This is a genomic window from Streptomyces xylophagus (assembly GCF_000716435.1).
Taxonomy (GTDB): Bacteria; Actinomycetota; Actinomycetes; order Streptomycetales; family Streptomycetaceae; genus Streptomyces; species Streptomyces xylophagus.
This window is the reverse complement of record NZ_JNWO01000012.1, coordinates 115343-170842: the sequence shown is the minus strand read 5'-3', so window position 1 is coordinate 170842 and position 55500 is coordinate 115343. Positions and strand designations below refer to the sequence as shown.

General features: G+C 70.1%; 55 protein-coding genes (2 of these 55 only partly in view). 20 read left to right on the top strand and 35 right to left on the bottom strand.

The annotated features are described in order from the left end of the window. Positions 1–159 carry the 3' end of a helix-turn-helix domain-containing protein gene (locus OO70_RS26830; RefSeq protein ID WP_043676595.1) on the top strand. Its footprint begins 675 nt before the window's first position, so only the last 159 of its 834 coding nucleotides appear in the window; its start codon lies beyond the left edge, outside the window; its stop codon occupies positions 157–159. Further along, a complete protein-coding gene (locus OO70_RS26825) occupies positions 141–419 on the top strand; it encodes a DUF397 domain-containing protein (RefSeq protein WP_043676593.1) in 279 nt (92 codons plus the stop codon). The genes OO70_RS26830 and OO70_RS26825 overlap by 19 nt, the downstream gene beginning before the upstream one ends. A gap of 9 nt (positions 420–428) precedes the next feature. On the opposite strand, the gene OO70_RS26820 is transcribed toward OO70_RS26825, so the two are convergent. The 3 genes from OO70_RS26820 to OO70_RS26810 all read right to left on the bottom strand — a co-directional run bounded on the left by OO70_RS26820 (position 429) and on the right by OO70_RS26810 (position 2766). Beyond that, positions 429–809, bottom strand: coding sequence for a VOC family protein (locus OO70_RS26820; protein ID WP_043676591.1), 381 nt, complete (start codon positions 807–809; stop codon positions 429–431). A 68-nt stretch (positions 810–877) separates the two neighbouring features. Further along, positions 878–1567 (bottom strand): response regulator, encoded by a 690-nt coding sequence (locus OO70_RS26815; RefSeq protein WP_043676589.1) that lies wholly within the window; start codon positions 1565–1567, stop codon positions 878–880. Continuing rightward, positions 1564–2766 (bottom strand): sensor histidine kinase, encoded by a 1203-nt coding sequence (locus OO70_RS26810; RefSeq protein ID WP_043676587.1) that lies wholly within the window; start codon positions 2764–2766, stop codon positions 1564–1566. Before OO70_RS26810 ends, OO70_RS26815 begins: the two co-directional genes overlap by 4 nt. Before the next feature lie 133 nt (positions 2767–2899). Here OO70_RS26810 and OO70_RS26805 point away from each other — a divergent pair, with 133 nt between their 5' ends. Together OO70_RS26805 and OO70_RS26800 are read left to right on the top strand one after the other, a co-directional pair. Continuing rightward, entirely contained in the window at positions 2900–3814 is a 915-nt protein-coding gene (locus tag OO70_RS26805; RefSeq protein WP_043676585.1) for an ABC transporter ATP-binding protein, read from the top strand. After that, positions 3811–4647, top strand: coding sequence for an ABC transporter permease (locus OO70_RS26800; protein ID WP_043676583.1), 837 nt, complete (start codon positions 3811–3813; stop codon positions 4645–4647). Before OO70_RS26805 ends, OO70_RS26800 begins: the two co-directional genes overlap by 4 nt. On the opposite strand, the gene OO70_RS26795 is transcribed toward OO70_RS26800, so the two are convergent. The 6 genes from OO70_RS26795 to OO70_RS26770 are packed head-to-tail and all read right to left on the bottom strand — an operon-like array spanning position 4613 to position 11278. Then, a complete protein-coding gene (locus OO70_RS26795) occupies positions 4613–5686 on the bottom strand; it encodes a hypothetical protein (RefSeq protein WP_043676581.1) in 1074 nt (357 codons plus the stop codon). The genes OO70_RS26800 and OO70_RS26795 overlap by 35 nt on opposite strands. A 41-nt stretch (positions 5687–5727) precedes the next feature. Further along, on the bottom strand, positions 5728–6696 hold the full coding sequence (locus OO70_RS26790; RefSeq protein ID WP_043676579.1) for an SCO2521 family protein: 969 nt from the start codon (positions 6694–6696) through the stop codon (positions 5728–5730). A 1-nt stretch (position 6697) separates the two neighbouring features. Further along, positions 6698–7681: an SCO2522 family protein gene (locus OO70_RS26785; RefSeq protein WP_043676577.1), complete on the bottom strand. Its 984-nt coding sequence runs from the start codon at positions 7679–7681 to the stop codon at positions 6698–6700. Next, on the bottom strand, positions 7678–8595 hold the full coding sequence (locus OO70_RS26780) for an SCO2523 family variant P-loop protein (protein ID WP_043676575.1): 918 nt from the start codon (positions 8593–8595) through the stop codon (positions 7678–7680). Before OO70_RS26780 ends, OO70_RS26785 begins: the two co-directional genes overlap by 4 nt. 3 nt (positions 8596–8598) lie before the next feature. Next, positions 8599–10440: an SCO2524 family protein gene (locus OO70_RS26775; protein WP_043676574.1), complete on the bottom strand. Its 1842-nt coding sequence runs from the start codon at positions 10438–10440 to the stop codon at positions 8599–8601. A gap of 10 nt (positions 10441–10450) precedes the next feature. Then, positions 10451–11278, bottom strand: a complete 828-nt coding sequence (locus tag OO70_RS26770; RefSeq protein WP_051741625.1) for an SCO2525 family SAM-dependent methyltransferase — start codon at positions 11276–11278, stop codon at positions 10451–10453. A 275-nt stretch (positions 11279–11553) separates the two neighbouring features. Here OO70_RS26770 and OO70_RS26765 point away from each other — a divergent pair, with 275 nt between their 5' ends. After that, positions 11554–12081, top strand: a complete 528-nt coding sequence (locus OO70_RS26765; RefSeq protein WP_043676572.1) for a GNAT family N-acetyltransferase — start codon at positions 11554–11556, stop codon at positions 12079–12081. Between the two features lie 44 nt (positions 12082–12125). On the opposite strand, the gene OO70_RS26760 is transcribed toward OO70_RS26765, so the two are convergent. Both OO70_RS26760 and OO70_RS26755 read right to left on the bottom strand, forming a co-directional pair. Next, the gene (locus OO70_RS26760) at positions 12126–12596 is read right to left on the bottom strand and encodes a protein-tyrosine phosphatase family protein (protein WP_043676569.1); all 471 of its coding nucleotides are present in this window, start codon (positions 12594–12596) and stop codon (positions 12126–12128) included. Positions 12597–12599: 3 nt separating this feature from the next. After that, positions 12600–13226: a TetR/AcrR family transcriptional regulator gene (locus OO70_RS26755; RefSeq protein WP_043676567.1), complete on the bottom strand. Its 627-nt coding sequence runs from the start codon at positions 13224–13226 to the stop codon at positions 12600–12602. 107 nt (positions 13227–13333) lie between these two features. On the opposite strand from OO70_RS26755, the gene OO70_RS26750 reads away from it, so the two are divergent. Continuing rightward, the gene (locus OO70_RS26750) at positions 13334–13756 is read left to right on the top strand and encodes an ester cyclase (RefSeq protein WP_043676564.1); all 423 of its coding nucleotides are present in this window, start codon (positions 13334–13336) and stop codon (positions 13754–13756) included. 7 nt (positions 13757–13763) lie between these two features. Here the strand turns inward: OO70_RS26750 and OO70_RS26745 are convergent, their stop codons facing one another. The 4 genes from OO70_RS26745 to OO70_RS26730 all read right to left on the bottom strand — a co-directional run bounded on the left by OO70_RS26745 (position 13764) and on the right by OO70_RS26730 (position 17867). Then, complete coding sequence (locus tag OO70_RS26745; RefSeq protein WP_043676562.1) at positions 13764–14462, bottom strand: FadR/GntR family transcriptional regulator; 699 nt, start codon at positions 14460–14462, stop codon at positions 13764–13766. A gap of 131 nt (positions 14463–14593) precedes the next feature. Further along, positions 14594–15010 (bottom strand): hypothetical protein, encoded by a 417-nt coding sequence (locus OO70_RS26740; RefSeq protein ID WP_043676560.1) that lies wholly within the window; start codon positions 15008–15010, stop codon positions 14594–14596. 176 nt (positions 15011–15186) lie between these two features. Then, positions 15187–15858, bottom strand: coding sequence for a response regulator (locus OO70_RS26735; RefSeq protein WP_043676558.1), 672 nt, complete (start codon positions 15856–15858; stop codon positions 15187–15189). Next, a complete protein-coding gene (locus tag OO70_RS26730) occupies positions 15855–17867 on the bottom strand; it encodes a sensor histidine kinase (RefSeq protein WP_043676556.1) in 2013 nt (670 codons plus the stop codon). Before OO70_RS26730 ends, OO70_RS26735 begins: the two co-directional genes overlap by 4 nt. Before the next feature lie 272 nt (positions 17868–18139). On the opposite strand from OO70_RS26730, the gene OO70_RS26725 reads away from it, so the two are divergent. From OO70_RS26725 to OO70_RS26705, 5 genes are read left to right on the top strand one after another with little or no spacing between them, the layout of a single operon-like run. Continuing rightward, a complete protein-coding gene (locus tag OO70_RS26725; RefSeq protein ID WP_043676554.1) occupies positions 18140–19774 on the top strand; it encodes an ABC transporter substrate-binding protein in 1635 nt (544 codons plus the stop codon). A 37-nt stretch (positions 19775–19811) separates the two neighbouring features. After that, complete coding sequence (locus OO70_RS26720; protein WP_043676552.1) at positions 19812–20771, top strand: ABC transporter permease; 960 nt, start codon at positions 19812–19814, stop codon at positions 20769–20771. Next, the gene (locus tag OO70_RS26715) at positions 20771–22774 is read left to right on the top strand and encodes a dipeptide/oligopeptide/nickel ABC transporter permease/ATP-binding protein (RefSeq protein WP_043676550.1); all 2004 of its coding nucleotides are present in this window, start codon (positions 20771–20773) and stop codon (positions 22772–22774) included. Before OO70_RS26720 ends, OO70_RS26715 begins: the two co-directional genes overlap by 1 nt. Next, the gene (locus OO70_RS26710; RefSeq protein WP_078651562.1) at positions 22771–23826 is read left to right on the top strand and encodes an oligopeptide/dipeptide ABC transporter ATP-binding protein; all 1056 of its coding nucleotides are present in this window, start codon (positions 22771–22773) and stop codon (positions 23824–23826) included. The genes OO70_RS26715 and OO70_RS26710 overlap by 4 nt, the downstream gene beginning before the upstream one ends. Then, complete coding sequence (locus tag OO70_RS26705; protein ID WP_043676546.1) at positions 23826–24761, top strand: dihydrodipicolinate synthase family protein; 936 nt, start codon at positions 23826–23828, stop codon at positions 24759–24761. The genes OO70_RS26710 and OO70_RS26705 overlap by 1 nt, the downstream gene beginning before the upstream one ends. Before the next feature lie 116 nt (positions 24762–24877). On the opposite strand, the gene OO70_RS26700 is transcribed toward OO70_RS26705, so the two are convergent. From OO70_RS26700 to leuA, 6 genes are all read right to left on the bottom strand, one after another. Continuing rightward, positions 24878–26071, bottom strand: coding sequence for a sialidase family protein (locus OO70_RS26700; RefSeq protein WP_043676544.1), 1194 nt, complete (start codon positions 26069–26071; stop codon positions 24878–24880). Between the two features lie 54 nt (positions 26072–26125). Then, entirely contained in the window at positions 26126–26791 is a 666-nt protein-coding gene (locus tag OO70_RS26695) for a response regulator (RefSeq protein WP_043676542.1), read from the bottom strand. After that, the gene (locus OO70_RS26690; protein ID WP_234336926.1) at positions 26788–27936 is read right to left on the bottom strand and encodes a sensor histidine kinase; all 1149 of its coding nucleotides are present in this window, start codon (positions 27934–27936) and stop codon (positions 26788–26790) included. Before OO70_RS26690 ends, OO70_RS26695 begins: the two co-directional genes overlap by 4 nt. Before the next feature lie 49 nt (positions 27937–27985). Continuing rightward, positions 27986–30058, bottom strand: coding sequence for an MMPL family transporter (locus tag OO70_RS26685; RefSeq protein ID WP_199827411.1), 2073 nt, complete (start codon positions 30056–30058; stop codon positions 27986–27988). Between the two features lie 152 nt (positions 30059–30210). Next, positions 30211–30915, bottom strand: a complete 705-nt coding sequence (locus OO70_RS26680; RefSeq protein WP_043676541.1) for a TerB family tellurite resistance protein — start codon at positions 30913–30915, stop codon at positions 30211–30213. Between the two features lie 196 nt (positions 30916–31111). Beyond that, a complete protein-coding gene (leuA, locus tag OO70_RS26675; protein WP_051741622.1) occupies positions 31112–32851 on the bottom strand; it encodes a 2-isopropylmalate synthase in 1740 nt (579 codons plus the stop codon). A 299-nt stretch (positions 32852–33150) separates the two neighbouring features. Here leuA and OO70_RS26670 point away from each other — a divergent pair, with 299 nt between their 5' ends. The 4 genes from OO70_RS26670 to OO70_RS26655 all read left to right on the top strand — a co-directional run bounded on the left by OO70_RS26670 (position 33151) and on the right by OO70_RS26655 (position 37218). Then, positions 33151–34218 (top strand): M4 family metallopeptidase, encoded by a 1068-nt coding sequence (locus tag OO70_RS26670; protein WP_043676539.1) that lies wholly within the window; start codon positions 33151–33153, stop codon positions 34216–34218. Positions 34219–34262: 44 nt separating this feature from the next. Continuing rightward, the gene (locus OO70_RS26665; protein WP_043676537.1) at positions 34263–34529 is read left to right on the top strand and encodes a protealysin inhibitor emfourin; all 267 of its coding nucleotides are present in this window, start codon (positions 34263–34265) and stop codon (positions 34527–34529) included. Between the two features lie 71 nt (positions 34530–34600). Next, complete coding sequence (locus OO70_RS26660; RefSeq protein ID WP_199827410.1) at positions 34601–35926, top strand: GH1 family beta-glucosidase; 1326 nt, start codon at positions 34601–34603, stop codon at positions 35924–35926. After that, entirely contained in the window at positions 35923–37218 is a 1296-nt protein-coding gene (locus OO70_RS26655; RefSeq protein WP_051741619.1) for an MFS transporter, read from the top strand. The genes OO70_RS26660 and OO70_RS26655 overlap by 4 nt, the downstream gene beginning before the upstream one ends. A 6-nt stretch (positions 37219–37224) precedes the next feature. Here the strand turns inward: OO70_RS26655 and OO70_RS26650 are convergent, their stop codons facing one another. Beyond that, positions 37225–38079, bottom strand: coding sequence for an NAD-dependent epimerase/dehydratase family protein (locus tag OO70_RS26650; protein WP_043676750.1), 855 nt, complete (start codon positions 38077–38079; stop codon positions 37225–37227). A 118-nt stretch (positions 38080–38197) separates the two neighbouring features. Between OO70_RS26650 and OO70_RS26645 the strand changes: the two genes are divergently transcribed. Next, positions 38198–39043, top strand: a complete 846-nt coding sequence (locus OO70_RS26645) for a helix-turn-helix transcriptional regulator (protein WP_043676531.1) — start codon at positions 38198–38200, stop codon at positions 39041–39043. A gap of 175 nt (positions 39044–39218) precedes the next feature. On the opposite strand, the gene era is transcribed toward OO70_RS26645, so the two are convergent. Continuing rightward, positions 39219–40178 carry a GTPase Era gene (gene era, locus OO70_RS26640; RefSeq protein ID WP_199827409.1) on the bottom strand — a complete coding sequence of 320 codons (960 nt, stop codon included), beginning with the start codon at positions 40176–40178 and terminating at the stop codon, positions 39219–39221. Between the two features lie 153 nt (positions 40179–40331). Here era and OO70_RS26635 point away from each other — a divergent pair, with 153 nt between their 5' ends. Both OO70_RS26635 and OO70_RS26630 read left to right on the top strand, forming a co-directional pair. Next, the gene (locus OO70_RS26635) at positions 40332–41675 is read left to right on the top strand and encodes an ammonium transporter (RefSeq protein ID WP_051741617.1); all 1344 of its coding nucleotides are present in this window, start codon (positions 40332–40334) and stop codon (positions 41673–41675) included. Continuing rightward, positions 41672–42010, top strand: a complete 339-nt coding sequence (locus tag OO70_RS26630) for a P-II family nitrogen regulator (protein WP_043676527.1) — start codon at positions 41672–41674, stop codon at positions 42008–42010. Before OO70_RS26635 ends, OO70_RS26630 begins: the two co-directional genes overlap by 4 nt. On the opposite strand, the gene OO70_RS26625 is transcribed toward OO70_RS26630, so the two are convergent. From OO70_RS26625 to OO70_RS26605, 5 genes are all read right to left on the bottom strand, one after another. After that, on the bottom strand, positions 41904–42917 hold the full coding sequence (locus OO70_RS26625; RefSeq protein WP_043676525.1) for a WxL protein peptidoglycan domain-containing protein: 1014 nt from the start codon (positions 42915–42917) through the stop codon (positions 41904–41906). The two genes, OO70_RS26630 and OO70_RS26625, sit on opposite strands and share 107 nt — an antisense overlap. Positions 42918–42996: 79 nt before the next feature. Beyond that, complete coding sequence (locus tag OO70_RS26620) at positions 42997–44313, bottom strand: WxL domain-containing protein (protein ID WP_199827408.1); 1317 nt, start codon at positions 44311–44313, stop codon at positions 42997–42999. Between the two features lie 173 nt (positions 44314–44486). Next, on the bottom strand, positions 44487–44972 hold the full coding sequence (locus tag OO70_RS26615; RefSeq protein WP_078651561.1) for a hypothetical protein: 486 nt from the start codon (positions 44970–44972) through the stop codon (positions 44487–44489). A 303-nt stretch (positions 44973–45275) separates the two neighbouring features. Then, on the bottom strand, positions 45276–45629 hold the full coding sequence (locus OO70_RS26610) for a cytidine deaminase (RefSeq protein ID WP_043676521.1): 354 nt from the start codon (positions 45627–45629) through the stop codon (positions 45276–45278). Positions 45630–45657: 28 nt separating this feature from the next. Continuing rightward, on the bottom strand, positions 45658–46473 hold the full coding sequence (locus OO70_RS26605; RefSeq protein ID WP_234336928.1) for a helix-turn-helix transcriptional regulator: 816 nt from the start codon (positions 46471–46473) through the stop codon (positions 45658–45660). A gap of 144 nt (positions 46474–46617) precedes the next feature. Between OO70_RS26605 and OO70_RS26600 the strand changes: the two genes are divergently transcribed. Continuing rightward, positions 46618–48063 carry an MFS transporter gene (locus OO70_RS26600; protein WP_043676518.1) on the top strand — a complete coding sequence of 482 codons (1446 nt, stop codon included), beginning with the start codon at positions 46618–46620 and terminating at the stop codon, positions 48061–48063. Positions 48064–48067: 4 nt separating this feature from the next. Here OO70_RS26600 and OO70_RS26595 read toward each other — a convergent pair whose 3' ends face one another. Genes OO70_RS26595 through OO70_RS26575 form a run of 5 tightly spaced genes read right to left on the bottom strand, consistent with a single transcriptional unit; the run spans position 48068 to position 52404 of the window. Beyond that, the gene (locus tag OO70_RS26595) at positions 48068–49102 is read right to left on the bottom strand and encodes a S66 family peptidase (RefSeq protein ID WP_043676516.1); all 1035 of its coding nucleotides are present in this window, start codon (positions 49100–49102) and stop codon (positions 48068–48070) included. Positions 49103–49144: 42 nt separating this feature from the next. Then, the gene (locus tag OO70_RS26590; RefSeq protein WP_043676514.1) at positions 49145–49504 is read right to left on the bottom strand and encodes an MmcQ/YjbR family DNA-binding protein; all 360 of its coding nucleotides are present in this window, start codon (positions 49502–49504) and stop codon (positions 49145–49147) included. Continuing rightward, on the bottom strand, positions 49501–50808 hold the full coding sequence (locus tag OO70_RS26585; RefSeq protein ID WP_043676512.1) for a hemolysin family protein: 1308 nt from the start codon (positions 50806–50808) through the stop codon (positions 49501–49503). The genes OO70_RS26590 and OO70_RS26585 overlap by 4 nt, the downstream gene beginning before the upstream one ends. A gap of 30 nt (positions 50809–50838) precedes the next feature. After that, a complete protein-coding gene (gene ybeY, locus OO70_RS26580) occupies positions 50839–51336 on the bottom strand; it encodes an rRNA maturation RNase YbeY (RefSeq protein ID WP_043676510.1) in 498 nt (165 codons plus the stop codon). A gap of 12 nt (positions 51337–51348) precedes the next feature. Beyond that, a complete protein-coding gene (locus OO70_RS26575; protein ID WP_078651560.1) occupies positions 51349–52404 on the bottom strand; it encodes a PhoH family protein in 1056 nt (351 codons plus the stop codon). Between the two features lie 262 nt (positions 52405–52666). Here OO70_RS26575 and OO70_RS26570 point away from each other — a divergent pair, with 262 nt between their 5' ends. Then, positions 52667–53395: an FAD binding domain-containing protein gene (locus tag OO70_RS26570; RefSeq protein ID WP_043676505.1), complete on the top strand. Its 729-nt coding sequence runs from the start codon at positions 52667–52669 to the stop codon at positions 53393–53395. A gap of 70 nt (positions 53396–53465) precedes the next feature. Here OO70_RS26570 and OO70_RS26565 read toward each other — a convergent pair whose 3' ends face one another. Together OO70_RS26565 and OO70_RS26560 are read right to left on the bottom strand one after the other, a co-directional pair. Continuing rightward, positions 53466–54629 (bottom strand): carbohydrate kinase family protein, encoded by a 1164-nt coding sequence (locus tag OO70_RS26565; protein WP_043676503.1) that lies wholly within the window; start codon positions 54627–54629, stop codon positions 53466–53468. Positions 54630–54814: 185 nt separating this feature from the next. Then, a protein-coding gene (locus tag OO70_RS26560; RefSeq protein WP_043676501.1) for a glucarate dehydratase family protein crosses the window boundary here: on the bottom strand, positions 54815–55500 show its 3' portion. It continues 604 nt past the right edge of the window; 686 of the gene's 1290 nt are visible here — the last part of the coding sequence; its start codon lies beyond the right edge, outside the window — the gene reads right to left on this strand; its stop codon occupies positions 54815–54817.

The window sequence follows — 55500 nt, the reverse complement described above, 5'->3', positions numbered from 1 at the left end:
GGGGTGCTTTCGGGAAACCTGCTGGACGAGCCAGCGGTAGTGAAGCGGGCCCGCGCGTCATACGATCTGATCAGGGCCGCCGCGTTGTCGCCGGAGGCGTCCCTGGCTCTGATCAAGGCGACGGCGGAGGACTACCGACGATGCGCGAGTACGACCTGACCAACGCCCGCTGGCGCAAGAGCACTTACAGCAGCGGCGACGCCGGGGAAGAGTGCGTCGAGATCGCCTACGACTTCCTCGGCGCCGCCCGCTGGCGCAAGAGCACGTACAGCGACGGCAACGGCGGTACCTGCGTCGAGGTAGCCGACGGAGTCCCCGGCGTCATCCCCGTCCGTGACAGCAAGGTGTCTGTTGGTGGGCCGGTGATCGTGGTCGGAGCCGATGCCTGGGCGGAGTTCATCGGCTCCCTCGTCTCCTAGGCCCCCGCGTCAGAGGGGGTTGATGCGGGCCTTGAGCAGGCAGAACTCATTGCCCTCGGGGTCTTGCAGGACGTGCCACTGCTCCTCCCCCGTCTGCCCGATGTCGGCCGGGCGGGCGCCGAGCTTCAGCAGGCGTTCGAGCTCGGCCTCCTGGTCGCGGTCGGTGGCGTTGATGTCGATGTGCAGCCGGGACTTCCCGGGTTCCGGCTCGTCCCTGCGGCTGAAGAAGAGCGTGGGGTGCGGGCCGCCGAACCCCTCGGGCGTCCCGATCTCCACCCACTGACCCTCCTCGCGTTCGAGGACGACGAAGTCCAGGACCTCGCACCAGAACCGCGCCAGCAGCTCCGGGTCACGACAACCGAGCACCAGCTCACCGATACGACTCGCCACAACGGCCTCCCAGCAGTGAAAACAACCTCGCGACCGTACCGGACGGGACCAGCACGGGCGAAGCGTTTTCAGGGCCGCTGCCCAGGGCGTGACTCCTGGCCCACGGAGACCAGCCCCGCCTCGTAGGCGAGGATCACCAACTGGACCCGGTCCCTCGCGTCCAGCTTGGTGAAGAGGCGGGTCAGGTACGTCTTCGCCGTGGCCACGCTGATGTGCAGCTCGGCCGCGATCTCCGTGTTGGACAGCCCCGAACCGACCAGTGTCAGGACTTCGCGTTCCCGCTCGGTGATGCCGGTCAACTCCCGCTGCACCCGGTCCGGTTCGGGGCGGGACGACGCGAAGTCGTGGATCAGGCGCCGGGTCACGCTCGGGGCGATCAGGGCGTCCCCGGCGGCCACCACCCGTACCGCGCCGATGATGTCGTCCAGGGCCATGTCCTTGACCAGGAACCCGGACGCGCCCGCGCGCAACGCGCCGTAGACGTATTCGTCGTCGTCGAAGGTCGTGAGGACGACGACCCGGGTCACCGACGCGCTCGCCGTGATCCTGCGGGTGGCCTCGATGCCGTCCATCCCGGGCATGCGGATGTCCATCACCACGACATCCGGGGCGAGTTCGGCCGTCAGCCGCACCGCCTCCGCCCCGGTGCTCGCCTCCCCGACGACCTCCACGTCGTCGATGTCGGCCATCACCATCCGCAGCGCGGTACGGATGAGTTGCTGGTCGTCGGCGAGGAGCACACGGACGGGCCCGCTCATCGAGCCACCGCCGACGCCGGTACCGGCAGTCGCGCCGCGACCCTGAAGCCACCCTCGGGGCGTGGTGCGGCCGTGAACTCCCCGTGCAGCAGGGCGACTCGCTCTCTCATGCCCGCCAGCCCGAACCCGGTGTCGGTCACCGTGCCGTGCCCGCGCCCGTCATCGGTCACCTCCAGGGCGAGTTCGTCGTCGCGGTAGTCGAGGGTGACCCGGCACGCGCGGGTGCCCGCGTGCCGTACGACGTTGGTGACGGACTCCTGGATGATGCGGAACGCCGACAGGTCGATGTCGGGCGGGAGTTGACGCGGTTCGCCGCGCCGGCGCACGTCGACGCGTACGCCGGCCGCGGTGGTCGTGGCGGCGAGCCGGTCGACGTCACCGAGCCCGGCGGGCAGCACGGGTGTCTCGTCGGCCGCCCGCAGCGCGACGAGCATGCGGCGCAGCCCGGCGAGGGTCTCGCGCCCCTCGGTCTCCACGGCCCGCATCGCCTCCCTCGCGGCCTCCGGCTGGGTCGTGGTGACCCGGGCCGCCGCGCCCGCCTGGAGGGCGATGATGCCGATGCTGTGGGCCACGGTGTCGTGCATCTCCCGCGCGATGCGCAGGCGTTCGGCGGTGACGGCCTGGGTCGCGGCCTGCGTGGTGAGCCGCTCGGCGTAAGCGCGGTTCTGCCGGACGGAGTTGCCGATCAGCCAGGCGACGACGGCCGTGAGGGCGAGCACCGACCAGCTCTGCCAGTCGCCCCGGCCCGTGCTGTAGGTGAAGAGGAGGGGGCGGCCGAGGCCGGTCCGGGTGAGTTCGTAGAAGGGCAGGACGGCGATCGCGAGCGCGAGGGCGGTGAGGCTGCGGCGGCGGCCGGTGCTCGTGGCGATCCAGCCCACGGCGATGTCGATCGCCGCGTAGTGGATCAGGCCCACCGTCAGCCCGTTCAGGCCCAGCGTCACGGCGTACGTGCCCGCCAGCAGCAGCCCGAGCGCCGGCAGCGGGCGGTGACGCAGCAGCGCACATCCGGCCGGGGCGAGGACACTGCCCGCCGCGATGAGCACCCAGCCGTCCCGCGCGGGCGGGAAGGGATCGGTCGGCATGAAGGGGAGGTGGAAGAAGATCCGGATCGCGAACAGCGTTCCGTAGAGCCAGGGCACGGCCGTCCAGGCAACCGGCGGCACGCGCTTGAGCAGGGGCCGGGTCGGTGTGGCGGGCATGCCGTGAGCGTAGGGGCACGGGGCGGGTGCGGTCATCGGCCCGGAGACGTACAACCAGGGTCGACATCGACGCGGTACGAATGTCAGCGCCCGGCCGATGCCGGGGACCGGCCGTCCGCGAAACCGTGGTCCCGTGATTGAAGTCGACGAACTGACGAAGCGGTACGGCCCCACCACCGCCGTACGCGAACTGTCCTTCACGGTCCGGCCCGGGCACGTCACCGGATTCCTCGGCCCGAACGGCGCCGGCAAGACCACAACTCTGCGGATGTTGCTGGGACTTGTGGCGCCGACCGACGGGAGCGCCACGATCAGCGGTCACACCTTCCGCCGTCATGCGCGCGGGCTGCGCCACGTCGGTGCGCTGCTGGACGCGAACGATGTGCACGGCGGGCGGTCCGCGCGGGCGCACCTGCGGACGCTGGCCCGCAGCAACCGCATCCCGGCGAGCCGGGTGGAGGAGGTGCTCACCGAGGTGGGCCTCACCGGGGCGGCGGCCCGGCGCCGGGTCGGCGGCTACTCCCTCGGCATGAAGCAACGGCTCGGCATCGCGACCGCCCTGCTCGGCGACCCGCCCGTCCTCCTCTTCGACGAACCCCTCAACGGCCTTGATCCGGAAGGGGTGTTGTGGGTACGGAGCCTGTTCCGGAAGCTGGCGGCGGAGGGCCGTACCGTCTTCGTCTCCAGCCATCTGATGTCCGAGATGGAGAACACGGCCGACCAGCTCATCGTCATCGGCAAGGGTGAGCTGATCGCCGCCGAGAGCCTCACCGACTTCGCCGCACGCGGTACCGCGCCGACGGTGACCGTACGGACTCCGGACGCGGGCGCGCTGGCCGCCGTACTGGCCTCGGAGGGTGCGGTGGTGGCGTCGGAGGGTGCGGAGATGCTGCGGGTCACCGGGGTGGCCGCCGCTCGTGTCGGCGAACTCGCGCACGAACACCACTTCCTGCTGCGGGAGTTGACCACCGAGCACGCCTCCCTGGAGGCGGCCTTCATGGAACTGACCGCCCACAGCGTCGAATACCTGGCCGGAGACTCCCGATGACGACCGTCGCCCTGACCGTGCCCGCCCCGCGCTTCACCGATCTGCTGGCCGCCGAGTGGCTCAAACTCCGTTCCCTGCGCTCCACTTACTGGGCGATCGGCGTCAGCACCCTCGTCGTGATCGCCGTGAACGCGAACGCGGCGCGCGCCGACTACGTCAACTATCCGCACTACAACAACGTGACACGCGACCAGTTCGCCAACACCGCGCTGTTCGACGCCTTCACCAACGGCGCCGCGATGATCCTGGTCCTGACGGCGGCGAGCGTCGGCGCGGTCACGGTCGTCGGCGAGTACGCGACGGGGCTCGTCCGCACGACCTTCGCGGCCGTGCCGGACCGCCGGGCGCTGATGTCGGCGAAGGCGGCCGTGGTGACCGCGGTCATGACGGTGTACGGCGCGGTAGTCGCGTCCGCCTCCTTCGCGGCGAGCCAGGCGATCCTGTCCGGGCGCGGCGTGGGCCTGTCGATCAGCTACCCCGGCGCCCTGCGGGTGGTCGTCGCGTCGGCGCTGCTCGCCCCGGTGTCAGCCCTGGTCGGCATGGCGATGGGCGCGCTGATCCGGCACAGCGCCACGACGATGGTCCTCGCGACCGGCCTCCTGCTCCTCCTCCCCATCTTCGTCACCGAGCGCTACCACTGGACGGCCTGCGTCCGCAACGCCCTTCCCTTCAACGCCTGGGACCGACTCGTCCAGGTCAACTACGGCCACATGCCCTACAGGTTGGCCGAGCGGTATCCGACGACCGTCACGGGCGCGTGGACCGTGTTCGCGGTGTGGGCCGCGGTCGCCGCGGTGGTCACGGTTGTTGCCGTCGACCGGCGGGATGTGTGACCGCCCTTCCCTCGTCCGGCTCCGGCTCCGGCTCCGGATCGCGCTGTGGTTCCGTCGCCTCCCACAGGACGTTGAAGCGGTTGACGCGCTCCTCCACGTGCTCGCGCGTCAGCTTCAGCGTCGTCCTGGCCGGCATGACCCGGATGTCGGGCTCGGTCTCGTAGCAGAGTTCGCCGTCGAAGACGATGAAGTCGTTCAACGAGTTCATCTGGGCGGTCGGTTCCAGCTGGGACCGGACCGCGATACGCGCGTCGATCCCGAACTTGCGGTGTCTCTCGCAGAGTTGGCGGAGGCTGCCGGTGACCTCCTCCTCCTCGTCGACGAGGAACACCCGCCGGACCTGCACCCGCCGTGTCTTGATCGCCGCCTCCTGGGCGACGAGATAGCGCCGCGCGGGCTCGCTCGACCAGAAGTCACGGTCCACGGACGTGCTGGTGGCGTGCAGGGTCCGCCGGACGCACTTGGTGAGGTCGATCAGCCACTCGTGGTTCTCGCCGGGGCAGTCCGCCGTGCGGTTGCCGAGGTTCTCCATGAGGAGCGCGAGCCGCCCCAACTCCTCCTCGGCGAACGCCTTCACGATGTCCGCCCCCTGCTCGCCCACTTTTGTGTAGCCCAGCACCAGCCGGGTCACCTCGTCGGAGCGCAGCACCGAGCCGTCGACCTTGCTGTACAGCTCCGTCGCGGCGTTGATCTTGGCGAAGCTCTCGTCGACCGCCGCCCGCATCTCGGTGTGATGGCTGGCGAGGCTGTCCTTCATGTCCCGGATGCGCCGCTTCTGGCTCTCCTGGACGGCTTCCAGCCGCTCCCCGAAGTCCACGAGCAGTTGCACGATCAGCGTCGCGCTGCCGAGGACGATGGACATCGTCCACTGCCACAGATCGCCGTCGTTCTCGTTCAGGACGTTGGTCACGAAGAAGGCGGCGCCTCCCGCTAAGATCGCGAACAGCGTTTTCAGGAACAGCCTCGACCTGCGCTGGACCTGGTCCTGTTGCGGTACGGACCGCAGGCCGCCTGCCCCTGTTGTCGTCGCTCCGTCCATGTCGAGCCTCCCCCGTCGGTGATGCGGTTCGTGCCGCCCCGTCAGCGCGTGCTCAGTGCCTGGTGCAGCAACGGAATGGCCTGTATGGCCAGTTGGTCCCGAATACGCTGGCGAAGGTTCTCCCATTGGCGGCTGAAGCCGGGTTCCCGCTCCAGTACGTCCCACAGGTGTCCCAGCGCGCGGTCCACGTGTGCGCGCGGCATCCACAGATGCAGCAGGTGATCCACGGCGGGGCGCAGTGCCAGGACCGCCGCGGGCCCGTCCGCCGCGCCGAGCCGGCTGTTCTCCAGCATGTGCACCACCGTCGTCAAAAGCCAGTCGTGCAACGCGAGGTCTTCGCACAGCCCCGCGACCGCGCCGGCCGGGATGCTCTCCGGCACCCTCAACTCGACGGTCCGCAGCCCGTCCTGGGCCAGCGTGAAGCGGTCCAGTGCCGGCTCCTGGCCCTCGGGTGTCCGCCGCGCGGCCCAACGCAGGTGCGTACGGCGGGACTTGAACGGCGCCTTGTGGTCCAGGAGCGGGTGGCGCACCAGTTGCGCCAGCAGGCCCTCGGAGATCATCCCCAGGTCCAGATCGCCACGCCCGCCACCGCGCAACACGCCGTCCGCGGTGGCCTGTTCGGGCAGTTTCCCGAACGGTTCGACCACCCCGGGCCGGACGAGGTAGTGCCCCCAGGGACGGCGTACGTCGGGGCCGTCGGCCGGGGCGCTGAAGTAGGCGGTGGACTGCAGGACCCGGCCCTCGGTGAGCGCGGCGCGGGCGATCACCGTACCGACGCCCCTGACCTTGGCGCCGTTCGACGTGGGCAGCCGGCAGTCCACGCCCGTCAGGACCTCGGGCGACAGGGCGTAGAGGTTGGGCCGCTCGGAGACCCGGACGTGTTCGTCGGCGCGCAGCCTGAGCAGTTGGGCGGCGGCCCGGCCGTCCAGTGCCTGGAAGGACGGCAGCAGACCGGTGCGCACCTCGCCGCAGGCGAGGACCGAACGCGCGGACCGTCCCGGGGTCGCCATCTCAACTCCCGTCGGGCGACGAGGGGTTGGCGGGCTCCTCGTAGAAGACGTACGTGGCGCGCTGCGCCACCGCCTCCGGTACCGCGACACCTTCGGCCGCGGACCGCTTGGCGACCTGTTGGAGTGCCTCGGAGTCGACGTCCACCTGGTCGAGGATGAGCCGTACGGCGTCCTCCACGGCGAGGAACCGGTTCGCCATCAGCGTGCAGGTGCGGTAGGCGCTGAAGGCGACCCGGGAGTCGTTGAGTTTGAGCAGCGGCGGCAGCCGGTCCCAGTCCTGCGGGAACTCCCCGCCGGTCCACGGCTTCGGGACCAGCACGGGCTCACCGAGGTGCCGTAGCAGACCGAGGCGGGCCAACTGCCATACGGCGGCCAGGAACGGGCAGGACCACAGGCGGCCCTTGTCCGTCTCGGACCACAGCTCGACGTCCATGAAGACCGAGTGGTTGCGGGCGGCGGTCTCCTGGGGCGGCTGCCAGGTGACGATCTCGGCGAGGGCGCTGCGGTTCGGGCTGGTGCGCTGGCCGTTGGCGAGCCAGCCGGTCTGGCTGACGGGTGGCCGGGAGCCGTGGCTGCCCGGCGGCGGCGACTCCACCAGGCGGTGCATGACGGACTCGGCCAGCTCGATCCGGTCGGCGACCGCGCAACCCGACTCGCGGGCGAGGTAGTCGATGACGACGCCGGCCCGCTCCGCCTCTTCGAGGACCAGCGGGATGAGTTCGGCGGGGGTGGAGAAGCGGCTGAAGTAGTCGTCGATCAGGAAGCACGTACTGACGCGCGGGCGTTTGCCGCCGATGCGGCGGGCGGCGGAGGCGCGGGCCGCGTCCACCCAGATCCGCACCTCGGCGAAATGCTCGCGCAGTCGCTCGGGGCCCGCCTCGAAGTCCTCCATGTAGAGGTGGCCCAACTCCAGTGAGAGATGGGCCAACGGCACGGACTGGGTGCCCGGGTCCGCGGTGGTCTCCCGGAAGACGGCTTCCGTCATGCCTCCTCCCAGTACTTGTCGTCGGTGAGCCGCGCGGCCAGGTCGCTCAGCGCCTGCCAGGTCTCCATGGTGGCGATCTGGCTGTCCAACACGTCCTCGTCGGTGATGAGTTGCTCACGCCACTGCAGGACCGGCTCCAGCGGCACCGAGCCGAGCACCTGGCTGTACCCGATGCCGTGGTGCGAGGCGAGCTGCTTCAGCTCGGTGTCGCACTGCTCCATCCACGCCGACTGGGTGGGCGTGGCCTGCGACCAGAGCGCCGAGTCAGGGTCGGGTACGGCGGCCCGCACGAAGCGGATGGCGCCGCGCAGCGCGTCCTCGTCGTGGCCGCTGGCGACGCCGTGCGCGAGGATGCCGCGCTTGCCGTAGACCAGGCCGGCCGCGGCCTCCACGTGCTGGCGGGTCCAGCGGTGGAAGACCAGCCAGCGGGCCTCGATACCGCTCAACTCCCGCTGCGCGGTGGCCATCAGGGCCATCTCGACGGCGTAGCTGCGGCCGGCGCTGAGGTCGACGATGATCAGGTCGAACTCGCTGTTGAGGCGCAGCAGCAGGTCCACGCAGCGCCGCAGGTTCTCCCCGGTGGTGGCGAACTCGCCGCCGCTGAGGTTGCCGGGCATCAGGATCAACCGGCCTGCTCCGGGCGGCTGGTTGCGCAGTACCCGGTGCTCGGTGTCCGCCCAGACGTCGATCCGGACCGGTTCGCTGGTCTCGCCTATCAGGTAGGAGTGCAGTCCGCGGTCCTCGGCGGCCTGGCGGGCGTCGGGCACGTCGAAGACGGCCGAGGCGGTGGGCGAGCCGAAGTCGAAGTCCAGATAGCAGACGTCGTCTCCCGTCAGCGCCCGCTGGTAGGCGAGGTTGGCGCTGGTCACGGAGCGGCCGGTGCCTCCCTTGTCGGAGGCGGCGAAGATCAGCACCGCTCACACTCCCTGAACCACGGCGGCTTCGCGGGCCCGGACGAGTGCGTCGAGCTGGCCCAGCACATCGAGCGCCAACGAGTAGGCGGTGCCCGGCTGTTCGTCCACCAGGGCGCGGGCGCGGCGTAACTTGACTTCGATTCCCCTGAGTTGCATACCGCGTTTTCCGTCGGAGTTGGGCGCGGGCGCCATCTGTTCGTTGCCGAGGAGGTGGGTGGACTCGCTGAGCAACGCCCTTGCCAGCTCCGCCAGTTCGAGACTGCGGATCGGGGGCTGCGCGTACATGTTGTGGACCTGGACCATCACCTCGGTGACGCGCTCGGTGATGCTCCAGGACACCGGCCCCTCGGTGAGGGCGGTCTCCGGGTAGGCGGCGTGCACGTTGTCCCACAGGCCGGTCCCCTCGCCGTCGCCCATCCGCCGTCGCCAGACGTGGCCGAAGATGTCCTCGGCGAGGTTGAGCAGTCGGTCGTGGGCGGAGAGGTTGCGGGAGAGCGTGCACAACTGGACGGTCCGCTTGAGCAGTTGGGCCGAGAAGTCGCTCATCGTCCAGTCCATCGGCGGGCCGATGGTGCCGCCGCCCTGCAGGGGCAGGGTGACGCCCGGGTTGTGCAGCTGGATCATGGGGTCGTCGCGGGTCATCCGGCTGGTGATACGGCCGCGTTCGGCGAGGCGCTCCATGACGCTGACCGTGCGGGTGAGGTCGTCGTCGGTGGCCCGGCGCCGCATCAGGTCGTGGACGAGGATCGCGGCGACGGAGAGGGAGAAGTACTCGGACTCCAGCTTCTGTCCCGTCGTACGCCAGGGGATGTCCTCCAGCGGCCAGCGGTCGCGGTCGAAGCGGGCGATGCGCGACCAGTACTGCTGGGTGATCTCCCAGCGCAGCCGCAGCGCCTCGGCGAGCTTCTGCTGTTCGGTGTTGAGCAGGCCCAGCGTCAGGGTGCGGTCCGAGAACAGGTCCTGGATGCCGTCGAGCGCGACCACAGTGAAATAGAGGTACGGCACCGGGTTGGCGACGCCGACGGGCTGCGGCCCGATGGCTTCCTCGGTCTCCACCTCCGGCGCGTCCCGCACCAGGCTCCAGGCCCAGCCGCATTCGAAGAGCTGGTTGTCGTCGTCGAGCGCTTCCTGTACGTCGACGCCGAGGACGAAGCTCTCACTGATCGCGGCGCGCAGCGGCCGGAACTGCTTCTGGAACTTCTCCAGCACCTGGCGCTGCGACAGCCGTCCCTGGCCGAGGAGTTCGCAGAGTGTCTGGCCCTGGGAGGAGTCGGTGTCGTAGACGTTGACCGTGAACGACCGCAGCAGGCTCACCATGGCGGCGGTGAGCCGGTTGCTGGTCGAGATCTTCAGTTCCCTGATCGTCTCCTGCATGTCGCTGCGGCGGGTCTTGGACTCGTAGACCTTGAGGAAGCCGAGCAGGGCCAGACAGAGGGTGATGGACATCGAGAACGAGTCCACGACGCCGAGTTGACGCTGCTCGTCGGTGAGGCCCTTCTCGGTGTCCCGGGAGTGGAAGTAGTAACCACCCGCGAACGTGGGCCGCTTGTCGTCGGTGTGGGTACGCATGAACTGGGCCGCGGCCATGACGAGGCCGGCCGGAATGTCCTGCCGACCGCCCGCCCGCTTCAGCGCCTGCTGGACGTCGGCCTGTGTGGTGTCCGGGTCGTCCAGCCGGAACGACGGCAGTTCTGTCGCCGGATACAGCAGGCAGAGCAGGCGCTCCGCATCGGCGACGCTGCTCTCCCCACCCCATTTGCCCCACGCCCACTCGCTGTCGTCGAAGGAGTGGCGGGCGACCGCCTGCCAGATGTCCAGCAGATGCTGGCGCGGCTTGATCCGCATTCCATGCCCCTCACACAGACCGCACTGCCCTCAGTCGAGGAATATCCCTCTTCTGTTGTGATAATTCACCATTTCCGCGCCAGCCATAGGAAAGGATCATTCCAGAATATCCGGCACGCAGTTTTGGTTCGGTTTTCAGCCGGTACACCTCGAAATCATTCGAGAAGGGTCGGAGACTCGCCCGCACCTCGGATTCTCCCACGTCGCACGCCGGAAAGAACTTGTCCCCCGTGTAATAACCCTTTGAATGTTCCATGAAAGCTGCGGCGAAAGGGGCCCCTGGGGCCAGGGCGCGCATGAAGCGCTCCACACCCAGGGTGAACTCGGCACGGGAGGAGGTCATCGACTCGGCGACGAAGAACATCGTCCCCACGGACCACCGGCCGCCGAACGGCTCGAGCCCGAAGATATTGCCCTGCTCGACCTTGACGACCTTGCGGAACTGCTCACGCGGGTCGACGAGGAAGGAACCATACGTCTCGTTCTTGCACAGGACGCTCCAGAACTGGTCCCAGTTCCCGTCATAGCAGTCGAGTTGGCTCTCGAGGTACTCCACGTTCGTGGGCGAGTGCTCGAAGAGCGTCACGTCGTCACACCACGGCATCATGGAGAGCGCGGGGTAGAGGTTGGCACCCGAGCCTACGTCGATACCCGAAACCGGGCCGGCATCCTGCTTCTGAAAATGACCGCCGAAATGATCCCGAAGGATGGGAAGGATCTCCGCGTCCTCCGCCTGTAAGTCGCGGTAGTTGTGATCAACATAGGCGATCGGGTCGAATGCATCCCAGGCGACGTCTGCATTCTTCACCTGGTTGCCCCCCGGAGATCTCACGGTCATTTCGCCACGATACCAACATCGCAGGCAAGGAGGATACCCTTTCGTCAATGAGCCGAAACCCTTGGGGCATGACTGATCTGCGGCCCTGATGCACAGGGGGCGCATCGCGGCGATTACATTCATCCGACCTGATTCGGCCTTGAACTGCCGGATTGCCCCACTCAAGATGTTCGGAACCCTGTCGAACACACCGGAAAGGAAGATGGTTCACGTCCCACTCCCACCACCCGTACGAGTGGCACCACGCGCTCGGCCCTCTCCCCGCAGGAGGCAGTATGACGGCTTTCCCGGAGGAACGTTTCCCTCCTCTCGGTCGCCGCACTGACCAGGCGTTCTTCGCCGACCGTGCCGACCGCCACCTGACCCTGAGGGGCATCACCGAGGCCGATCTGCCCGAGCTCCTGCGCGTGGACAGGGAGGCCTTCCCCGAGGAGCCGTACCCCGCCTTCGTGCTCCGACAGTTGTGCGACATCTACGGCGACCGCATCCTCGTCCTCGACGACGGCGAGGGTCTGCTCGGCTACATCCTCTTCGTCAACACCTCGGACGGCTACGTGAGTTGGATCATGAGCCTCGCCGTCACACCCCACCAGCAGGGGCGCGGGCTGGGCCGGCGCCTGATGGTCGAGGCCCTGCGCCGACTGCGCACGGAGAGCGTCCACCAGGTCCGCCTGACGGTGGAACCGACGAACGCCACCGCGATCATGCTGTACCGCTCGCTGGGGTTCACGTCCGAGGATGGAGTGATCAGGGACTACTTCGGGCCCGGCGAACACCGCCTCCTCATGACACTCGCCCTGTGACCGTAGTGCCGGGGTGGCGTGGGTCGTGGGCGCGGTGCGGAGGCCTACGCTTCCGTGCGCGCCGCCCCTGAAGGCGCCCCGAACCGTCGTACGTACCGCCGCTGCCACGGTGTCTCCACCGCGTCCCGGTCGTAGTGGGCGCGGACGTAGGCGACCGCCTCTTGCGGCGGTACGCCGTCGAGGACCGCGAGGCAGGCGAGTGCCGTGCCGGTGCGGCCCCGGCCGCCGGCGCAGGCGATCTCGACGCGCTCGGTGAGCGAGCGGTGCCAGACCTCGGTGAGGACCGTGTGCGCCTCGGCGCGGTCGGCGGGCAGCCGGAAGTCCGGCCAGCGCAACCACCGTGCCTGCCAAGGGACTTGGGGAGGTTTCCGGCCGAGCAGATACACGCCGTACGTCGGGAGCGGGCCGTCGGCCGGGAGCGGGCGGCGCAGGCCGCGGCCCCGGAGCAGGCGGCCGGAGGGGAGGCGTAGGACGCCCGCGTTCCGCTCGTCCCATGCCTCTGTGGTCTCGGGCATCTCTCACTCGTCCGGTGCGTCGCGTATCGCCTTCTCCAGGAGTGCGCTCGCCGCCCATCGCATCACGTCCCTCGCCTCCTCGGGGTCGAGTCCGCAGGCGTCGCGGGTCGAGATCAGCGCCTCCACGCCGTAGACGAGGGTGACGGCCATGGTCAGGCGGCGGTGGAGGTCGGACGGGAGGGTGTCTGCGAGGGGTTCGAGCGCGGTGCGGGTGTAGCCGAGGCGGGTCTGGTTGCGGGTGGGAATCTCCGGCTCGCGGTGCCCCTGGCCCTGCTCCTGCCCGTGCTCGTGCTGGGTGAACCAGCGTTCGAGGCTGGCCCGCACCAGGGACCGCCACATGGCCTCGTCGCCGAGCTGGAACTCCGCGACGCGGGAGATCAGCGTGTCGAGGCGCTCGGCCGGGTCGGCGGGCAGATCGGCGGTGAAGTCGGGGGTGCGGACCAGGAGTTGGGTCTCCTGGAGCAGTTCCTGCGGGCTGGAGAAGTAGCGGTACGCGGTGGCCAGGGACACCTCGGCCGCCTCCGCGGCCTCGGCCATCGTGACCGTCCGGCCCTCGCGGATCAGGGCGACCGCAGCCTCGGTCAGCGCGCGGCGCGTGCGCAGTTTCTGTCTGCTGCGGCCTTCGGACATGCGAACACCTTCTTGTCGTGAGAAAATTTTCTTATTACAGTATATCCGTCTCACCAAACGGGGGTCGCGGCCCGACCGGCACGCGGCACGACGAGAGGAGGAGCTCGATGAGCTCCATCACACCGGCGGAAATGGAAGTACTGATCGGCACGCACATGCTCGCCGAGGAACACGGGGACCCGGCGGCGGCGGTGTCCGTCTACACCGAGGACATCGAGCACGACGCCGTCGGCTGGCCGGGCGGCCCGGCGGTCGGCATCTCCGCCGCGCAGGAGCGCTACGAGCAGCTGGTGCAGGACATCCGCACCGAGAAGTCCGAGCGCACCCACACCTACTACTCGGAGAACGCGGCGACCGTCGAGGACCTGATCACCTGCACGGTCCCGGGCTCACTGCTGGGCGTCCCCGGCAACAACCGCCGGATCACCTTCCGGATGCTGCACGTCTTCGAGTTCACGGACGGCAAGATCTCCCGCGAGAACGTCTGGCTGGACGGGGCGTCGATCGTCGCCCAACTCACCGCTCCCTGAGCACAGTTCAGGGTCCGACAAGAAGCGCCTCGATGCCGCGGAAGTGGTCCGCCATCGCGCGCTGCGCGCCCTCGACATCGCGGGCGCGCAGCGCGATGACGATGTCCCGGTGGCGGCGGACGGTGAGTTCGGGTGCCGGGTCGTCGGGCCGGCCGCGGGCGCCGGAGACCCGGCGGAACACCGTCCAGAAGGCGCCGAGGAGTTGCGGGACGAGTTCGTTGCCGAGTGAGGCGTAGAGCAACTCGTGGAATTCGCGGTCGAGTTCGGGGAAGGGCCGACCGGCGCGGCCCGCCTCCTCCATCCGGTCCACCACCGCGTCCAGCCTGTCCAGTTCGGGCTCGGTGACGGTGGCGGAGACCCGATGGATCAGGCCCTCCTCCAGCACCTCGCGCACCTGGAGGATCTCGGCCAGCGCGTCCGCGTCGTCCTCGTGCCGGGTCAGGGTGCGGAAGGTGAGGCCGTCGGCGAGCGGGGTCAGCGAGGCCCGGCCGACGTAGGTGCCGTAGCCGTGTCTGATCTCCACGATGTCGAGGGCCTGGAGCGCCTTGAGGGCCTCGCGGACGGAGTTTCTGCTGATGCCGAGGTCGTCCATCAGCTCGGCCTCGGTGGGCAGCGGCGCACCGGGCTGGAGCTTGCGGTCGAGGATCAGCTGCACGACCTCGCGCTGTATCCGACTGTTCCTTGGCTCCCCGGACATGCGCCGCATCGTACGGGCACCGGAGGTCCCACGTCCCATGTCCGGCGGCGCCCGGTACGCGGTCCGGCACCGGCCGTCGGAACCGTTCCCCCGTGACGGTTGTGACGACCGGTGCCGGACGATGAAGCCGATGGCACTCGTCAGGGCAGCATGTTGACCGTGCCGACGTTGACGTAGCCACCGAGCGACGCGGCGGTGCCCGCCGGGTTCTGGTAGGTGAGGGAGACGGCCACGATGTAGATCCCCTCGGTGAGAATCGGCAGGGCGATGACCTGCCTGAAGTCGGAACCGCCGGTCAGGGGAATGAGCGTGGGCGGGTTCGGGAACGTGAAGTCGTTGTTTCCGCCGACCTGGTCGACGACGACCTTCAGGCTCCAGGAACCGCCCAGCAGCGGAACGAGGAAGCCGGTGACGGTCCACTCGACCTCCACGGTCAGCGCGGTCCCCTTGGTGACGACGTCGGCGGGGCTGCCGCCGGGATCGACGACGACGGCGCTGATGCGTCCGTCGAGTGCGGAAGGCGGTACAGGAAGCGACTGGAATGTTCCGGAAGCCATGTGGATCCTCCTTGGTCGGCGTTCGGCTGTTGACTGCCCGCCAGCCTGGGGCGCCCTGCCGCGCGGCGTCTTGAGGCACCGGTCCTCCGGTGGCCGGGCGATCTGCCCGGGAGCGCCGGGACCCCGCCCACGGCTCGCGGCCCACGGCTCGCGGACAGCTGGTCCGGGAGGTCCGTCTACCCGGGAGATCCGGTGGACCCGAGGCCCGCGTCGCGCGCCCTGGCAACCGCCGCCGCCCGGTCGCGCACCCCGAGTTTGGTGAGGATGGCGGACACGTGGTTGCGGACGGTCTTCTCCGTGAGGCACAGCTGCCGCGCGATCTCGTGGTTGCCCTGTCCGGTGGCGACCAGTTCGAGGACCTGGCGTTCCCGCTCGGTGAGTTCGGGGAACACCCGGGCCGCGTACTGCTGGTGCGCCCCGGTGAAGAAGCCGACGATGCGGCGGGCGACGGCCTCGCCGTACACGGCGTTCCCGGCCGCCACGGCGAGGACGGCGCGAATGATCTCCGTGCGGTCGGCGCCCTTGAGGAGATATCCCTTGGCGCCTGCCCGCAGGGCTCCGAAGAGGGCCTCGTCGTCCTCGTGCATGGTCAGGACGAGGACGCCCACCTCCGCGTGCCGGGCGAGCAGGGCGCGCGTGGCACTCGCGCCGTCGGTCCCCGGCATGGCCAGGTCGGTGATGACGATGTCGGGCCGGACATGGCCGACCACGGTGAGCAGTTCCTCGCCGGTGGCCGCCTCTCCGACCACTTCGAGCTCCTCGGTCGCGGCGAGCGCGGCCTTCAGACCGAAGCGGAACATGGGGTGGTCGTCGGCGATGACCACCCGTACCGGGTCTCTCGCGTTCATCTCGCCTCCAGTGGCAGCGTCGCGGCGACGACGGTGGCGCCCGGCACGGAACTGACGGAGAAGGTGCCGCCGAGCGCCTGGGCGCGACGCCTCATGGATGTCAGTCCGACGCCGGCGGTGGCCTGCTCCGGGATGCCGACGCCGTCGTCCGTGACCGTGATGTGCAGCAGCCCGCCGGTGGCCGACACGGACACCCGGGCGTGACCGGCTCCGGCGTGCCGGGCCATGTTCGTGAGGGCCTCGGTCACTATGCGGTAGGCGGTGGCCTCCAGGCCCGGCGGCAGGGCAACCGGCAGGACGGCGATGTCGACCTCGACCGGGACCGCGCGGGACACGGTCTTGGCGTGCTGACGGATGGCCTCGCCGAGGCCCAGGGTGTCCAGGATGGTGGGGCGCAGCCCGTCGATGATGCGGCGGATCTCCCCGACCGCGAGGGTGACCTCCGCGCGGATCCGGCCCAACAGCGCGCCGGCGGCGGGGGTTTCGTCGGCGGGCAGCAGGTCGGCGAGTGCCTGGAGGCCCAGTCCGACGCCCGACAGGGACGGCCCGAGACCGTCGTGCAGATCCCGTCGGATCCGGTCGCGTTCCGCGTGGGTCGCCGACACCGCGCGGTCCCGTTCGGCCTCCAGGGCCTCGGTGAGTTCCAGCGCCCGCAGCAGGGTGGCCACCTGTAACGCCAGTGCGGCGAGGAGTTGGAGGTCGGCGTCGTCGTACGGGGCCGCCGAGGTGCGCTCGGCCACGTTCAGGGTGCCGAGGTCACGGCCGCCGAACCTGAGGGGCAGCACCGGGCCGTGGCCCACCGGCACGGTCCCCTGGGCGCACACCTGCTGCCCACCGGGGGTCCTGACCACGGCGCCCGGGGCCCGCACGGCCCGGATGACAGCGGCGAGCGCGGCGGGCAGCAGGTCCTGTTCACCGGTCACGGCGACCTGGTCGCCGAGTCGGGCGATGGCCTTCAGCGGGTTCTTGCGCTCACCGTGGATGAGCCAGTCCGCGGCCCGGTGCAGCCGGTCCCGCGCCGGGGTCAGCAGGACCGCGACCACGGCCGCCGCCAGCACGCCGGGCAGCGGGCGACTGCGCAGGGCGGAACCGACGAGCACGGTCACCAGCAGATACACCGCGATCACGGCGGCCGTCAGCACCCCGTACACCAGGCCCTGCCGCAGGACGGTCTCGATGCCCATCATCCGGTAGCGCAGGACTCCCACCGCCACCGCGACCAGTACCAGGAAGGACAGGATCGCGGAGGGGATCGCCGACCGGATGAGGACCGAGGAGCAGAAGCCCGCGATCATGGTCGGCCCCTCGGTGCAGACCAGCCAGGCCAGCAACTGGCGTTCGGGAGGGTGGGAGCGCAGCAGCCGTACCCCCGTGCCGATCCAGATGGCGAGCGCGGACAGGGCCAGCAGCGGAAGGCACACGCCCATCATGAGCCCGTCGAACAGGGCCGGCGGCAGCAGCGGCAGGTCGGCACGGCCGGGGAAGATCAGGGCGTGCACGTCCGGGTCGAAGGGTGACACGACCGTCAGCGTGGCGGTGCCGACGACCGCACCCGCCACGGGCCAGCGCCACCAGCGATCCGGCAGGCGCCCGTCGGGGTAGAAGGCCATCATGAGGGTGGCCGGGGCCACCCAGCCGGGGACGAAGAGTCCCGAGGCCAGGGCGGCGGCGAAGGTCGCGCCGGGCCAGGGGGAGTGCGGGTGGGCGAGGGCGCCGCCCGCGTGGGAGACCATCCCGTGGACCCCGTAGGCGACCAGGCCCTGCTCCCAGCAAGCGGTCACCCCCGCCCCGAGGAAGATCCATCCGATCACGTTCCGGGGGCGCAGCAGGACGAGCACCGCACCGGTCAGGGCCTCGGCCAGGGTCACCACACCCACGGTGATCACGTAGGCGGGAGAGGCCTGCGGTCCCATCGGCCCGGGGCGGGGCAGCGTCAGCGCCCAGAAGGCGAAGACGGACGCGACGGCACTGGAGAGCACCGTGCCCCAGACGACCGCGCGGGTAACCATGCGTCCAGTCTGAGGCGTACGGTGTCCCGCCGAACCCGCCTTGTTCCCGGCAGAGTTGGGCATTCCGCCCGGCCCGGCCGGGACCTCGCCGAGCCGGTCCGCACCGGGGTCCCGGCCCGTCGGACGGTGCGTCAAATCAGCTGTTCCGGCGGCCCATTGGTCCAACCTCTGGCAGTTACGCCATCCGTGTGCGATGCCTTGACCGCCCCCACGGGCGCTCTTATGGTCGCGCTGACCGCAGGACGTAGGACGTCGTACCTCCTGGAGTAACCATGCGCGAAGACGTGACGCAGAACGTGCCCGCGCTGCACCGCCGGGCCTTCCTGAAGTACTCCGGCGCGCTGGGCGCGGCGGCGGCGATCTCCTCGTCCCTGACGGCCTGTTCGTCGGGGCCGCAGTCGACGAACGACACCGGCGGCGGGGGCACCGGGAAGAACCGGACGCTGACCGCGGTGATCGGCTACGGCAACGACGGCAGCTGGGATCCGACGCAGACCGCGTCCGCGTTCGCCATGGCCGGCAACAACCACATCTACGAGGGGCTGATCGACACCGACCCGATCACCCGCGCGCCCTACCCGGCGCTGGCGACCGCCGTGCCGAAGGAGACGAGCGGCACCTCGTGGAAGTTCACGCTGCGCGCGGGCGCCAAGTTCCACGACGGGCAGCCGGTCACCGCCGACGACGTCGTCTTCGTCTACGACCGCATCCTCGACCCGAGGACGACGACTCTCGCGCAGGGCTTCTTCGCCAGCTGGCTGAAGGAGGTGCGGAAGATCGACGCCCAGAACGTCGAGCTGGTCCTCAAGTTCCCCTTCCCCGAAGGCATTTCACGGCTCACCCTCGCGAAGATCATGCCGAAGCACGTCTTCTCGAAGCCCGGCGCCTGGGACGACGCGATCAAGGGCAAGGCAATCGGCTCGGGGCCGTACCGGCAGACCGCGCACCACCCGAAGTCCAACACCACCTTCGCCGCGTTCACCGGCTACAACGGCCCCCGCCCGCCCGCCTTCAAGACGATGAACTGGCTGACGATCGTCGACGCGGCTCCCCGGGTCGCCAAGATCTCCGGGTCGAGCGCGGGCGCGCAGATCGCCGACAACATCCCCTACGCCAACATCCAGCGGCTCGAGAGCGGCGGGCTGACGGTCGCGGGCGGCGCCGGGATGAACAACCTGTTCCTGATGTTCAACACCCAGCACAAGCCCTTCGACGACGTACGGGTACGCCAGGCGCTCCGCTACGCCATCGACACCGGCAAGATGGTCCAAGTGGCCCTGCGCGGGCACGGGAAGCCGTCCTCGTCGTTCCTCAACGAGGGCAACCCCACCTACCGGCGCGCGAAGACGGTCTACGACTACGACCCCGACAAGGCGAAGGCCCTGCTGAAGGCGGCCGGGGTCAGCGGGCTCAAGGTCAACATCATCTCGGTGAACGTGAGTTGGATCGTCGACTGCCTGCCCACCATCAAGGCGTCCTGGGACGCGATCGGCGTCAGGACGACTCTCTCCCCGCAGGAGACCACGGCCGTCTTCACCAAGATGGACCAGAAGCAGGACTACCAGGTCGTCGCCGCCGCCTCGAACCCCAACCAGTTCGGCCTCGACGCCGACCTGATCATGCACTACAACTACGGCCCGCAGAACCTCTGGATGGGCTACGCCCGTTGGGCCGGCAACTCGGTCGCCAAACGGCTCTTCAAGGACATGGACCAGGCGACGCAGGAGCCGGACGCGGCGAAGAAGAAGACGATGATCCAGGACTACATCGACATCGTCGCCGAACAGGCCGTGCTCTACCCGGTCGTCCACAACGAGCTGATGACCGCCTGGGACCCGAGGAAGCTGACGGGGATAAGGGCACAGCCCTACCCCGGCATAAACGTCCTCCAGGCCAAGTGGGTCTAGCAGTACAGGAGTTGACCAGTACAGGAGTTGTTGACCCATGGTCGCCGTCGTCAGGATTCTGGCCCGCCGTGTCGTGCTGCTCGTGCCGCTGATGCTCGGCATCGTGCTGTTCGTGTTCGTGGTGATGCGCTTCTCGGACGTCGACCCGGCGTCCGCGTTCTTCCAGGGCGCCAACCCGACCCCGCAGCAACTGCACGACTTCCGCGAGCGGAACGGGCTGTTGGATCCCCTCCCCCTCCGCTACGTCCACTTCGTGGGCGCCCTCCTCCACGGCGACATGGGCACCAGCGCCCTGACCCGGGCACCGGTCGTCGACCAGGTCACCACCGCGCTGCCGCTCACCCTCCAACTCACCTTCCTGGGGCTGGGAATCGCGGTGGTGCTGTCGCTGCTCGGCGGAGTGACGGCGGCGATCTACCGTGACCGGCTGCCCGACCAGATCATCCGGGTCGTGTCGCTCACCGGGGTCGCGGCACCCGGCTTCTGGCTGGCGCTGCTCATGATCCAGTACCTGGCCGTCGACCAGGGCTGGTTCCCGACCGGCGGCTACATCAACCCGGCGGACTCCCTCACCGGCTGGCTCAAGACGATGGCCCTCCCGGCACTGGCCCTCTCGCTCCCGGTGGCGGCCCAACTGACGCGCATCGTCAGGACGTCGGTGGTCGAGGAGCTGGACAAGGACTACGTCCGGACGGCGATCGGCAGCGGCCTGCCACCGAGGGTGGTGGTCGGCCGGAACGTGCTCCGCAACGCCCTCATGAACCCACTCACCGTGCTGGGCCTGCGAGTTGGATACCTGCTCGGCGGAGCGGTCGTCATCGAGACCATCTTCTCCCTCCCCGGGATGGGCAAGTTGATGATCGACGCCGTGCAGAACGGCGACCCGGCCGTCGTCCAGGGCGTGGTGCTCACGACGGCGACCGGGTTCGTCGTCGTGAACCTCGTCATCGACATCCTCTACCTGCTGGTCAACCCGCGCCTGAGGGATGCCTCCTGATGTTCACTCAGTTCCCCCAGTTCTCCCGCAAGGGCCTCGCCGAGACCCTGTCCCGGCCCGGCATCCGGCTGCGCGGCTGGCGCCGGCTGCCGCTGCTGTCGAAGGTCGCGGTGTGCTTCCTGGCGGTCGTGGTGCTGGTGGCGCTGTTCGCGCCGCTCATCTCCCCGCACGACCCGCTCGACCAGCAACTGCCCGTGGACGGCACCGGGCACCCGTCCGCCGACCATTGGATGGGCCAGGACAGCCTCGGCCGGGACATCCTCAGCAGGCTGATGTACGGCGCCCGTTGGTCCCTCGCGATCGGCCTGGGGGCGACCGCGCTGGCCCTGATCATCGGCGCGCTGATCGGCGCGATCGCCGCGACCGCCCGCAAGGGCGTCGACGAGACACTGATGCGCTGCCTGGACGTGGTGATGGCGTTCCCCGGCATCGCGCTGGCGGCCGTCCTGGTGGCGGTCTTCGGCGGCGGAATCACCGTACTGATCTGCGCGATCGCGTTCCTGTTCACCCCGCCGGTGGCAAGGGTGGTACGGGCCAACGTACTTGACCAGTACGGCGAGGACTACGTGACCGCCGAGCGGGTGATCGGCGCCCGCACCCCGCACATCGTGATCCGGCACGTGGCCGTCAACTGCGCCGCCCCGATCCTGGTGTTCTGCACGGTGCAGGTCGCCGAGGCGATCGTCTTCGAGGCGTCCCTGTCCTTCATCGGCGCGGGCGTACGCCCCCCGGACCCGTCCTGGGGAAGTGTCATCGCGGACGGCAAGAACATGGTGCTGACCGGGGGTTGGTGGGCGACGGTCTTCCCCGGCCTGCTGATGCTGATCACGGTCCTCTCGCTGAACATACTGTCCGAGGGAGTCTCCGACGCGTGGGCGGCCCCGGCCCCGCGCGAGGTGGACGTACGGCAGGCCATCGACGACGACCCGCTCGACGCGCCCGCGCCCGGCAGCGGCGAGGTGCTCCCGCTCCCCGGACTGACGGAGGCGGCGCTACGACTCCGGTCACGCGCAAGGCCGTTGCCCGACCCCGACGGCCTGCCGGTACTGGCGGTCGAGAACCTCGCCATCGGCTTCGAGGGCCGGCACCACGGCGTGGACATCGTCGACGGCATCAGCTTCGAGGTGCAGGCGGGCGAAGTCCTGGGCCTGGTCGGCGAGTCGGGCTGCGGCAAGTCGCTGACGGCGCTCGCGGTGATGGGCCTGGAACCGAAGGGCGCGCGGGTGCGCGGCCATGTCCGTTTCAACCAGCGGCAGTTGGTGGGCGAGCCGATGCGCGTCCGCCGCAAACTGCTGGGCCACGAGATGGCGATGGTCTACCAGGACGCCCAGTCGTCCCTGAACCCGGCGATGACGATCCGCGCCCAACTCAAGCAGGTCATACGGCGCGGAGGCCGTCGTGGGGCGGGCGAGTTGCTGACGATGGTCGGCCTCGACCCGGACCGCACCCTGCGCAGCTACCCGCACGAACTCTCCGGCGGCCAGCGCCAACGCGTCCTGATCGCCATGGCGTTGTCCCGCGACCCCAAACTGATCGTCGCCGACGAACCGACCACCGCCCTCGACGTCACCGTGCAGGCGCAGGTCATAGAGCTACTGCTGCGGCTGCGCGAGGAGTTGGGCTTCGCGCTCGTCCTCGTCTCGCACGACCTCGCGCTGATCGCCGATGTCACCGACCGGGTGGTGGTGATGTACGGCGGCCAGATCGTGGAGACGGGTGTGACCGCCGACCTGGTGGAGTCGCCGGCCCACCACTACACGCGCGGCCTGCTCGGCAGCGTGCTGTCCCTCGAATCGGCGGCCGAGCGGATGACCCAGATCAAGGGTGTCGTCCCCTCCCCCGCCGACTTCCCGGCCGGCTGCCGCTTCGCGGACCGCTGCCCGCTGGCGAGCGACATCTGCCGTACGACCGCACCGGACCTGGTCGGCCCGCGCACGCACACGGCGGCCTGCCACCACCCGGCGATCGACCTGGTGACGACGGAGAGCGAGGCGGTCACGTGAGCGGCACGGCAGTTGAGCCGGCGGGCGGTCAAGTGACCCGCGCACTGGTTGAGTTGACCGACGCCCACGTCGTCCACAAGGCGCGCAGCGGCGGCCTGTTCACCCGCGACCGGGTCTACGCCCTGACCGGCGCCGACCTCACCATCGCGCCCGGCGAGACGGTCGGCGTGGTCGGCGAGTCCGGCTGCGGCAAGTCGACACTCGCCAAGGTGTTGGTGGGCGTACAGCGGCCGACGTCCGGCACGGTGTCCCTCCGGGGCCGCGACCTGTGGACGATGCCGGACGGCGAACGCCGGGCCGCCGTCGGCACAGGCATCGGCATGATCTTCCAGGACCCGTCGACCGCGCTGAACCGGCGTCTGACGATCCGGCAGATACTGCGTGACCCGCTGGACGTGCACGGCCGGGGGGCGAGGCCTGAACGGGAGGAGCGGGTACGGGAGTTGATGTCGCTGGTGGGCCTTCCGCGCGCGCTCGCGGACGGCCTTCCCGGGCAGTTGTCGGGAGGTCAGCGCCAACGGGTCGCAATCGCACGGGCGTTGGCGCTCGATCCCGACCTGGTAGTGGCCGACGAACCGACCAGCGCCCTGGACGTCTCGGTCCGCGCCCAGATCCTCAATCTCCTGTTGGACCTGAAGGAACGCCTAGGCCTGGCCCTGGTGTTCGTGTCCCACGACATCCAGACGGTACGGCGGATGAGCGACCGCGTGATCACCATGTACCTGGGCCGGATCGTCGAGGAGACCCCGGCCGACCAGGTCACGGACCGGGCGAGGCACCCGTACACCAGGGCACTGTTCTCGGCGACGCCGGGCTTGTTGCACCCCATCGACCCGATCCCGCTGATCGGTCCGGTGCCGTCGGCGACGCGTCCGCCGAGCGGCTGCCCGTTCCGCACACGCTGCTGGAAGGCGGACGAGGTGTGCGCATCAGCCATGCCGGACTTTTCACCCGCGTCGACGCCGGGACATCGCTACCGCTGCCACCATCCTGTGGAGGAGGACCTGTCGACCCGCGACCTCGTTCGCCAAAGCCGCCCCATGGAGCCTTGATGCCCTTCCCCGCCCCGCTGACCGGTGTCGTACCGCCCGTCTGCACGCCCCTGACACCGGACCGCGAGGTGGACGTCCGTTCACTGCTCAGGCTCGTCGACCATCTGGTGGAGGCCGGGGTGCACGGACTGTTCCTGCTCGGCTCGACCTCGGAGGCGGCGTATCTGACGGACCGGCAACGGAGGTACGTCGTCGAGGCGGTGGTGGCCCACGTGGGCGGTCAACTCCCGGTGCTGGCGGGGGCGATCGACATGACGACGCCGCGGGTGCTGGACCATGTCGCCGCGGTGACGGACGCGGGTGCGGACGCGGTCGTGGTGACCGCGCCGTTCTACACACGGACCCACCCGGCGGAGATCGCCCGCCACTACCGCCTCATCGCCGCCGCGTCGCCGGTCCCCGTGGTGGCCTACGACCTCCCCGCCTCCGTCCACACCAAGCTGCCCGCCGACCTCGTCCTCGAACTCGCCGCGGACGGTGTGTTGGCCGGGCTGAAGGACTCCAGCGGTGACCTCGGCGGCTTCCGTACGGTCGTGATGGGCGCCCGCAACCGCCCCGACATCACCGGGTTCAGCGTGCTGACTGGTTCCGAACTGTTCGTCGACTCGGCGCTGGCGTTGGGGGCGGACGGGGCGGTGCCTGGTCTCGCCAACGTCGATCCGCACGGGTACGTCCGCCTCGACGCGCTGTGCCGGGCCGGGGACTGGTCGCGTGCGCGGGCCGAGCAGGAACGGCTGTGTGTGTTGTTCGGGTTGGTGGGTGTGGGTGACCCGGCGCGGATGGGGGGCAGTTCGTCGGCACTCGGAGCGTTCAAGGCGGCGCTGCATCTGCGGGGCGTGATCGCGTGTGCGGCGACTGCGGAGCCGCAGGTGTCTTTGTCTGCCGACGAGGTGGGACAGGTGGGGAAGTTTCTGGCGGCGGCGGGGTTGCTGTAACTACATTTCCCACCCACCCACCCGTCTCGGGCGTTTTAGAGGTTCACCTTTCAAGCGCCAGTAAACGGGTGGGTGGGCGGGAAACGGGGGTCTGGGGGCGGAGCCCCCAGGTACGGTCACCCACCACCCAGCTCAGCCACCGGCACCCGCCGGAACTCCACCGTGTCGTACGTCCCCGTCACCCCCGTCTCGTACAACACCCCCACCGTGTCCGCCCCCACCCGCACCAGATCGGAGTACCCCGCCCGCTGCGACGACAGCACGACCGCCTTCACGAAGCTCCCCCCACCATCCCCGCTCCGCCAAATCGCCATGCCCTGCCGCACGTTGGGCACGGACGGCGCCGAGAACAGCAACGCTCCACCCGCGCCGGGAAGTTGCAGCACGCTCCCCTCCACCACCGGCACGTCGTCCAACGTGTGCTGCACGGCGTAGGGCCGGTCGAGACTTTCGCCGCCGTCGCTGGAGTACGTGTCGAGTCGATTCCCCGTACTCGTCCCCAGCTGATCCCGGGAGCTGAAGTACAGCCTCCCGTCGGGGAGTTCGGCCGCGGACGACTCGTTCGCGTTGTTGACCCCGCTGTATGTGGAGTCCACGAACCCCAGCCGCCACGTCTCACCCCCGTCGTCGCTGTACAGATCGTGGCCGCCGTAGTACTTGGCCTCCTGCCCGGTGTCGCTCGACCCGGCACCCGGCGCGGCGGAATGATTGGCGGGGATCACCAACCGCCCCGCATGCACGCCCAGCGTCAGCGCGACCGCGTGCCCGGGTCCCGTCGCGTACCAGCGCCAGCCCGGCAGCTTCACCTCCCCCGTGATGTCCCGCGGAGCGGTGAAGCTGCGCCCGTCGTCCCAGCTGCGCTGCACGAACACCCGGCGGCTCTGTTCCGGTGTGACCTCGCCCCGCATGATCTGGCCCTCGGTGACGGCACCGCTGTTGTAGGAGGTGACGAGGACGATCGCGCCGGTGCGGGGGTCGACGACGGGGGCGGGGTTGCCCCGGGTGTCCCCATCGCCGGCGGCCACCACGGACAGCGGGCCCCAGGTGCAGCCGCCGTCGGTGGAGCGCCGTAGGACGACGTCGATGTTGCCGGTGTCGCCCGCGCTGTTGTGGCGCCCCTCGGCGAAGGCGAGGACCGTACCCCGGTCGGTGACGACGGTCGCCGGGATGCGGTAGGTGTCGTAGCCGCCGTCCCCCGAGACGTACGGCACGGAGGACGTGCAGCCGGAGCGCGCGGACGCGTGCCCGGCAAGAGTGATGGGGGCGGCCAGTACTGCGGCTACGAGAAGCGTGCGGCTCAGGATGGTCATCGCTCTCCCTCACGGAGGTCGCCCCTCGCGGAACGACGCCGACCTGTCTGTCCGTCACAGCCTCCCCGGAGTCACCATCCCGGACTCGTACGCCACGATCACCAGCTGTGCCCGGTCCCGCGCCCCCAGCTTGCCCATGATGCGGCTGACGTGCGTCTTCGCGGTGAGCGGACTCAGGCCCAACGCTTCGGCCACTTCGGTGTTGTTGAGGCCGCGCGCGACCAGGGCGAGCACTCCGCGTTCCCGTTCGGAGAGGCATGCGGGGCCGCCGGTGGCGGGCACGGCGGGGCCGCGCAGGAAACGGGCGATCAGCCGGGCCGTAGGACCCGGTGACAGAAGCGCCTCTCCGGCGGCCACCGTGCGGATCGCGTCGAGGAGTTCGGCCGGACGGGTGTCCTTGACCAGGAATCCGGAGGCGCCGGCGCGCAGCGCCTCCACCACGTGCTCGTCGGTGTCGTAGGTGGTGAGGACGAGGACCTTCACCCCGGCGAGGTCCTCGTCGGCGGCGATGAGGCGGGTGGCCTCGATGCCGTCGAGGTCGGGCATGCGGAGGTCCATGAGGACGAGGTCGGCGCGTGAGGTGCGGGCGAGCGCTACGGCCTCGCGGCCGGTGGCGGCCTGTCCTACGACCTCCATGTCCTTCGCCGATTCGACGAGCATGGCGAACGCGGCCCGTACGAGGGTCTGGTCGTCGGCGAGGAGCACCCGGATGGCGGTCACCGCGCCCCCTCTCCGTGCGCCCGCAGGGGCAGTACGGCCTTCACGGCGAAGCCCTCCCCGTCCAGCGGCCCGGCGTCCAGTGTGCCGCCGACGCTGCGGACGCGTTCGCGCATGCCGACGAGACCGAAGCCGGGCGGAGCGGAACCCCCGCCCGCCCCGTCGTCCGTGACGTCCACCCGCAGGGCACCGTCCCGCTCGTGCACGCCCACCCGCACGCTGAGGTCGGCGCGCCCGCCGTGCCGTACCGCGTTGGTGAGCGCCTCCTGAACTATCCGATAGGCGGCCGCACCCACGGCGGCCGGGACCGCGTCGGCCAGCACCGACAGTTCGACGTTCGCGCCCGCACCCCGTGCCGTCGCGGCGAGGTCGGGCAGCGCGTCGAGACCGGGAAGGGGACCCCGGGTGTCCGCCGTGCCGTGTTCGCGCAGCACCTCCAGCGTGGTGCGCAGTTCGCCGCGTGCGCTGCGGCAGGTGTCGGCGATGTCGTCCAGGGCCTTGGCCACGGCTGCCCGGTCGAGGCGGTCGGGGTCCTCGGCCAGCACATGCGCGGCCACCGAGGTCTGCACGCCGATGAGGGTGATGCTGTGCGCGAGCAGATCGTGCAGATCGCGGGCGATGCGCAGGCGTTCCTCGGCGACGCGGCGGCGGGCCTCCTCCTCGCGGGTGCGTTCGGCGCGCTCGGCGCGTTCGAGGGCCGCCTCCGTCAACTGGCGGTGGACGCGGAGGTAGCCGCCGAGGACGAGCATGGACACGACCCAGCCGGTGATCTGGAAGCTCTCGGCGACCCCGGCCATGCCGTGACCGGCCTTCAGCGCGAGCATCAGCCCGACCACCGAGCAGCCGATGGTCACCGTGCGCCGGGTGCTGCCGGTGACGGCCACCGTGTAGAGGAGGACCATCGAGGCGGCGGTCGGCGCCGAGTGATTGTACTCCTGCTGGTGATAGAACGCGATCATCGGGATCATCACGCACAGCACCGTCAGCGGCGCCCGTCGCCGCCACGCCAACGGGACGTGCAGCGCGAGCAGCAGCGCCCAGCCGAGCGCGTCCGGCCGCCGTCCGCTCCCGAAGCTGACGGCGACGACGGACGCGAGCACGGCGAGACCGGCGGCGAGGAACACGTCCTGCCGCCGGACGCTCGTCATGATGGCCCGCCTCACGGGGTTCATCTTCCGTCAGCCGGACGCGAGGCCCTCACACCGGCTCCGGCTGCCGCTCCGGCCGTACGGCCTCGGGCGCCCGGGACAGCCGCCCCGGCCACCACACCTTCCGCCCCAGCAGCACACTCGCGCTGGTCACCAGATACGTCCGCACGAGGAAGGTGTCCAGCAGCACGCCCACCGAGATCACGAAGCCCAGCTCGACGAGTTGCACCAACCCCATGTTCGTCAGCACCGCGAAGGTCGCCGCCAGAACCAGCCCGGCGGAGGCGATGACCCCGCCCGTCGTCCGCAGGGCGGTCAGCGCGGCGGCGACCGGTTCGGCGCCCCCGATCGCCTCCTCGCGCATCCGGTGCATGAGGAAGATGCCGTAGTCGACGCCCAAAGCCACCAGGAACACGAAGGACAGCAGCCCCAGCCCCGGATCGGTCCCGGCGAAGCCGAACAGCGGCCCGAACACCAGCCCGCCGATGCCGAGCGCCGCGCCCCACACCGCGATCACGGCGGCCACCAGCATCAGCGGCGCGACCAGCGACCGCAGCAGGACGATCAGGATCAGCAGCACGGACGCGAGCACGATCGGCACGACGACGAGCCGGTCCCGCGCGTTGGTGTCCCGCAGGTCGATCTGCTGCGCGCTCGGCCCGCCGACGTAGGACCCCTTGAGTGTGTGCCGCAGGTCGGTGATGGTGCGGGTCTCGGCCGCCGACTGCGGGGCGCCGACAGCCGTGACGGAGATCTCCGTCCAGCCGTGTCCGCTACGGCCCTGCTGGGCGCCCGCGACGCCCTGCGTGCCCCGGATCGTGGCGAGGGTCGCGTCGGCCCGGGCGGCCGGGGTGATGACGTCGATGGGCTGTGCGGAGCGTTCGGGGTAGGCCTCGGCGAGGGTGCGCATCGCGGTGACGGAGTCGGGGCGGTCGACGAAGGAGTCGTCCTGTTTGAGGGAGCCGGGGAGGTTCAGGGTGCCCAGGGCGAGTGCGCCGAGCAGGACGGCACCACCGGTGAGGACGAGCAGGGGCCTGCGTCCGGCGGAACTGCCCATCGCGGTGAACAGCGACCGGCGGGCCTTGGGGGTGGAGCCGAACGCGGGCACGAGCGGCCAGAACACGCGGCGGCCCAGCAGCACGAGGAGCGCGGGCAGCAGGGTGAGCATCGCGACGAGTGCGGACAGGACGCCGACCGTGCCCAACGGGCCCATTCCGCGGCTGGAGTTGAGGTCGGCGGCGAGCAAGCACAGCAGGCCGGCGGCGACCGTACCGGAGGAGGCGAGCACGGCGGGGCCGCAGCCGCGCAGGGCGGCGCGCATCGCGTCGTAGGGGCGCTCGACGCGTCGTAGTTCCTCGCGGTAGCGGGAGACGAGGAGGAGGGCGTAGTCGGTGCCCGCGCCGAAGGCGAGGATCGTCATGATGCCCGTGCTCTGGCCCGAAATGGTCGTCCCGAAGGCCTGGTTGAGACCGTAGGCGATCCCGGTGGACAGGAAGTCGCCGACTCCGGCGACCGCGAGGGGGACGAGCCAGAGGACTGGGCTGCGGTAGATCAGGATCAGCAGGACGGCGACCACCGCGACGGTCGTGTAGAGCAGGGGGCCGCCCAGCGAGTCGAAGACCTTGCCGGCGTCGGTGGCCAGCGCGCCGGGGCCGCCGACCTCGACCGTCAACCCGCCTTTGTCCTGGGCGACTTGGCGGATGTCGTCGACGAGGGCAGTGCGCTTCTTCTCGTCGGTGCCGGGCCAGTTGCTGGTGACCGGGTACATGAGCGTGGTGCCGTCGGCGGACGGAACGCCGTGCGGTGTCGCGGCGAGCGGGTGCAACGTGCTGATCTGCGCGAGCTGTTGGGTCGCCGTGGACCTGTCGGCGGCCGTCAGTCCGCCGTCGCGGTGGTAGACGAGGACCAGTTCGGTGGTCTGGCCGCCCGGCAACTGCTCCTGGAGCTTGGCGACTTGGGTGGAGTCGGCGCTCGCGGGCAGATAGTCGGTCACCCGGTCGTGCTGCACGTCGCCGAGCTTCGACGCGAACGGCGAGGCCAGCGCGAGCACCCCGATCCAGAGCGCGAGCACCACCCAGGGGATGGCTCGTCGCCGTGTGCTGTTCCTCTGTTCGGCCCCCATGGAACGGGCCCCCCTCCGGCGCGGATGTCTGTTGGTGCTGTCCAGACTTCCGGCGCGGGAGGGGCAAGTCGTCGCGCGGGCGGGCGAGTTCGGGCGTACTGCCGGGGGCGGCCGGGGCGGCCGTGTTACTCCCTGGGGAGTACTGGCGCGGACTACGACGGGGTGCGGGCCGCCGCAAGCAGCCGGGTCACGTCGTCCGAGCAGATGGTGAGGGCCGCGCCCACGGTCGCGAGGGCGTCGCGTTCGGCCGGGGTGTAGGGGCCGTCGGCGAGGGCGATGCGGGCGCCCTGGAGCAGGATCGATTCGCGGCCCGCGGGGGCGAGGTGCGGGGCGAGCGGGTCGAGGGCCTCGTGCAGCTCTATGGCGAGGCCCGCGCCGCTGGGTTCGCCGAAGACGCGGCCGGTGTCGGCGGCCAGGGCCTCGACGAGGGCGCCCAGCTGGTCCTCCGTGCAGTCCTGGAAGCCGGCGGCGCGCACGGTGCCCGCGGCGGCCTCCAGGGACGTACGGGCGCAGGTGCCGCCGGCCGCGAGGACCGCGAGGGCGACCGTGTGGACGGCGTCGCGGAGCATCGCGGAGAAGCGGCTCGTCGTGGGGTGGTCGAGGACGTCGGTGCCGTAGTGGCCCTGGCAGGCGGCGCACTCGACCACCGGGCCGGTGTCGCCGCGCGGCAGCACCGGCATGCCGAGCAGGGTGAAGCGGCGGCGCCCGGTGAGCCGCTGGTAGTTGCGGTCGCCCCCGCACCCGGGGCAGAAGAACTCGCCGTCTCCGACGCTGGTCCACGCGGTACGGATGCCCAGCACGCGCGCCGCACGGCCCTCATGGACAACTCGGCCGTCTCGTCCCCGTTCTGGCAGCACGTCGCACCTCCGTAACGCCGCGGCAACATCGCCGCGCTGGCGTGATGTTAGCCACATTGTTGAGCTGGAGTCAGTACCCCGGACGAGACCTTCCCGTGACCTGCACATCGAATGGCCGGGAAACGACGGGGCCCCGCCCGCCGGAGAGCGGCGTGCGGGGCCCCTGAAGCGTGAGTAAACCGCCGGTCAGGCTGGTTCAGCGGGTAGCGCGGTTGACGGCGGAGACGACCGCCTTCAGTGAGGCACGTGTCGTATTCGCGTCGATCCCGATTCCCCACAGAACCTTGTCGCCGATCGCGCACTCGATGTACGAAGCGGCCTGCGCGGAGGCTCCCTCGCTCATCGTGTGCTCCTGGTAGTCCAGGAGCCGTACGTCGATGCCGACGGACTGCAGGGCGTCGAAGAACGCGGAGATCGGGCCGTTGCCGGAGCCCGTCAGGACGGTGTCGACGCCGTCGACGCTCGCCTCGACCTTGAGCGTGTCCACGCCGTCGGTGTCGGTGGTCGACTGGCCGGTCTTCACCTGGATACGGCCCCAGGCGTTGTCCGGGTTCGGCAGGTACTCGTCCTCGAAGGTCGCCCAGATCTCCTTCGGGGTGACCTCGCCGCCCTCGGCGTCCGTCTTGGCCTGGATCAGCTTGGAGAACTCGATCTGCATCCGGCGCGGCAGGTCCAGCTTGTGGTCGTTCTTCAGGACGTACGCGATTCCGCCCTTGCCGGACTGGGAGTTGACGCGGATGACCGCCTCGTACGACCGGCCGACGTCCTTCGGGTCGATCGGCAGGTACGGGACCGCCCACTCGATGTCGTCGACCGTGACGCCCTTGGCCTTGGCGTCGGCCTCCATCGCGTCGAAGCCCTTCTTGATGGCGTCCTGGTGGGAGCCGGAGAAGGACGTGTAGACCAGGTCGCCCACGTACGGGTGGCGCGGGTGGACCTCCATCTGGTTGCAGTACTCCCACGTGCGACGGATCTCGTCGATGTTCGAGAAGTCGATCTGCGGGTCGACGCCCTGGGAGAACAGGTTCATGCCCAGGGTGACCAGGTCCACGTTGCCGGTGCGCTCGCCCTGGCCGAACAGGCAGCCCTCGACGCGGTCGGCGCCGGCCATCAGCGCCAGCTCGGCGGCGGCTACGGCCGTACCGCGGTCGTTGTGCGGGTGGATCGACAGCACTACGTGCTCGCGGCGGGACAGGTGGCGGCCCATCCACTCGAAGCGGTCGGCGTGCGTGGAGGGGGTCGAACGCTCAACGGTGGCAGGCAGGTTGAGGATGATCTCGCGGCCCGGGCCGGGCTGCCAGACGTCCATGACCGCCTCGCAGACCTCCAGCGCGAAGTCCAGCTCGGTGTCGGTGAAGATCTCCGGGCTGTACTGGTAGCCGAATTCCGTCTCCGGGCCCAGCAGCTTCTCGGCGTACTCCATCACCAGGCGCGTGCCGTCCACGGCGATCTGCTTGATGTCGTCCTTGGAACCGCGGAAGACCACACGGCGGAAGACGGGCGCGGTCGCGTTGTAGAGGTGCAGGGTGGCGCGCTTGGCGCCCTTCAGGGACTCCACGGTCCGCTCGATCAGGTCCTCGCGGGCCTGCGTCAGCACGGAGATCGTGACGTCGTCCGGGATCGCGCCCTCTTCCTCGACGATCGAGCGGACGAAGTCGAAGTCGGTCTGGCCGGAGGCCGGGAAGCCGACCTCGATCTCCTTGTAGCCCATCTTGACCAGCAGGTCGAACATCGCGCGCTTGCGCGCCGGCGACATGGGGTCGATCAGGGCCTGGTTGCCGTCCCGCAGGTCCGTGGAGAGCCAGCGGGGGGCGACGGTGATCCGCTGCTGGGGCCAGGTGCGGTCGGGGATGTCGACCTGCTCGTACTGGCCGTACTTGTGGATCGGCATGGAACTGGGCTGCTGGCGATTGGCACGGCTGTGGCTGGTTGCCATGATGCGGGGGCTCCTCGTGGTGTCCTGAAGGACGGCCGACGCGCAACGCGAAGCTCCGCGGGGAGGGAGTCGACCTGGACTACAGGCCCTCGCCGCGGCAGCTAAGGAGAAGCAGCCCGATACGCATGATGTCCAGCAGACTAGCCGAGTCGTGCGCGGTGCGGGGGGCCGTATCACTATGCGGGACATCGGCCGTCGTATACCACTCTCTGCTACGGGACTGTGATGATTGTCCCTGTATTTCACCAATCATGGTTGCCGGTAGTGACACCGGCATGACTCAGTGCCAGGGTGCCGCCATGACGACTCACGGGGGCTTCGAGCCCGTCTTCTGCACGATCGTTCCACCGCATGTCCTCGACAAGCTCGCCCAGCACGAGGACCCCGCGCTCGCCGGTCCCGCCCGCGAGACCCTGCAGCGCGACGCCTACGAGCGCACCCACCGCCGGCTGACCACGGTGCTCGGCGCACCGACCCTCGCCGCGCCCACCGACTCCGACAAGCCGAAGCGCACGATCTACGACGCCAAGCACAAGCAGGACCTGCCCGGCAAGAAGGTCCGCGCCGAGGGCTCGGACCCCGGCAAGGACGCGACCGTCAACCGCGCCTACGCGGGCCTCGGCGCCACCTTCGAGCTGTATCTGAACGCCTTCAACCGCCACTCCATCGACGGCGAGGGCCTGCCGCTCAACGCGTCCGTCCACTACGACGTGAAGTACGACAACGCGTTCTGGAACGGCGAGCAGATGGTGTTCGGCGACGGCGACGGCGAGCTGTTCCTCGACTTCACCATCCCGGTCGACGTCATCGGCCACGAACTCACCCACGGCGTCACGCAGTACACCGCGAACCTGACGTACTTCGGCCAGCCCGGCGCCCTGAACGAGTCGATCTCCGACGTCTTCGGCTCGCTCATCAAGCAGTACACGCTCGGCCAGACCGCCGCCGACGCCGACTGGCTGATCGGCGCGGGCCTCCTCGCCCCGCGCGTCTCCGGCGTCGCCCTGCGCTCCATGAAGGCCCCGGGCACGGCCTACGACGACGACGCCCTCGGCAAGGACCCGCAGCCCGCGACGATGGACGACTTCGTCAACACGGGCCGCGACAACGGCGGCGTGCACATCAACTCCGGCATCCCGAACCACGCCTTCTACCTGCTCGCCGACGCGCTCGGCGGCCACGCCTGGGAGAAGGCCGGACAGATCTGGTACGACGTCCTGACCGGCGGCGAGCTGAAGAAGGACGCCCTGTTCACCGACTTCGCGAAGCTCACGGTCGCCGCCGCGAAGACCCGGTTCGGGGACGGCGGCGAGGAGTTGCAGGCCGTGACGAAGGCGTGGGAACAGGTCGGGGTGCCGACCTCGTAGCCGCGGCAGTCGCGCCGGACCCGTATCCGTACTAGACAGGACCCATGCGTATTCAGGTACGACGCACGGGCGGTTTCGGTGGCATCGAGCGCCGCGGCGAGGTCGAGACCTCGGCGCGGCCCGACGCACATGAGTGGCACGCGCTGGCCCAACAGGCGGTCGCCGACGGCCAGCGCACGCCGAAGGCCGGTGTCCCGGACGGCTTCCACTACGAGATCACGGTGGACGGGAAGACGGTGTACACGGCCGACCCCCGGCTCACGGACGAGCAACGGACGCTGATCCAAAGGGTGTTGAAGGAAGGTGCGTGAGCGGATGTCCATCAGGTGGGCGTAACTGGTTGTTCACGCCCGCCCGTTGACACCCGTTACCGCCGGTACCGATGATCCGGCGCATGGCGATTGATGCAGGCAACCCGATACCTCGGTTCCCGGCCGACTTCCTCTGGGGCGTCTCGACTTCGGCCCACCAGATCGAGGGCGCGGCGGACAAGCGCGAGCCCTCCGTATGGGACGTGTTCGAGGCCGAGCCGGGCCGGATCAAGGACGGCTCGACGGCGGCGGTGGCCTGCGACCACTACCACCGCCACCGCGAGGACGTGGCCCTCCTGGCCGACCTGGGCGTGGACGCGTACCGCTTCTCGATCTCCTGGCCGCGCGTGAACTCCCCCGGCGGCCTCGACTTCTACGACCGTCTCGTCGACGAACTGGGCGAGGCGGGCGTACGTCCGGTCCCGACCCTGTTCCACTGGGATCTCCCGGTCACGCAGGACTGGATGGACCGGGACACGGCATCGCGTTTCGCCGAGTACGTGTCCGTGGTCGCCGACCGGCTGGGCGACCGCGTGAAGAAGTGGATCACCCTCAACGAGCCTGCGGAACATACCCTGTTGGGCCACGCGCTGGGGGCCCACGCCCCCGGCAAGACCCTGCTCTTCGACGCACTCCCGGTCGCCCACCACCAACTCCTGGCCCACGGTCTGGCGGTACGGGCGCTGCGCGCGGCCGGTGCCACCGACATCGGGATCGCCAACTCGCACGGCCCGACCTGGCCGGCGTCCCAGGAGCCGGAGGACGTCGAGGCGGCGAACTTCTACGACCTGCTCCTGAACCGCCTGTTCGCCGACCCTCTCCTGCTCGGCGAATACCCGTCCGGGCTGGGCGAGTTGATGCCGGGTGACGTCGAGTCCGACCTGAAGGTGATCGCCGAACCGATCGACTGGTACGGCGTCAACTACTACGCGCCGAGCAGGGTCGGGGCACCCCAGGGCGCGGAGATCGAGTTCGGCGGCCTCACGCTCCCCGCCGAACTGCCCTTCTCCGTAAGGGACATCGAGGGCGTCCCGGTGACGGACTTCGGCTGGCCGGTGGTCCCCGAGGGCCTCACCGAACTCCTCACCACCTTCCACGACCGCTACGGCGACCGCCTCCCGCCCGTCGTCATCACCGAGAACGGCTGCTCGTACGAGGGCGTCGACGACCAGGACCGTATCGCCTACCTCGACGGCCATGTCCGGGCGCTGCACGGGGCGTTGGAGGCGGGTGTGGACGTACGCGGCTACTTCGTGTGGTCCCTCCTCGACAACTTCGAGTGGGCGGAGGGCTACGAGCGCCGCTTCGGCCTCGTACACGTGGACTACGACACACAAGCGCGCACTCCGAAGGCGTCGTACGGCTGGTTCCAGGGCATGCTGCGGGCGCAGAGATGACGACGACGGGGAGTTCAGTGGACGACGGCAACCCGGCTCCCGCCACGACCACTTCGGCTCTCGCCCTGGCCGAACCCGTCGAACGCGTGGGCCGGGGCTGGACGTCCGCGCTCTCGCTCGCCAACGGGGCGATCTGGGTGGGCTGGTACGGCCCCCTGCAGATCCTGCTGGCGTCGCAGGCGAAGGACTTCGCACCGGGCACCGGCATGTCCAAGGAGGCGATGCTGGCGTGGGTGACCGGCGCGGGCGCGCTGGTGTCCCTGGTCGCCAATCCGCTCTTCGGCGCGCTGTCCGACCGCACGACGGCGCGTTGGGGCCGCCGTACGCCGTGGATCGTGGCCGGGTCGGCGGGCGGCGCGCTGTCGTTGCTGCTGCTCGCGGGCGCGGGCGGGGTGTGGACGATGGCGCTGGGCTGGTGCCTGGTCCAGCTGACCCTGAACGCGGCCTTCGCGGCGGTCACGGCGGCCGTCCCCGACCGCGTGCCCCGGCTCCAACGAGGCTCCGTGGGCGGCTGGTTGGGCGCCGCGCAGATCCTGGGCGTGGTCGGCGGTACGGGACTGGCGACGGCGGCCGGGGGCATCACGGCGGGCTATGTGGCGTGCGCGGTGTTCACTGCGGTGGGCGTGCTGCCGTACGTACTGCGCTACAAGGACCTGCGCCTGCCGCCGGAGGCCCGCCCACCGTGGTCCTGGCAGGGCTTCTTCAAGGGATTCTGGCTGAGCCCGCGCCGCTATCCGGACCTGGGCTGGGCCTGGCTGACCCGCTTCCTGATCAACCTGAGCAACGCGCTGGTGCTGCTGTACCTCCTCTACTACCTGCGCGACCGCCTGCACTACCACGACCCCGATCAGGGGGTCCTGATCCTGACGGCGGTGAACGGGCTCACGCTCCTCGCCACGGTCGTGGTCGGCGGGGTGTGGTCCGACCGGGTCGGCCGCCGCAAGCCGTTCGTGATCTGGTCCGGCGTCCTGATGGCCGTGGCCACCGCGGTCCTCGCGGGCTGGCAGACCTGGCCGGGCGCGATCGCCGCGGCGGCGTTCCTGGGCATCGGCTTCGGCGTCTTCACGTCGGTGGACTTCGCCCTGATGACGGACGTCCTCCCCAAGGCCCTGGACCGCGGCAAGGACCTGGGTGTCATCAATGTCGCCAACGCCTTGCCCCAGGTGGCCGCCCCCGCCCTCGCCGCGCCGATCGTCACGTATCTGGGCGGGTACCGGGTGCTGTATCTGGTGTCGGCGGTGATCGGGATGGCGGGGGCGTTGCTGGTGCGGCGGATTCGGGGGGTGGACTGAGGTGGGTCAGAGGACGCCCGCGTCCCGTGCCGACCAGGCCGTCGGGAACAGCGGCCGGTAGCCCAGCTCCCGGCGGATCCGCTCCGTGGACATGATGCCCAACCACGGGTCGGGGTCCGTGCGTTGGACAAGTTCGGCGGGGATCTCGACCCCGTTGAGCAGGTGCAGCTCGACCGCGGTGACCGGGGCGTCGTCGGCGATGTTGTAGACGCGGCCGGCGACTCCCGGGGCGTGCAGGACGCGGAGCAGGCCCTGGGCGACGTCCGCGTGGTGGCCCATGTGCAGGCGCTGGTTCGAGGCCCAATGCGCGGCCCACTGGAGGGAGTTGGCGAGGTGGGGGTCGCCCTCGCCGTACACGAAGGGCAGGCGGGCGACCCGTACGTCCATGCCATCGAGCGCGAGGAGTTCCCGTTCGGCCGCCGCCTTGGACTCCGGGTAGGCGCCCCACATCGCACCGCCGGGCCGGCTCTCGTCGTCCTCGGTCAGCGGACGGCCCCGCCCGGCGCCGTACACGAGCCCGGTGCTCACCTGGACGAAGCGCCGTACGCCGGAGGCCTGTGCCGCGTGGCCCAGGGCGACCGCCGCGTCGCGGTTGACGGCCCGGGCCTCCTCGTCCGGTACCCCGCGGAAGGACGCGGCGACGTTCACGACCGCGTCGACTCCGGACACCGCCTTGCCGAGCGCGTCCTCGTCCCGCAGATCACCGAGGACGACCTCCGCGCCCAGTTCCGCGAACGGTTCGCCGCGTGCCTCGTCCCGCACCAGTACCCGTACGCGCTCCCCCGCCCGGGCCTGCGCCAGCAGCCTCGGCACGAAGCGCCGTCCGACCTGTCCCGTCGAGCCTGTCACCAGTGTCAGCATCATGTGCTCCTCTCGTCCCGACCAGCTTCGGGCGATCGGGCCGGCACCGGGAGAGACCTGCCGATCGGGGGATCGGCGGTCCCTGGATAAGCCGGGCCGACTGCCGCACGCTGGAAGCGTGAACCGAGCCGAATTCGCCGACTTCCTGCGCCGCGGCCGGGCCCGCCTGGACCCCTCCGACGTGGGCCTCGCACCCGGCGCCCGGCGCCGTACACCGGGCCTGCGCCGCGAGGAGGTGGCCCAGCTGACCGGCATGTCCGTGGACTACTACACGCGCCTCGAACAGGCCCGGGGCCCGCGCCCGTCCCGCCAGATGCTCACGGCGCTCGCGCGGGCGCTACGGCTCACGGACGACGAACGCGACCACCTGTTCCACCTGACCGGGGAGGAACCACCGCGCCGGGGAGGCGGATCCGCGCACCTGCGGCCGGGCCTGCTCCTGGTCCTGGACCGGCTGCACGACACCCCGGCGCACGTGTCGAGCGACTGCGGCGAGATGATCGCCCAGAACGCGATGTCGCGGGCGCTGACGGGCGACGCGTTCGCCCGCCCGCCCCGGGACCGCAACATGCTCCGCCGCTTCTTCCTGAACCCGGAGTCACGGGAGTTGTTCCCCCCGGAGGACATACCGGAGCACGCGCGCTCCCATGTGGCGAACTTGCGGGCAGTCGCCGCGTCCCGCCCCGACGACCCCGAGCCGGCCGCGCTCGTGGCCGAACTACGCTCGTCCAGCGAGGAGTTCGCCCAACTCTGGGAGGAACACGAGGTGGCGGTACGCCGCCGCTCCACGAAGCGCTTCCGCCACCCGCTGGTCGGCCTCATGGAGTTGGACTGCGAGATCCTCCTGAACCAGGACGCGCACCACCTACTGATCATCCACACGGCACGCCCGGGCACGGAGTCGTACGAGCGCCTGCAGCTGCTGCGGGTGGTGGGGTTGCAGGACATGGCAGGCCTGCGCTGAAGGTTCCGGCCGGCTACAACTCAGCCCCTTGGGGGCGCCCCCTCTGGGGGAGTTTGAGGAGCGGGGGTCCGGGGGCTGGCCCCCGTGACGGGGTCGAAGGGGCAGCGCCCCTGGAGGATGGGACGGGTAGGGGCGGCGGGGGCGAAAAAGGGCCCGCAGAACCCCAACTCGCCCTCTAGAAGCCGAGCTTCCGCAACTGCCGAGGATCCCGCTGCCAGTCCTTCGCGACCTTCACATGCAGGTCGAGAAACACCGGCGTACCGAGCAACGCCTCAATCTGCTTACGCGACTTGATCCCGACCTGCTTCAGTCGCGCACCCTTCGGCCCGATGATGATGCCCTTCTGACTGGGCCGCTCGATGTACACGAACGCATGGATGTCGAGGAGCGGCTTGTCGGCAGGCCGGTCCTCGCGGGGCAGCATCTCCTCGACGACGACGGCGATGGAGTGCGGCAGCTCGTCCCGAACCCCCTCCAGCGCGGCCTCCCGGATCAACTCCGCGATCATGACCTGCTCGGGCTCATCGGTGAGATCACCCTCGGGGTAAAGGGCCGGCCCCTCCGGCAGCAGCGGAATGAGCAGATCGGCAAGCAGATCCACCTGCTGGCCCGCGACCGCCGACACCGGCACGATCTCCGCCCACTCGAACCCCAGCTCCTTGCCGAGCTGGTCGATGGCGATGAGCTGCTCGGCGAGGGTCTTCGAGTCGACCAGGTCGGTCTTCGTGACGATCGCGATCTTCGGCGTCTTCTTGATGGACGCCAGTTCCTTCGCGATGAAACGGTCACCCGGGCCCAGCTTCTCGTTCGCCGGCAGGCAGAAACCGATGACGTCGACCTCGGCCCACGTCGTACGGACGATGTCGTTCAGCCGCTGCCCGAGCAGCGTGCGCGGCTTGTGCAGCCCAGGCGTGTCGACCAGGATCAGCTGCGCGTCCGGCCGGTGCACGATGCCGCGGACCGTGTGCCGCGTGGTCTGCGGCTGGTTGGCGGTGATCGCCACCTTCTGGCCGACCAGAGCATTCGTAAGGGTGGACTTGCCCGCGTTGGGGCGGCCCACGAAGCAGGCGAAGCCGGCGCGGTGGGGGGCCTCGGACGGCTTGGATGACGGGGTACGAACGCTCATGGCGCCCATTGTCCCTGATCCACAAGCTCCCGCCGCACAACAGTCCACCCGCGCCCACCACAGTGAGCTTTCGGAAACCCAACCGCAACGAAACGCCACGGAAACACCCCCGTGCACAACCGGAAACCCGAACCGGTGACCCTCTGACGAGCCCCCACACCGTTGGAGACGACCGTGCCCCTCTCCGTCACCGAAGCCGCCGCCCTCGCCGCCGGACGCATCGACACCGGCGACACCGCCTGGCTGCTCGCCGCCACCGCCCTCGTCCTGCTGATGACCCCGGGCCTGGCCCTCTTCTACGGCGGCATGGTCCGCACGAAGAGCGTCCTCAACATGCTGATGATGAGCTTCGTGTCGATCGCCCTGGTCACGGTGGTCTGGCTGGCCGCCGGCTATTCACTCGCCTTCGGCGACGACCTCGGCGGCGGCCTGATCGGCGGCCTGAAGCACGCCGGGATGGCGGGCCTCGGCCCGAACGCCGTCCACGGCACCGTCCCCACCCTCCTCTTCGCCACCTTCCAGCTCACCTTCGCGATCATCACGGCGGCACTGATCAGCGGCGCGGTGGCCGACCGGGTGCGGTTCGGGGCATGGCTGGTCTTCGTACCGGTCTGGGCACTGCTCGTATACGTTCCCGTCGCGCACTGGGTATGGGGCCCGGGCGGCTGGATCGCGGCACACCTCGGCGCCCTCGACTTCGCGGGCGGCCTCCCGGTCGAGATCACCTCGGGCGCTTCCGGTCTGGCCCTGTGCCTGGTGGTAGGCCCCCGCCTCGGCTTCAAGAAGGACGCCATGCGCCCGCACAACCTCCCCATGGTCATGCTGGGCGCGGGCCTGCTCTGGTTCGGCTGGTTCGGCTTCAACGCCGGCTCCGCGCTCGGCGCCAACGGCCTCGCCGCCGCGGCCTTCCTCAACACCCTCACCGCGGGCTGCACCGGCCTGCTCGGCTGGCTCTTCGTGGAGCAGAAGCGCGACGGCCACCCCACCACCCTGGGCGCGGCCTCGGGCGCGGTCGCCGGCCTGGTCGCCATCACCCCGTCCTGCGGCTCGGTCTCCCTCCTCGGCGCGCTGGTCGTCGGCCTCGCCGCCGGTGCCGTCTGCTCGTACGCGGTCGGCTGGAAGTTCAGGCTGAACTACGACGACTCGCTCGACGTCGTAGGCGTCCACCTGGTCGGCGGCGTCATCGGCACCCTCCTGATCGGCGTCTTCGCCACCACCGAACTGACCGGCGGCCCCGAAGGCCTCCTCTACGGCGGCGGGCTCGCCCAGCTCGGCAAGCAGCTGGTGGCCGTGGTCGCCGTAGGGGCGTACGCGTTCCTCGTGACGTACGGCATCGGCAAGCTGCTCGACCGGGTGATGGGGCTGCGGGCGAGCGAGGAGCAGGAGCTGACGGGTCTTGACCTTACGGTGCACGCCGAGAGCGCATACGATCACGGCGTCCTGGGCCACGGAGCCCCGGTCAGCCCGTCCGTCCCCTCCGCTCAGAAGGTCAAGTCCCAGGCATGAAGCTCATCACCGCGATCGTCAAGCCGTACCGCCTCGACGAGGTCAAGACGGCGCTCCAGGAGCTCGGCGTGCACGGCCTGACCGTCACCGAGGCCAGCGGCTACGGCCGGCAGCGCGGCCACACCGAGGTGTACCGCGGCGCCGAGTACCAGGTCGACCTCGTGCCCAAGGTGCGGATCGAGGTCGTCGTCGACGACGCGGACTCGGACGCCGTGCTCGAGGCGATCGTCACCGCCGCGCGAACGGGGAAGATCGGGGACGGGAAGGTGTGGTCGATTCCGGTCGAGTCGGTCGTCCGGGTCCGGACGGGCGAGCGCGGCCCCGACGCGCTCTGACCGCCAGCACTCCCCCGGCGAACCCGACGGCGAGGAGCAGCGCCGCCGCGAGCCACGGCAGCGCGAAGAACGACGCGCTCGCCGACTGCTTGGTGCCGGTCGCGCTCGCGGTCAACGTGATGTCGCCCCAGTCGAGTTGGGGCGCGCCCTTCCACGGCTCGCTGAGCTTGACGCTCTGCCCCGGCAGCAACTCGGCCGGAATACGGGTCAGTCCGCGCGAGAGCAAGGTACGGCCGAACAGTCCCTGCGCCTTCAGCGTCACCTTCGGATCGAGGGTGACGTTGCCGGTGTTGTGCAGCGTGTAGGAGATCGTCGCGTCGCTGCTCCCCAACCCCGGTACCAGCGGCTGGTGATGGGACACATGCACGTGTTCCACGGCGAGTGCTGGGAGCGTGGGTCCGCTCACCCGGAGGTAGACGCGGGCGCCGACGGCCCGCTGCACACCGAGGGCGAGCGATCCGTCGCCCTTGTCGACGTGTTCGTCGAGCGCCACCAACGCGCCCGGGTGGTCGCCCGGTTCGGCCCCTTCGGGCACGTGCAGCGTGAACGGCACGGTGACCGTCTTGTGCGCGGGGACGGTGACCCGGGACTTCGCGGGCTTCGCCCACGCGCCCACTCCCCGCATCGTCTCCTTCACGGTTCGCACCGCGAATCCCCCGTCGCGCGCGGTGTTGTAGGCGTCGGCCGCGTACAGCCGGAAGGTCAGCGGCTGCGCGGTCTTGTTGGCGAGGACCACCTTGTCCTGGATGGTCTGGCCGGGGTCGGCGGAGAGATAGAAGTACGGCCGCGCGGCGATCTTCGAGGCGGCCGGGTACACGGACCAACTGCCGTTGTCCGCCGCGTAGGTGGAAGGCGCGGAGAGCACGCCGAGGCAGAGGCTCAGGAGGAGGACGTACAGCTTGCGCATGGGTGCGGACCCCCACGGACGAGGTGTGTGGTGGTCGGGCGGGTACGGTCGCCCGGCCACCGGAGGTGAGTCGTGACGGTCAGGTGAGCGTGAGCGTCAGAACGCCGGAGTACGAGCCCGGAGGCGTGAACGCCGGTACGTTCAGGGAGAGTCCGGCGTCGGCGGTGAACTCGCCGCCGGTGAGCGTGCCGTCGGGTGTGGACGCGAGCGTCGCTCCCGAACTGCCCACCGTGCCCGCCGAACCGGCGACGCAGGTGCTCGGGCTGCCCGCCTTGGTGGCGCAGGCGGGTGTCCAACTCAGCGCCCCGGCATCGATCTTGGCGCCGGGACCGGTGAAGTCGGTGACCTTGCCGGTCAGGGACCAACCCGCGGGTCCGCCGCGGAAGTCCTGGACCGTCACCGTGTTCAGGGCGCCCGTGGAGGCACCGCCCTTGCCGAAGTCGACGGCGGAGAGACCGACAGCGTCCCCGGCCTGCGACATCGACAGCGTGCCCGCCTTGACGGTCGTCGTCAGTTTCTGACTCCCCGGCGGAACGGGCGTGGTGTCGTTGACGACATAGGCGGCAGGACCGGCACCCAGGTCATCACTCCACGCACTGCCCTCGTAAGCCACGATCCCGGTGGTCGTCTTGTCGTTGACGACGAGCGAACCGCTGATGGCACCACTCGCACTGGCCGTGACGGTGGCCGTGTCCGCAGTCTGGGCGGTACCGGACCGCCCGGCCAGGGTCACGGTGGCCCCCGGAGTGAAGTTGCTACCTGTGACAGTGACGCTGTCACCGGCGTTCCCGGAGGCCGAACCCAGGCTGATGGCACGGGTGTTGACCGGAACGGTGGCGGTCGCGGTGACGGTCTCGGAGACCGGCGCCGGCGGGTTCGTCACCGTGCAGGGGGTGTCCAGCTCCAGGATGTAGCTGGTGTGGATGTTGTAGTCGCCGGGCGAGAGGGTGATCGCGCCCGGGGTGGTGACCGTGAAGGTGCCGGTCATGGAGAACGACGGGAAGGCGCCGTTGCCCGGCACCGGGTCGTTCTTCTTGGGACCGGCCACCGTGAGGCTGCCGGTCTGGGCACCGCCGAGGGTGACCTTCCCGGTGGGCGTCATGATGTCGGCCGGCAGGGCGATCGCGGTCGGGTTGCTGGCGGCCGGCTTGACCACCGTGTACGTCACGGTGACGGTGTCGCCGACCTTCGGCGCGGTGTTGTCCACCGTGATCGCGGCGGTCGTGGTGCCGTCGATCGGCGGGATGCCCGCGATCGCCGGCGGGATGCAGTGCGTGGCGAAGTCCACGTTCGTGGACGCACCGGCCGGACAGGCCAGCGCGCCGCCCGTGGCGACCGCGAGCGCGGTCACCCCGAGCAATGACGCCCAACGGCGTCTTCGGGATGTCGTAGCCATGGCTGTGCCCCCTCCTGAGGACGATGGGCGCAGCGGCTCGTCTGCGCCCACAGGGGGCATTGATGTGGGGATAGCGCGAGAAGTCAATGCACAGGCCGAAAGAAACTGATGGGCCGTCAGTTCTCGCCCAACAGCGGGAACTGACGGCCCAGTTGAGACCGTGGGGGGAATTCTCAGTCGAACACGAACGGACCCGGTGACTGCGGTCCGGTGGCCGTGCACGTCACGGCGATGCCGAAGATGGTCATCTGCAGCGACCCGCCGTACGCCTCCAGACTGTCACCGGAGGCCACGGTGCCGCTCAGCGGACCGACGGTGACGGCGTCGCCGGTCGCCATGGCCGGGTTCACCGTCCCGCTGAAGACGGTCGTGCCACCGCTCGCGTTCACGAACGTGAAGGTGGAGGCGATGGAGTCCTGCGCCAGGGCCAGCGGAGCGGTGATGGACGAGTTGACGGTGACCGTCGCCGCCGTACCGTCCTGCGTGGCCGTGATGGTGGCCGCGCCGCCGCCGAAGATGCCGCAGCTCGCGGTGATCGTCGCCGTCTGGGGAGTGACGGCGAGAGCGCTGGGCGCGAACGCCAGCGAGGCGGCCGCGAGGACCCCCGTCACCAGTGCCGCACCCGTTCCGATTCGCTTGCTTCTCAGCTTGCCTTTCATGGGTCTGCTTCCCTTCCCGTGTCTGGGAATGCCATGTGGGGATGGACGGGAGAAACACCTCAGAGACCCCTCACGAACGCGGTGCGGTGCGCCACGGGAGCGAGAATCTGACGGTCCGTCGGAACTTACGGTTCCATTGATGCGCGGGAGACGGGGGAGAGCAAGGGCGAAAATCGGACGGACGACTTCCGGACACGGGGACTTTTCAAACACCGGTCGGCACCATCCAGCCCGTCCGGCGTTTGAGGACGAGGCCCCTTCAGGGCCGATCGGGGGTCTGGGGGCGGAGCCCCCAGCACCACCTCAGCCGGCAGCGACAGTCAGCCGCACAACCCCGTCCGGCGAAGCCACGTGCACAGGCGTCTCCGGCCCACCCAGATCCCGTACAGCCGCCAGATCCTCCGCCGACGCAGACTCCGCCTCCGTAACGACCGCCGCCGCCTCCAAAGACTTCGCCCCCGACGCCACCGCCATAGCCACCGCCGTCTGCAAAGCGCTCAGCTTCAGCGACGAAAGGGCAACGGTCCCGGCGACATACGTACGCCCCGTCTCATCCCGCACGGCCGCGCCCTCCGGCACAGCGTTGCGGGCCCGCGCGGAACGGGCCAGGGTGACGATCTTGCGGTCCTCGGGGTCAAGCGCGCTGCTGTCGGTCATGGACAGAGCATACGAAGAAGCACCGGCGCTATCCGGCCACGGGGTACATCGCCCCGCGCCGCCCCTCCGGCGAGGCCAGCCACTCCAGCTTCGCCACCGTGTTCGCCTCGTCCAACGGCGTGTGCAGCACGATCGTGAGATCCGGCCGCGCCGGCACCCGCAAAGCCGTCGACTCGACACACAGCAGACCGACCAGCGGATGGTCCAGCTCCTTGCGGACGACCCCCGCGTCCTGGATGTCCCGCCGCTCCCACAACTCCGTGAACTCCGGGCTCACGGCGGTCAGTTCGGCCAGCACAGCCTGCAGCCCCTCGTCGTCGGGCCGGTCCGCGCACATCGCCCGGAACTGCGCGACGACGGTCCGCGCATTCCGCTCCCAGCTCTGCGAACGGGCCCGGTAGAGCGGATCTGTGAAGAAGTCGACGAGACAGTTCTGTGTGTTCTCGGGCCGCATGCCCAGCACCCAGCCCGCCGCGTCGTTGTACATCAGGCAGTTGTAGTAGCGGTCCATGATGTGCGCCGGGAACGGCATCCACGCGTCGATCAGCCGCCGTATGCCCTCACAGCCGTGGTCCGCCGCAGGCTCGGGCGCGGGCGGGTTCAGCCCGGCCAACGCGTACAGATGCCGGCGCTCGGCGTTGCTGAGCCGCAGCACCCGCGCGACGGAGTCGAGGACCTGCGGCGACACCGAGATGTCCCGCCCCTGCTCCAGCCACTGGTACCAGGAGGCGCCCACGCCCGCGAGCACGGCGACCTCTTCCCGCCGTAGCCCGGGCGTACGGCGCCGCGCCCCACCGTCCGGCAGCCCCGCCTCGGTCGGAGAGACGCGGGCGCGACGGCTCATCAGGAACTCGCGCAGTTCGCTCAGCCGACGGCTCTTCAGGGCATCCTCAGCCACGTACACATCCCCCTCGTGCTGCCTGGTGGTGCCACCACCAGCACAACTTCCGGCTCCCCACGGCTATTCCGACGGCCGGAAGCTCGACGCATGGCGACCAACACCACGACTCCCACCCACGAACCTCACGATCAACTCCGCACCCCCAAGCTGTCGACGCGCGACAAACTCGTCCTCTTCGTCCTCTGCGCGGCCCAGTTCATGGTCGCCCTCGACTTCTCCGTCCTGAATGTGGCACTGCCCACCCTCGGCGACGACCTCGGCATGAGCCGCTCCGCCCTCCAGTGGGCGGTCACCGCGTTCGCGCTGCCGTCCGGCGGCTTCCTGCTCCTGTTCGGCCGCATCGGCGACCTCTACGGCCGCCGCCGACTGTTCCTCACCGGTCTGGCCCTGTTCGGCGCGGCCTCGCTGCTGGCCACGTTCGCCTGGGACCCGGCGTCCTTCCTGACGGGCAGGGCGCTCCAGGGCCTGGGCGCGGCGACCATCGTCCCCACCGGCATGAGCCTCCTCACCACCACCTTCCCCGAGGGCCCGGCCCGCGACCGCGCGCTCGGCATCTCCGGCACCCTGCTCTCGCTCGGCTTCACGGTCGGCATGGTGGCCGGCGGCGTCCTGACCGACGCGTTCGGCTGGCGCTCGACGATGGCCCTGCTCACCCTGTTCGCGGTACTGGTCCTCCCGCTGGCCCCCACCCTGCTCCCCGAGTCGCGCACTCCCGACCGCCCGCGCCTCGACATCCCCGGCGCGATCACGGTCACCGGCGGCCTGCTGGCCCTGATCTACGCCCTGTCGACGGCAGCCGACCACGGCTTCGCCCGCCCCGACGTGATCACGACCCTGATCGCGGGCGTCCTGCTCCTCGCCACCTTCACGTACGTCGAGTCACGCACGCCCCACCCCCTGATCTCCCTCCCCATGCTGCGCCGCCGCATGGTGGCGTGGGGCAACCTGGGCGGTCTGGTCACCTTCTCGATGATGTCGACGGTGGTCTTCGTCCTGACCCTGTACCTCCAGGAGACCCTGCACCTGTCGTCCTTCGAGACCGGCCTGGTCTTCGGCGTCCAGGGCATCCTCTCGGCGGTCGCCGGCGTCTACGCCCCGAAGGTCATCGGCCGCATCGGCGCCCGCCGCACCCTGATCGCCTCGCTCACCGGCCAGGCGGCCTTCACCGCCACCCTCCTCACCCTGAACACGCACCCCTGGTCGGTCTGGGTCGCCACGGCCGCCGTCTCCCTGGCAAGCATGTGCCACCTGGGCGCGATCATCTCCTACGGCCTGACGGTCACCTCGGGCGTCCCCGACGACGAACAGGGCCTGGCGACGGGCCTGGTCACCTCCACCCAGCAGATCGGCATCACCATCGGCATCCCACTGCTGGGCGTCCTCGCCACCACCTCCGGCGACCTGATGTCGGGGGTCCACACGGTGGTGGGCATCGACGCGGCGATCGTGGTGGGGGCGGCGTTACTGGTCGCCGTAGGCCTCGGCAGGAACCGGAAGGCCGACCCGGCCGCCGCCGACCCCGCCACCGTATGAGACGTCAGTCCAGGGTCTGGACGATCTCGGAGCGTGCGGCCGTGTGGACGACCCGGCCGCGCGCTCCGTTCACGAGCGGCAGATACGGCGCGACGTGACCGCACTCGACGTCGGCGATGACCGGTACGCCCAGTGGGCCGAGCGCGTCCATGACGGCCTCGTGCTGGGTGAGTGTGGGGGCGTCGGGCGCGTGGGTGCGGCCGACGAGCACGGCGTTCGCCGCGTCGAAGAACCCGGCCAGCCGCATGCCGTGCAGGTTCCGGCAGATGGTGAACGCGTTGTCCTCGCACGCCTCGACATACACGAGCAGCCCCTCGGGGGCCGCGCTCCGCGCGAAGGAGGTGACGTCCAGGTACGGCGTCCCGGCGATGTTGACCAGCGTCTCGATGCAGCCGCCGATCAGCCGGCCCTGGATATCGACGTCACCGTCGCCGTCGAGGCGGGTCCAGCGCCCCGGGGCGTCCAGGGTGAGATCCCGGACGTCCGGATGCCCCACGTAGTCGTCCCGGCCGGGGCTGCGGTGGCGGTTCGGCGGGGTCTGCGTGAACGGCTCGCCCTGCGGCGCGGCGACGATGTCGAGCCAGGACAGCAGCCCCTCGGGCGCCCGATAGGGCGTCTCCATAAGGCAGTTGCCGTGCACGGTCGCGGTTCCGGTGAGCAGGGTCAGAGGTGTCAACAGGGTCGACATGTCCGAGTAGCCGACCAGCCAGGTCGGTTCGGCCCGCCCGATCCGCTCGAAGTCGAGCAGGGGCAGCACGTCGATCCCGGTCTCCCCGCCCCACGGCGGAACCACAGCCCGGATCGTCGGGTCGGTCAGCATCTCGGTCAGTTCGGCGGCCCGCTCGGCGGCTGGGGCGCTGACATGACCCGCGCCGTCCATGCACCGGCCGACGACGACCTCGTACCCGCGCGCCTCGACGTCCCGGACCGCCACGTCGAGTCGCTTGCGCAGGACGTCGGCGACCCCGCTGGAGGGGGACGTGACCCCGACCCGGTCACCGGGACGCAGCGGACGCGGATATCGCACAGCAGCAGCCATGTGCCGGATTCTGACACGCCTTCAGCCACCGCTCACCCGGATTTACGGCCGGTCGAGCCGCAGCCGCTCCGCCCGCGGCAACCCCGCCACCACCAGGTCGTACGAGTCCTCGATCAGCTCCCGGAGAACGCGATCCGGAAGGCCGCCGTCCACCCGCACCGTGTTCCAGTGCCGCTTGTTCATGTGGTACCCGGGGATGATCAACCCCTCGTACTCCTCCCGGAGTCGGATCCCGTCCTCCGGGTCGCACTTGAGGTTGACCGTGAGGGGGTGGGCGTCCAGGCGGGTCAGGGCGAAAAGCTTGCCGAGCACCTTGAAGACGGACGTCTCGGGAGTGAAGGGGAAGTCCTCCACCGCCGCGTTGAACGACAGGCAGAACGCGCGCAGTTGCTCGGGGCTCACTCCGGCTTCGTCTCCTCCTCGGACGGGTCGGCCGGACCCACCGGCTCGACCAGTACCGTCACGATCTTGTTCCGGCGCCCGGCCGAGGCCTCCGCCGTGAGTCGTAGTTCGCGGCCGTCCGGCAGCTCTACGACGGAGGAGGCACCGGCGATCGGGACGCGGCCCAGCGCCTTCGCGAGCAGCCCGCCCACCGTCTCCACGTCCTCGTCGTCGTACGCCTCGAAGCCGTACAGCTCCCCCAGGTCGCCGATGTCCAGGCGGGCGGTGACCCGGTAACGGTCGTCGCCCAGCTCCTCGACCGGAGGCAGTTCGCGGTCGTACTCGTCGGTGATCTCGCCGACGATCTCCTCGAGGATGTCCTCGATGGTGACGATGCCGGCCGTGCCGCCGTACTCGTCGATGACGACGGCGACGTGATTGCGCTCCTGCTGCATCTCGCGCAGCAGATCACCGGCGTTCTTGGTGTCCGGCACGAAGCTGGCGGGCCGCATGGCCGTCGAGACCAGCTCGGACTCGGCGTCCCGGCTGATGTGCGTCTTGCGGACCAGGTCCTTCAGATACACGATCCCGACGATGTCGTCCTCGCTCTCCCCGGTCACCGGGATGCGCGAGAAGCCGGAGCGGAGCGCGAGCGTGAGGGCCTGACGGATCGTCTTGTACCGCTCGATGACCACCAAGTCCGTACGGGGGACCATGACTTCACGCACGAGGGTGTCGCCGAGTTCGAAGACCGAGTGCACCATCCGGCGCTCCTCGTCCTCGATCAGCGACTCCTTCTCCGCGAGGTCCACCAGCGCCCGTAGCTCGGCCTCGGACGCGAACGGACCGCGCCGGAAGCCCTTGCCGGGGGTGAGCGCGTTGCCGATGAGGATCAGCAGATACGGGATCGGGCCCATGATCCGCGCGAGCGGCAGCAGGACGTACGCCGCCGCCGTGGCCGTGTTCAGCGGATGCTGGCGGCCGATCGTGCGCGGCGAGACCCCCACCGCGACGTACGACACGAGGACCATGACGCCGATCGCGGCGAGGAGCGCGGGCGCGGTGCCGTGGATCACCTGCAGACACTCGTAGGTGACCAGCGCGGCGGCGGCCATCTCGCAGGCCACCCTGACGAGCAGGGCGACATTGAGATAGCGGGTGGGGTCGGCGGCGACCTGCGCGAGCTTGGCACTGCCGCGCCGACCGGACCGTACGGCCTCCTCGGCGCGGAAGCTGGAGACGCGCGCGAGGCCCGCCTCCGCGCAGGCGGCGAGCCAGGCGACAACGACAAGGGCGATGGCCCCGACGACGATCTGAGGACTCATGAGGCGTACTACCTGTGCCTTACCCGTGCCCTAGGAGACCGTCGGAGCCGGGGACGGGCCGGTGTGGCCCTTCTCCGCGCGCCAGCCGTCCACGATGGCGGCCTGCAGACCGAACATCTCGGCCTTCTCGTCGGGCTCCTCGTGGTCGTACCCCAGCAGGTGCAACACACCGTGGACGGTGAGGAGTTGGAGCTCCTCGTCCATGGTGTGCTGCGTCTCGGCCTCGGCCCCCTGCTTCGCGGCGACCTCCGGGCACAGCACGATGTCACCGAGCAGCCCCTGCGGAGGCTCCTCGTCGTCCTTGCTCGGCGGACGCAGCTCGTCCATCGGGAAGGACATGACATCGGTCGGCCCGGGCAGGTCCATCCACTGGATGTGGAGCTGCTCCATGGCGTCCTCGTCCACGACGATCACCGAGAGCTCGGAGAGCGGGTGGATGCGCATCCGCGCGAGCGCGTAGCGGGCGATGTCGAGGATCGCCTGCTCGTCGACCTCGGTTCCGGACTCGTTGTTGACGTCGATCGACATGGTCGTGCTGATCTACTTCCGCTTGTCACGGGCACCCTTGTGGGTGCCGTTCTCCGTACCGTTCTCGCTGTCGTACTTCTCGTACGCGTCGACGATACGGCCGACCAGCTTGTGCCGTACGACGTCCGCCGACGACAGGCGGGAGAAGTGCACGTCGTCGAGCCCCTCCAGGATGTCCTGCACCTGCCGGAGCCCCGACTTCGTGCCGCTCGGCAGGTCCACCTGCGTCACGTCACCGGTGATCACGATCTTCGACTCGAAACCGAGCCGGGTGAGGAACATCTTCATCTGCTCGGGGCTCGTGTTCTGGGCCTCGTCCAGGATGATGAAGGCGTCATTCAGGGTGCGGCCACGCATGTATGCCAGCGGCGCCACCTCGATCGTCCCCGCCGCCATCAGCTTCGGGATCGACTCCGGGTCGAGCATGTCGTGCAGGGCGTCGTACAGCGGGCGCAGGTACGGGTCGATCTTCTCGTAGAGAGTGCCCGGGAGGAATCCCAGCCGCTCCCCCGCCTCCACCGCCGGGCGGGTCAGGATGATCCTGCTGACCTGCTTGGCCTGGAGGGCCTGGACCGCCTTGGCCATGGCGAGGTAGGTCTTGCCGGTGCCGGCGGGGCCGATGCCGAAGACGATCGTGTTCTTGTCGATCGCGTCGACGTACCGCTTCTGGTTGAGGGTCTTGGGGCGGATCGTGCGGCCTCGCGAGGACAGGATGTTCTGGGTGAGCACCTCGGCCGGTGTCTCCTCAGGGCCATCCCCGTTCTCGCTCGCCCTGAGCATGGCGATCGAGCGTTCCACTGCGTCCTCCGTCATCGGCTGCCCCGAGCGGAGCACCAGCATCATCTCGTCGAACAGGCGCTGGACGAGGGCCACTTCGCGGGCGTCGCCGGCCGCGCTGATCTCATTGCCCCGGACGTGGATGTCGGCCGCCGGGAAGGCCTTCTCGATCACCCGCAGGAGAGCGTCGCCGGATCCCAGGAGGGTCACCATGGCGTGCTGGGCGGGGACGGTGAACTCTGCTCTCGCCTGTCCCTGCGCGGGGGTGTGAGCTGTGGGTGTCTGAGTCATGGGCCGGCTCTGTAGGCCTTGCTCGTCCTCCTCGATATGACTCGCCCGCCACAAGGGCGGCCTGGTGATTCCCAGGGTACGCCGGGCCACTGACAACGCCGTAGGGCTTTTCGGTGACCGTCGGGCCACGAAATACGGGGCATGCCCGGCGCAGGGAGGGTGCACAGGGTGACGCCGTGAGCCCTGTTCGCGCCCCCTCGCATGTACGGACAATGCGCTACGTCCGTCAAGTAAGCCATGCAGGGAAAGCAGGTCGGCCGCTGTGTTCGTGCGTCTGCCCACGTCCGTGACCGAAGCGCGGGAGTGCCTGGCCGAGGGGGCGGTACCCGTCGGTGGGGCGACGCTTGTGTGGGCCGGCTGGCAACGGGACGGGTTCCCCGAGCAGGCGGTGTCGCTGCGCGAGGTGCCCGAGGCGAGGGTGATCGGGGACGGGACGCTGGGCGCGGCCGTACTGCTGCACGAGATCGACGAGCGGGTGCCGGAGGTGCTGCGGCGGGCGGCTGCCGGGGTGGGGACCGGTGCGGTGCGCCGGACCGCGACGGTCGGCGGGAACATCGTCGGCAGCACCCTGCGCTGTCTGCTGCCGGCCGCACTGGTGCTGGACGCCCGTGCGGTGGTCCTGGAGTCGGACGGTCCCGTCGAGACCGACCTCCCCGAGCTGCTGGCGAAGCGGCCGGTGCTGCTCAGCCTGCGCTGGCGCGAGCCGGTGGCCACTGGATATCGCAAGCTGAACGGTGTGCTGCGGGGAGAGGTTCCGTTCGTGGTCGCGGTCGCCGTGACGAGGGCGGGAGCGGGGGCGGACCCGCTCACGCTGCGTGTCGCCGTCCGTGACGGCTACGACGTGCTCAGCGAGAGCGTCCCCTACGACGCGGATGCCGCCCGGATCCTCGGCACGCTGGCGCTCACCCCGCTGGGCACGCTGCCCGAGGCGGTCTTCGAGGCGGTACGGGAAGAGGTCGCCGGGGTGGTGGAGCGGGCGGGGGCCTGCTGAAGCGGGGGCATGCGATTGAGCAGGAACGTTCCGCCCTGCGGTGGCCGAACCGCCGCCGCCCCGCATCCTCCTACGTCGACCTGCCGAACCCGATCGTCGGTACCGCCCGGCGCAGCGGCCAGGGGCTGCCGTCGCCCTGTTCCTCCGGGACGAGTCCCGCCAGGAACGCGTACCGGCTCAGGGCCGTGGGGTCCTGGCCCTCGACCGACTGCACCTTGCGCCACCAGGCGCCGATCTCGGACCAGCCCGGCGCGGAGAGCGAGCCGCCGAACTCCTGGACGGAGAGGGCGGCGGTGAGACCGGCGAAGGCGAGGCGGTCGGCGAGCGGCCAGCCGGCCAGGGTGCCGGTGACGAAGCCGGCCACGAAGACGTCGCCGGCGCCGGTGGGGTCGAGGGCCTCGACGGCGATCGCGGGGACCGAGGCGGACTCACCGGTACGCCGGTCCACGGCGTAGGCGCCGTCCGCGCCGAGGGTGACGACTGCAAGGGGTACGTGTTCGGTGAGGGCGTGGGCGGCGGCGCGGGGGCAGTCGGCGCCGGTGTAGCGCATGGCTTCCTCGGCGTTCGGCAGGAACGCCTCGCAGTGCGCGAGGTCGGCGAGCCCCGCGAGGTCCCAGGCGCCGGTGTCGTCCCAGCCGACGTCGGCGAAGATCCGGGTGCCCTCGCTCGCGGCCCGGGCGACCCAGGGTGCCTGTTTGCCGGGGGTGAGGGAGGCGACGGCGGCACGCGCGCGTGGTGGGCAGTCCGGGGCGCCCACCTGGCCGAACACGGCCTCCGGGGGCGGCTCGTGGCCGTGGGAGACCATCGTGCGTTCGCCCTCGTAGGCCATCGACACGGTGACCGGGGAGTGCCAGCCGGGCACCGAGCGGGAGGTGGAGAGGTCGATGCCCTCGCCCTGTTCCAGCGCGTCCCAGCAGTACTCGCCGTAGTGGTCGTCGCCGAAGGCAGCGGCGAGCGAGGTGCGCAGGCCGAGGCGGGCCAGCGCGGTCGCCATGTTGGCCACACCGCCGGGGCTCGACCCCATCCCTCGCGCCCAGGACTCGGTGCCGCGCACGGGGGCGGATTCGAGGCCGGTGAAGATGATGTCGAGGAAGACGGTGCCGGTGAGGTACACGTCCCAGGGCGGGTCGTCCGGCGCGCGCAGTGCGGACAGGGGGTCAACGGGAGCCGGACAGGACGTCTGTTCCCCGTTGGACGACGGTCCCTTTCCGGTGGGCGTGGTGGACGCGGTCACGGTGCGCTCCCTGACGTGATGCGGATCAGGCCAGTGTGCACCACCCCGCACGCGTGAGGGCGGCTCCCGCTCCGGGCCCGCCCGTCGCACCGGTGTCGGACCACCGCAGGTCCGGGCCGTACGGTGCGCGCGGGCACCCCCCAACATGTCCGCACCGGGCGCGTCCGGATCCGGTCACCCGGTCGCTACCAGCGCGGCATCGACGGCGTGACCCACTCCGGGTCGGTGATCCGCATCGCCGCCGCGTCGTCCCGCTCGCGCAGCGAACCGTCGTCGTCGAGCCACCGCTGGTGCAGGAACTCCAGCTTGGCGCGGTCGAGTTGGACGCCGAGGCCGGGGGCGTCGGAGACGGTGACCTTGGCGTCGGTGAAGGTGAGGCGCTCGGTGAGGACGTCCTCGGACTGCCAGGGGTAGTGGGAGTCGCAGGCGTGGTGGAGGTTGGGGACGGTCGACGCGACGTGGGTCATCGCGGCGAGGCTGATGCCCAGGTGGGTGTTGGAGTGCATGGAGATGCCGACGCCGAACGTGCGGCAGATCGCGGCCAGTTGCTGGGTGTTGCGCAGTCCGCCCCAATAGTGGTGGTCGGAGAGCACGACCTGCACGGCGTCCTTCGTGAAGGCTTCCTCGATCTCGGCGAACGTCGTCACGCACATGTTGGTGGCGAGCGGCACGTCGGTCCCGGCGGACACCTCGGCCATGGCAGGAGTGCCCAGCGCCGGGTCCTCCAGGTATTCGAGGACGTCCCCCAGCTCCTTCGCCACCTTCAGCGAAGTCTCCACGGACCAGGCGCCGTTGGGGTCGAGCCGGAGGGGGTGGTCGGGGAAGGCCGCCGCCAACGCCCGTACGGCGGCGATCTCTTCGTCGGGCGGGA

Coding starts and splice junctions, on each gene's coding strand:
- OO70_RS26810 (WP_043676587.1), bottom strand. CDS start 2,766: ATGCCCGCCACACCGACCCGGCCCCTGCTCAAGCGCGTGCCGCCGGTT.
- OO70_RS26715 (WP_043676550.1), top strand. CDS start 20,771: ATGTTCACTCAGTTCCCCCAGTTCTCCCGCAAGGGCCTCGCCGAGACC.
- OO70_RS26700 (WP_043676544.1), bottom strand. CDS start 26,071: ATGACCATCCTGAGCCGCACGCTTCTCGTAGCCGCAGTACTGGCCGCC.
- OO70_RS26770 (WP_051741625.1), bottom strand. CDS start 11,278: ATGACCGTGAGATCTCCGGGGGGCAACCAGGTGAAGAATGCAGACGTC.
- OO70_RS26720 (WP_043676552.1), top strand. CDS start 19,812: ATGGTCGCCGTCGTCAGGATTCTGGCCCGCCGTGTCGTGCTGCTCGTG.
- OO70_RS26615 (WP_078651561.1), bottom strand. CDS start 44,972: ATGAAAGGCAAGCTGAGAAGCAAGCGAATCGGAACGGGTGCGGCACTG.
- OO70_RS26660 (WP_199827410.1), top strand. CDS start 34,601: ATGATCCGGCGCATGGCGATTGATGCAGGCAACCCGATACCTCGGTTC.
- OO70_RS26585 (WP_043676512.1), bottom strand. CDS start 50,808: ATGAGTCCTCAGATCGTCGTCGGGGCCATCGCCCTTGTCGTTGTCGCC.
- OO70_RS26575 (WP_078651560.1), bottom strand. CDS start 52,404: ATGACTCAGACACCCACAGCTCACACCCCCGCGCAGGGACAGGCGAGA.
- OO70_RS26605 (WP_234336928.1), bottom strand. CDS start 46,473: ATGAGCCGTCGCGCCCGCGTCTCTCCGACCGAGGCGGGGCTGCCGGAC.
- OO70_RS26650 (WP_043676750.1), bottom strand. CDS start 38,079: ATGCTGACACTGGTGACAGGCTCGACGGGACAGGTCGGACGGCGCTTC.
- OO70_RS26630 (WP_043676527.1), top strand. CDS start 41,672: ATGAAGCTCATCACCGCGATCGTCAAGCCGTACCGCCTCGACGAGGTC.
- OO70_RS26760 (WP_043676569.1), bottom strand. CDS start 12,596: ATGCCCGAGACCACAGAGGCATGGGACGAGCGGAACGCGGGCGTCCTA.
- OO70_RS26655 (WP_051741619.1), top strand. CDS start 35,923: ATGACGACGACGGGGAGTTCAGTGGACGACGGCAACCCGGCTCCCGCC.
- OO70_RS26665 (WP_043676537.1), top strand. CDS start 34,263: ATGCGTATTCAGGTACGACGCACGGGCGGTTTCGGTGGCATCGAGCGC.
- OO70_RS26595 (WP_043676516.1), bottom strand. CDS start 49,102: ATGGCTGCTGCTGTGCGATATCCGCGTCCGCTGCGTCCCGGTGACCGG.
- OO70_RS26600 (WP_043676518.1), top strand. CDS start 46,618: ATGGCGACCAACACCACGACTCCCACCCACGAACCTCACGATCAACTC.
- OO70_RS26670 (WP_043676539.1), top strand. CDS start 33,151: ATGACGACTCACGGGGGCTTCGAGCCCGTCTTCTGCACGATCGTTCCA.
- OO70_RS26825 (WP_043676593.1), top strand. CDS start 141: ATGCGCGAGTACGACCTGACCAACGCCCGCTGGCGCAAGAGCACTTAC.
- OO70_RS26725 (WP_043676554.1), top strand. CDS start 18,140: ATGCGCGAAGACGTGACGCAGAACGTGCCCGCGCTGCACCGCCGGGCC.
- OO70_RS26800 (WP_043676583.1), top strand. CDS start 3,811: ATGACGACCGTCGCCCTGACCGTGCCCGCCCCGCGCTTCACCGATCTG.
- OO70_RS26815 (WP_043676589.1), bottom strand. CDS start 1,567: ATGAGCGGGCCCGTCCGTGTGCTCCTCGCCGACGACCAGCAACTCATC.
- OO70_RS26690 (WP_234336926.1), bottom strand. CDS start 27,936: ATGACGAGCGTCCGGCGGCAGGACGTGTTCCTCGCCGCCGGTCTCGCC.
- OO70_RS26765 (WP_043676572.1), top strand. CDS start 11,554: ATGACGGCTTTCCCGGAGGAACGTTTCCCTCCTCTCGGTCGCCGCACT.
- OO70_RS26775 (WP_043676574.1), bottom strand. CDS start 10,440: ATGCGGATCAAGCCGCGCCAGCATCTGCTGGACATCTGGCAGGCGGTC.
- OO70_RS26610 (WP_043676521.1), bottom strand. CDS start 45,629: ATGACCGACAGCAGCGCGCTTGACCCCGAGGACCGCAAGATCGTCACC.
- OO70_RS26750 (WP_043676564.1), top strand. CDS start 13,334: ATGAGCTCCATCACACCGGCGGAAATGGAAGTACTGATCGGCACGCAC.
- OO70_RS26745 (WP_043676562.1), bottom strand. CDS start 14,462: ATGCGGCGCATGTCCGGGGAGCCAAGGAACAGTCGGATACAGCGCGAG.
- leuA (WP_051741622.1), bottom strand. CDS start 32,851: ATGGCAACCAGCCACAGCCGTGCCAATCGCCAGCAGCCCAGTTCCATG.
- era (WP_199827409.1), bottom strand. CDS start 40,178: ATGGGCGCCATGAGCGTTCGTACCCCGTCATCCAAGCCGTCCGAGGCC.
- OO70_RS26620 (WP_199827408.1), bottom strand. CDS start 44,313: ATGGCTACGACATCCCGAAGACGCCGTTGGGCGTCATTGCTCGGGGTG.
- OO70_RS26730 (WP_043676556.1), bottom strand. CDS start 17,867: ATGGTTACCCGCGCGGTCGTCTGGGGCACGGTGCTCTCCAGTGCCGTC.
- OO70_RS26755 (WP_043676567.1), bottom strand. CDS start 13,226: ATGTCCGAAGGCCGCAGCAGACAGAAACTGCGCACGCGCCGCGCGCTG.
- OO70_RS26735 (WP_043676558.1), bottom strand. CDS start 15,858: ATGAACGCGAGAGACCCGGTACGGGTGGTCATCGCCGACGACCACCCC.
- OO70_RS26795 (WP_043676581.1), bottom strand. CDS start 5,686: ATGGACGGAGCGACGACAACAGGGGCAGGCGGCCTGCGGTCCGTACCG.
- OO70_RS26790 (WP_043676579.1), bottom strand. CDS start 6,696: ATGGCGACCCCGGGACGGTCCGCGCGTTCGGTCCTCGCCTGCGGCGAG.
- OO70_RS26705 (WP_043676546.1), top strand. CDS start 23,826: ATGCCCTTCCCCGCCCCGCTGACCGGTGTCGTACCGCCCGTCTGCACG.
- OO70_RS26740 (WP_043676560.1), bottom strand. CDS start 15,010: ATGGCTTCCGGAACATTCCAGTCGCTTCCTGTACCGCCTTCCGCACTC.
- OO70_RS26625 (WP_043676525.1), bottom strand. CDS start 42,917: ATGCGCAAGCTGTACGTCCTCCTCCTGAGCCTCTGCCTCGGCGTGCTC.
- OO70_RS26685 (WP_199827411.1), bottom strand. CDS start 30,058: ATGGGGGCCGAACAGAGGAACAGCACACGGCGACGAGCCATCCCCTGG.
- ybeY (WP_043676510.1), bottom strand. CDS start 51,336: ATGTCGATCGACGTCAACAACGAGTCCGGAACCGAGGTCGACGAGCAG.
- OO70_RS26785 (WP_043676577.1), bottom strand. CDS start 7,681: ATGACGGAAGCCGTCTTCCGGGAGACCACCGCGGACCCGGGCACCCAG.